Below are 57,671 nucleotides of genomic sequence, written 5' to 3'. Positions count from 1 at the left end.
GCTGCTGGATGGGCGCAGAGCGCAAGCGCGGCAAGCTGGAGGCGCTCAACCGCCTGCTGTGCGCCGACGACGCGCGGCTGCAGGCAGCCAGCGAATTCCTGCAGGTGCAGGGCGATGTGGCCGCGCTGGTACAGGTGCGCTATGTGATCACGCTCGACAGCGACACCCACCTGCCGCGGGATGCGGCACGCGCGCTGGTCGGGGCGATGTCGCATCCGTTGAATGTGCCGCGCATGGATGCGTCCGGGCAGATCGTCGAGGCCGGTTACGGCATTCTGCAGCCCGGCCTGGGCACCGGCATGAGCGAGGGCGGCGAATCGCGGTTTGCGCGCATGTTCGGCATCGAGCCGGGCATCGACCCGTACACCCGCGTGGTGTCGGATGTGTATCAGGATCTGTTCGGCGAAGGCTCCTTCATCGGCAAGGGCATCTATGCGGTGGCCACCTTCGAGCAGGTGCTGGCCGGCCGCTTCCCCGACAACCGTGTACTCAGCCATGACCTGCTGGAAGGCTGCTACGTGCGCGCCGGCTTGCTCAGCGACGTGCGGTTGTACGAACGGCATCCGCAACGCTATGCCACCGATGCCAAGCGGCGCGCACGCTGGGTGCGTGGCGACTGGCAGTTGTTGCCATGGCTGTTGCCGTGGGTGCCCGACCGTGGCGGCCGACGCGCGCGCAATCCGCTGTCGTGGTTGTCGCGCGGCAAGTTGCTGGACAACCTGCGCCGCAGCCTGGTGGCACCGGCCGCCTTGGGCTTGTTGGTGATCGGCTGGCTGGTCTCGCCCACCCCGTTGCGCTGGACGCTGTGGCTGCTGGTGCTGTGGTTGCTGCCGGGGCTGTGTTCAGCGCTGTATGCGCTGGCGCATCCGCCCGAGGGCCTGGGACTGCGCCATCACGCGCGCCAGGTCGGGATGGGGCTGCGTCAGCACCTGCTGCGCACCGGCGTGGTGCTGGCCTGCCTGCCATTCGAAGCGGGGCTGCAGCTGTCGGCAATCGCCCGCACGCTGGTGCGGATGACGATCACCCGGCGCCACCTGTTGCAGTGGGCGCCCTCCAGCGAAGTGGAGCGCAGCGCGCGCAGCGGCAATGCCGAGCAACAGTTGATGGCCGGCGCGGCCTGCAGTGCGGCCTTGGTGGTCGCCGCGGTGGCCTGGTGGTCGCCGCTGGCCCTGTGGGCGGCATTGCCGCTGGGGCTGGCGTGGATGGGCGCGCCCTGGTTGATGGCCTGGCTGGGCGAGCAGCCCGCCGCGCCGGTGGCACAGCTGTCGCAGGAGCAGCGCGCCTTCCTGGGTGGATTGTCGCGGCAAACCTGGGCGTTCTTCGAGAGCCATTGCACGGCGCAGCATCATTGGCTGCCGCCGGACAACGTGCAGGAATATCCGGTCACGGTGGTGGCCAACCGCACCTCGCCGACCAATATCGGCCTGGGCCTGCTGGCCAATCTGGCCGCCTACGATCTGGGCTACCTGACGGTGGCCGGCGTGATGACCCGCGTGGCCGATACCCTGGCCACGCTGGAAACGCTGCCGCGCTACCGCGGCCATTTCTACAACTGGTACGACACCGAAACGCTGGTGCCGTTGTTGCCACGCTACGTCTCCACCGTGGACAGCGGCAACCTGGTCGGGCATCTGTTGACGCTGCGGCAAGGGCTGCTGGCGCTGGTGGATGCACCGGCGGTGTCGATGGCCGTATTCGATGGACTGGCCGACATCCTGGGCCTGCTGGCATCGCCAGCACGCACACGCAGCGACGCCGCCACCGAGGCGCTGGACGCGATGGCGCAGAGCGTGCAGCGCATCCGCAGCCAGCCCGCGCCGAACCTGCACCAGGCCGAGCAGGCGCTGGCCCTGCTGCTGGCGCAGAGCCACACGCTCCTGGCGCTGATGCCGGGCAGCGACGACGACGAGCCGTGGCCGCAACGCTTGATCGACAGCTGTGCGGGCGCCCTGGCCGAGGTGGTCCATTGTGCAGGCACGCCTGCCGATACCGATGCGCACGCAACGCAGACGCCTGGCGCCGCCGTCGCCACGCTGCGCCAACTCGCTGCCGGCCACCACGCCCCTGGCGTACAGACCTGGGCCGCCGCACGCGTGCAGGAGCTGCAACGGCTTGCGCATATCGCCGGGCAACTGGCGCAGATGGACTACGACTTCCTCTACACCCCCGCCCAGCAGTTGCTCTCGATCGGCTACAACGTCGACGACCACCGCCTGGACAGCGGGCATTACGATCTGCTCGCCTCCGAGGCACGCTTAGGGATCTTCGTGGCCATCGCCCAGGGCAAGCTGCCGCAGGACAGCTGGTTCGCACTCGGGCGCACGCTCACCGACACCGGCGCCGAACCGACGCTGCTGTCGTGGAGCGGCTCGATGTTCGAGTACCTGATGCCCGATCTGGTGATGCCCAGCTACCCGCAGACGCTGCTGAGCCGCTCGATGCGTGGCGCGGTGCAGGCCCAGATCCGCTACGGCGCCGCGCGCGCGGTGCCGTGGGGCGTGTCCGAATCGGGCTACAACACGGTCGATACGCGGCGCAATTACCAGTACCGCGCCTTTGGCGTGCCCGGCCTGGGGCTCAAGCGCGGCCTGGGCCAGGACCTGGTGATCGCCCCATATGCCAGCGCCATGGCACTGATGGTCGAACCGGATGCGGCCTGCCGCAACCTGCAGCAGTTGCAGGCGCTGGGATTTGGCGGGCGCTTCGGCTTGTACGAGGCGATCGACTACACCCCGTCGCGGGTGCCGCGTGGCGAACACCACGCGCTGGTGCGCTCGTTCATGTCGCATCACCAGGGCATGGCGCTGCTGGCGCTGGACCACGTGTTGCGCGATGCGCCGATGCAGCGGCGCTTTGTCGCCGACCCGCAGTTCCAGGCCACGCTATTGCTGCTGCAGGAGCGTGCACCGCGCGCCGGCGTCTACGTCAAAGGCCTGGCCGACGCGGCGCAACGCCCGGTGGCCGCCGAGGCGGGCATGGCCTTGCGCATCCATCGCGACCCCAGCCTGGCCCAGCCGGCGCTGCAGTTGCTGTCCAACGGGCGCTACCACGGCATGCTGACCTCGGCCGGCGGTGGCTACAGCCGCGCGCGCGACATGGCGGTGACGCGCTGGCGCGAGGACGGCACCCGCGATCACTGGGGCACGTTCTGCTACCTGCGCGATGTGGACAGCGGCGTGGTGTGGTCGGCCGCGCACCAGCCCACCTGCGTGCCGGTGGAGCGCTACGAGGCAATCTTTTCCGAGGCCAAGGCCGAGTTCAAGGGCAGCCACCAGCGCTACGACAGCCATCTGGAAATCGCCATTTCCGCCGAGGACGACGTGGAACTGCGCCGGCTGCGCATCCGCAACCGCTCGCGGCAGACGCGCGTGATCGAAATCACTACCTATGCCGAAGTGGTGCTGGCACCGGCGCAGGCCGACGAGGCACATCCGGCCTTCAGCAACCTGTTCGTGCAGACCGAGATCCTGGCCGACAAACAGGCGCTGCTGTGCACGCGACGCCCGCGCGGGCATGACGAAGCGCAGCCGTGGATGCTGCACCTGGTGGCCGTGCACGATGCCGATGTGGCGTCGATCTCCTACGAGACCGACCGCGCCGCGTTTGTCGGGCGCGGGCGCAGCACCCGCGATCCGCTGGCGCTGCACGGTCAGACCAGCCTGTCCGGCGCAGCCGGCTCGGTGCTGGACCCGATCGTGGCGATCCGCTGCCGTATTTCGCTGGCACCGGACCAACAGGCGCAGGTGGACATGGTCTACGGCGTCGGCACACAGCGCGCGGCCTGCACCGCGTTGATCGACAAGTACCGCGACCGCCGTCTGGCCGATCGCGTGTTCGACCTGGCACTGACCCAGAGCCAGGTCACCCGCCGGCAGATCAATGCCTCGCTGGACGATGCGATGCGCTACGAGCGGCTGGCCGCGCGCGTGCTGTTCGTGGACCCGCAACTGCGCGCCGACAACGAGGTGCTGCTGCACAACCACCGCGGCCAGTCGGCGTTGTGGAGTCACGCCATCTCCGGCGACCTGCCGATCGTGCTGTTGCGCATCACCGACCCGGACAATCTGGAGCTGGTGCGCCAGCTGGTGCAGGCGCACGCGTACTGGCGCCTGAAAGGCCTGCGCGCGGATCTGGTGATCTGGAACGAAAGCCAGTCCGGCTATCGGCAGTCGCTGCAGGACGCCATCCTGGGCCTGATCGCCGCCGACCCCGAGGCCAATGTGCTCGACCGCCCCGGCGGCATCTTCGTGCGCGCCATCGAACACATCTCGCAGGAAGACCGCGTGCTGCTGCAGACCGTGGCGCGCGCGATCCTCAGCGATGCCAACGGCAGCCTGGACGCGCAGCTGCAACGCCACCCCAACGCACGCGCGCTGCCGCCGGCGCTGGAACCCATCCAGCAACTGGACAGCGCCGATTATCCAAGCAGCACGCACGCCGCCTACCTGGACACCACCCTGCAGGCCGCAGCCGAAGAAGCGGTGGCGTTCGACAACGGCCTGGGCGCGTTCGCTGCCGACGGCCGCGAATACCGCATCACCCTGGACCCGGGCACGGCCACGCCGGCGCCCTGGTGCAACGTGATGGCCAATGCGCACTTCGGCACGGTGGTCAGCGACAGCAGCCCCGGTTACAGCTGGGCCGAAAACGCGCACGAATTCCGGCTCACGCCGTGGCACAACGACCCGGTCGGCGATGCCTCCAGCGAGGCGTTCTACCTGCGCGACGAAGACACCGGCCAGGTCTGGTCGCCGATGGCGCTGCCGTGTCGCGGCAACGCGCGCTACACGGTGCGCCACGGGTTCGGTTACAGCGTCTACAGCCATATCGAACACGGCATCGGCAGCGAGGTGTGGGTGTTCGTCGATGTGGAACGGCCGATCAAGTTCAGCCATCTGCGGCTGAAGAATCTGTCCGGGCGCCCGCGCCGGCTCAGCGTGACCGGCTATGTGGAATGGGTGCTGGGCGACATCCGCACACGCTCGCAGCTGCATGTGGTCAGCGAGGTGGACCTGGGCAGCAGCGTGCTGACCGCGCGCAACCCGTACAACACCGAGTTCGACGGGCGGGTGGCATTCTTCGATGCCGATGCGCCCAGCCGCAGCATCACCGCAGACCGCAGCGAATTCATCGGGCGCAACGGCAGCCTGGCCGCGCCCGCAGCACTCGGCCGGCAACGCCTGTCCGGGCGCGTGGGTGCCGGCCTGGACCCGTGCGCGGCGATCCAGATTCCGGTGACGCTGGCGGCCGAGCAGAGCTTTGAAACGGTGTTCCGCCTGGGCGCGGCGGTGGATCGCGACACCGCGCTGGCACTGGCACGCCAGAGCCGCGGCGTCGCTGCCGCACAGGCCGCCTTGCTGGCGGTGCGCGCGCACTGGCAGCAGGTGCTGGGCAGCGTGCAGGTGCGCACGCCCGACCCGGCGGTGGACCTGCTGGCCAACGGCTGGCTGCTCTACCAGACCATCGCCTGCCGGTTCCTGGCACGCAGCGGCTACTACCAGTCCGGTGGCGCCTACGGGTTCCGCGACCAGCTGCAGGACAGCATGGCGATGGTGCACGCGCAGCCGGCGCTGGCCCGCGCGCATCTGCTGCGCTGTGCTGCGCATCAGTTTGCGCAGGGCGATGTGCAGCATTGGTGGCATCCGCCGCAGGACCGCGGCGTGCGCACGCAGTGCTCGGACGATTTTCTGTGGTTGCCGCAGGCGCTGTGCCGTTATCTGGAGGTCACCGCAGATGCCAGCGTGCTGGACGAGCGGGTGAGCTTCATCGACGGGCGCGCCCTCAAGCCCGACGAGGAATCGTATTACGACCTGCCGCAGATCACCGGCAACGTGCAGTCGCTGTACGCGCACTGCGTGCTCGCTCTGCAACGCGGCATGGCACGGCTGGGCGAGCGCGGCCTGCCACTGATCGGCAGCGGCGACTGGAACGACGGCATGAACCGGGTCGGCAAGGACGGCAAGGGCGAAAGCGTGTGGCTGGGCTTTTTCCTCTACGACGCCTTACTGCGCTTTTCCGCCGTGGCCGCACAGCGCGACGATGCAGCCTTTGCGGCAACCTGCCGCACGCAGGCGCAGACCTTGCGCACCGCACTGGAACAGCACGCCTGGGACGGGCAGTGGTACCGGCGGGCCTGGTTCGACGACGGCACGCCGCTGGGTTCGAGCGATTCGGACGAATGCCGCATCGATTCGCTGTCGCAGAGCTGGGCGGTGCTGTCCGGGGCGATGGATCCTGCACGCAGTGCACAGGCGATGGAGGCGATGCACCAGCAGCTGGTGGATGCCGACGCCGGTATCGTCAAGCTGCTGGTGCCCCCGTTCGACCGCACCGGGCATGACCCGGGCTATATCCGTGGTTACGTCCCCGGCGTGCGCGAGAACGGTGGCCAGTACACGCATGCGGCGGTGTGGGCGACGATGGCCTTTGCCCACCGCGGCGACAGCGCGCGCGCCTGGCAACTGGCCGGCCTGATCAACCCGATCCACCACGCCCGCGACGCGGCCGGCATGCAACGCTACAAGGCCGAGCCCTATGTGCTGGCCGCCGATGTCTACGCGGTGGCACCGCACGCCGGCCGCGGCGGCTGGAGCTGGTATACCGGCGCGGCCGGCTGGATGTACCGGCTGCTGACCGAATCGCTGCTCGGCCTGCAGCGCCACGGCGAGCGCATGCACATCGTGCCGTGCATCCCGGCCGGCTGGCCGGGCTACCAGCTGCGCTATCGCTTCGGCAGCAGCACCTATGTCATCGACGTCACCCAACGCCCGGGCATTGAGGCGCGGCTGGAGATCGACGGCGTGACCCAGGCCGAGCTGGCTTTCACCCTGGTTGACGACGGCGCGGTTCACGCTGTGGCACTGGATTGGCCGGCGGACGCGACATGAGCACACGCAGACATACCCATACCAGCCATCAACTCGCCGACCTGGGCAAGATGCTGTCGGTCTGGCCGCAGCGGGTGCGCGACCCCAGCCAGTTCTGGCCGCAATTCGATGCCTTGGCCAAAGGCATTCTCGACGAGGCGGACCAGGCGGACCTGCAGCGGGTGCAGCGCCGCCTGCGGCAGCTGCTGCACCGTCACGGACTGACGCGCACGCAATAAGCGCGCCGGCAATCTCCACGGCGGCGGCTCGGTGGCGGCATCCATGCCGCCACACGGTCCCGCAACCGGCAAGGACACCGCACCAGACAATTCGTCGGCACTCATCTGAAAGCGTCTGTCGCGGTGTGCATCAGACCCGGAGCCGATGCTTCATGGTCGAACGAGACGCACCCAGCACTGCTCTTCCATGCACACCGACCATCTCGACTGGTCCTTGCCCGCTCACCGTCGCGGGACCCTGAGCGGCATGGATGCCGCGCCGGAGCCTACAAGGACGTACTTGCGGCGTGTCCTGCGATGGTGGGCGGGCAAGGGCCCTGCAGCCAAGCGCCAGATCGACTGCTCTACCGCTGATCCATCCGTCCCTTCCAAGCCCTCGATACACAACATACAAAGCAGCCGAGACCTGCATCGGTGTGATTATTTAGTCGCGACCGGATGCTCGAATCAAAAGCTTGGTGCGTCGAGGGCGCGGTGCGCATCAGACGTGGAGCCGATGCTTCACGATTGAACAAGGCGCACCCAGCACTGCTCTTACTTTGCGTATCGACCATCTCGACGGGTCCTTGCCCGCTCACCGTCGCGGGACCTTACGCGGCCTGGATGCCGCGTAAGAGCCTACAAGGACGTACTTACGGCGTGTCCTGCGATGGTGGGCGGGCAAGGGCCCTGCAGCCACAGCTGCCGCATACAGCACTCGATGCCGTCATGATCGACTGCGCGCAGCCAGCACGCTTAGACTCCGCGTTTACACCTGCCAAGGCCGCTGGTGATCGATCTCAATGACATTGCGCTGTACGTGCAGGTGGTGCGCAGCGGCAGTTTTGCCGAGGCCGCGCGCCGCCTGGGCACCGCGCCCAACAGCGTCAGCCGGCGCGTGCAGCAGCTGGAAGCGCAGCTGGACACGCGCCTGATGCAACGCTCCACCCGCAAGCTCACCCTGACCGATGCCGGGCAGGCCTTCTACGAACGTTGCGCCGACGCGGTGGACGGGCTGACCTCTGCCGGGCAGAGCCTGGTGGCAGGTGGCGAGGAAGCGGCCGGCCTGGTGCGGGTGGCGGCGCCGGCGGATTTCCTGGATTTCTTTCGCGTTGAATGGGTGGGCGAATTTCTCGCCGCGCATCCGCGCGTGCGCCTGGAGTTCGTGCTCAGCGACGCCAAGGCCGACCTGATCGCCGAGCGCATCGATGTGGCCTTCCGGGGCGGTGTGGTGACGGACCTGGGCTATGTCGGCCGCCAGATCCTGGCCGACACCAACGATGTGCTGGTGGCCAGCCCCGGCTACCTGCAGGCACGCGGCAGGCCGCTGCGGCTGGATGAATTGCCGCGGCACGACTGCCTCAGTTTCCCGCATCCGAGCGGGTACGCCACCTGGACCCTGGTCGGCCCGTCCGGGCTTGCCGAAGACGTCCAGGTGCAGGCGCGCATGGCTGCCACCACCGCCCGCGCGTTGCGGCTTGCGGCGGTGGCCGGGCTCGGCATCGCGTTGTTGCCGCAGGCGCTCACCTGGCCCGATATCCACGAAGGTCGCCTGACCGTGGTGTTGCCGGATTTTCAACGCAAGGGCCAGAGCCTGTACGCGCTGTATCCAAGCCGGCACCATCTGCCGCGCGCGGTGTCGGCGTTTATCCAGGCCGTGACGACGCGATTGAATGCGGCTGAATGCAAAGAGGTGACTGGCTTGGCGAACAGCGTCGCCATGCCGGGCGTGCGGTGAGCGTGGCGATGCGGAGTGCAGCGGTTTCAACGCCTTGATTCGATCCAGTCTTCGCACCGAGCATGCGCGCGAAATGTGGTCCATCCAGCGGCACGCTCTCCGCTCGATGCAGTGTCGGCACGTGTGAAAGATCGGCACCGTGCAAACGGATGACATGATCGCCAGCGCGGGCGATGCCCCCCGGCACGCATCGCCCGCCACATCACTCAGGCAGCAAGCCCAGCGATCTGCTGCTGGGCGCTGGCAATCCCCGCCTGGCGGGCGTCTGCGCCAGTGGCCAGGCCTTCGGCCACGATGACCTCGGGGGCGTGCACGCCGACAAAGCCCAACGCGGTGCGCATGTAGCTCTCTGCATGCTCCAGCGATGCCATCGGCGAGCCGGCGCCATAGAAGCCGCCACGCGCCACCAGCAGGATCACGCGCTTGTTGCCGGCCAGCCCTTCGGGCACGCCCTGCGCGTTGTAGCGGAAGGTCTTGCCGGCCACCAGCACCCGATCGATCCAGGCCTTGAGCTGGGTCGGAATGGTGAAGTTGTACAGCGCCACGCCGATCACCACGGTGTCGGCATCCAGGAACTCCTGCAGCACCGCCGCACTGGTGGCAAGTTCAGCGGCCAGTGCCGGGCTCTGGTCGCCGGTGGGATTCTGCTGGGCCGCCAGATGCGCGCCGGACAGATGCGCCAGCGGCTCGGCGGCCAGATCGCGGTAGGTCACCGCGATATCGCTGTTGCCGGACTGCAACTTTGCGACGGTGGCCGCCGAGAGCTGACGGCTGGCCGAGTAAGCGCCGAGGATGCTGGAATCGAGATGGAGCAGTTTCATGTCGGTACCTTTGGAAACGTGTGGGAGGTGAGGGGTCCGGCGACGCGTGGCGCAGGCGCACACGCATCGACGTGGTGGAGGTGGTGATTGAGATGAGCTGCCGAAGGCGCGCCGGTTGGGAGGTCTACCGCCCTGGGAAGCGTCGGCAGTGCGTTGGTGTGGCTGGCAACCGGCGCGCTGTGCGCCGGCCACACGGCATGCATGGCCGGCCGCTGGCGTCGGGCTCAGGCCAGGCGGCCGCGCGCGCGCAACTGCTCGCCGATGCGGCGGATTTCCGCCTCCCCCTGCGCCAGCGTGGCCTCGCTGGTGTGCACCGAGTAGTGGCCCATCACCAGCGCGTGCGGATGCTTGACCGCCGAGCCCAGCACGAAGGAGGTCGCCCCCACCGCCGCCACCTCGATGGCCTGCTCGGCATCCTTGAACACCGCCATCTGGCCGCTGCCGATGGTCTCGGCCGCCTCCAGCTGGCCGCCGTGCACCGCGATCCAGGCCACCGTGTGACCGGCCGGCGGCACATAGCGCCAGGTCTCGCCGCCGCGCAGCTGCACGCCCAGGTAGGTCATGTCGGCCGGCGCCGGGATCCTGCTTTCCAGCGCGCCGTAGCGACCCAGCAGCACCCGCACCGGGCCGGCCACCGGCACATCGTCGGGCGACAGATACAGGCTTTGCGCCGGGGCATTTTCTTCGCTGGCGGGCAAGGCGACCCACAGCTGGAAGCCCTTGACCGTGGCCTGGCCGGCCAGCCCGCCGTCGTGCCAGACGCCGTTGCCGGCACGCATCCACTCCACCCCGCCGGTCGGCAGGACGCCCTGTTCGCCGGTGGAATCTTCGTAGCCCAGCTGGCCACTCATCAGGTAGGTGAGCGTGGCAATGCCCGAATGCGGGTGCATCCCCATCGGCGCACCGCCGATCGACGGCTCGACGGTGAACAGGTCCAGGAACACGAACGGCTTGACCAGCTGGCCCAGGTCGCCCGGGCTCATCAGCCGGGTGATCGGGCCGCGGCTGCTGCCGCGGGTGCGGAACACCACCGGGCGCGGCGCGCCCAGCACGCTGGGCGTGTGCTGCGGCTGAGCGGGGTCGGCGGTCGCCAGTTGTGCGTGCATGCCAGATCTCCTTGCGGCGGTGGTGGGGCGCGCAGCCCCGTGAGGCACACAGTAAAGACCCGTCGATTGATGGACTAGACGGAAGATGTGGAGTGGAGTCGTCCATAAATCGCAGTAATCGCAGGCGGGCACTGCGGGTCACGCAAGAACGGCCCGGCGCGGCGCCCCGGGCAGCGGCAGGCATGGTGCGTCCGGCACCGCGCCTGCGGCAGTCTTCATGCCACGCCAACAACGGGTTCTTCACGCTTGCCACATTCTTCCGCTGGAGACCCCCGATGATCCGCACCCTTGCCCCGCTCGCTGCCGTGTTGTTGCTCTCGGCCTGTGCCTCCAACCAGGTTGCGCAGGTGCAGCCCATCGACGGGGCCATCTCCGGCCAGTGCCATATCGACAAGGTGCGCGGCGCGGTCGGCCTGGCCGCTGCAGCGCAGACCATCGAACGGGCGCGCGTGGACAGCGACAGCCTGCAGGTCAGCGTGCGCCGCGGCGAACGCGCCACCGGCGGTACCACTGCCAGCGGCCTGGCCGACCCGGCCCAGGGCGCCAGCGAGAGCGGCGGCGATCACCTCACCGTCGAGACCGGCCCGAACAACAACATCACCGCGATCTACTGCGGCTGAGACTGGCCCCCGGCAGCGTGGCCGCCCCACCTCGGGCGGCCACGCGTAGCGCGCAGGCACCACGTTGCCTGCAACTGCCGGACCACGCCCAGACCCCACGCTGGCGAACCGGCCAACCACACCGCTAAGCGCTATCCCATGGGCTGACGGAACTGGCGTTGGTCCCAGCCGCCGGTGCGGCAGGCGGCAGCATGCAGCCAATCGTCACCACCGTGCTGATCACGCTTCAGTGGATCAGCGACATGTTCGATGCGGCGGCCGGATGCAGGCATCTGCCTTGGTCGGCGCCATGGCCGCTCCCCAGGGATCGGCGCGCAGCGCGATCGCGCTGCCGGCCGTGGCGGCTGATCTCGCCCGGCCTGCTGTTCATTGCCAACACCGCACGCCGGATGACGACGCCAGACCATCGTGCGATGGCACGCGTCAATTGGACAGTGCGTGCAAATCGCCTGGATGCGCGCGGGCCTGCACACCCGAGCATGACCTGCCAGTTGTCCGGCGTGCACACGCAACGATGCGCCATCGTTGCTGTCGGTGCGCAGCGTCTGCACGATTGACGCGCTGTGCCCACCGCGCAGTTTGGCTGTCGCCCACCTGTGCAATGCAGGCGTTTGTGCAAGCGCGGCGCACTGCACCAGGCCATCGCCTGCAGCGACGATCGCTCAGACACCTGCTCTTTGATGACGTCATCAGTGCAGTGCCCACGTGGCCTTGCCATGGCGCCAATGCTGATAAGAACCTGAACTCTCGTGGCCGATTCGCAGTCAGGACAGACGGCGGACAGCGTCTTGCTTTAGCCTTGTTTTTCGCACGATCGCGCATTTGCATCGATGTGCGCAGCTACGGTTTGAACGAACTCTTTCAATGTTGTGAGGATAGATGGCTCGTTCGTATATGACGTCGTTTTTTCGCGAATGGCTCACCGCACCCTGCTCCGTTGCCGCGATACTCCCCTCCGGACGCGCACTCGCCTCCGTCATCACATCCGAGTTGTCGGAACAGACCGGCCGCGTTCTCGAACTCGGGCCGGGCACCGGCGTGTTCACTCAGGCAATGATCGACAAGGGCGTGCGGGAAAAGAACCTCATCCTGCTCGAATACAACGCCACCTTCTCCGCGTTGCTCAGGCAGCGCTTTCCACACGCACGCTTGCTGCAGATGGATGTTGCCGATCTCGAATCGGTACCCCGCATCGATGGAGCCTGCGTCGATGCCGTGGTCTGCGGCCTTGGCTTGTTGAACATGCCGGCGCATCAGGTGGCCGCGATCCTGCGTGGCGCCTTCCTGCAGTTGAAGCCCGGCGGCCGGCTGTACCTGTTTACCTACGGATTCAAGTGCTCGGTTCCGGCACAGATACTCGACGCGCTGGATCTGGAGGCCGTCAGGATCGGGCGCACCTACCGTAACGTGCCGCCCGCGACGACCTACCGCATCCAGCATCGCGCCTGTCGGCGATAGCCTCAGGCCGATGCTGCACGGCGCGGGCGCGCCCCGGCCGCCTTGCGCGGTTTGCTGCTGGTCTTGCCTGGCTTGCTGCGCGAGTCGGTCAGAAAGCGCAGCGTGGCCGCTTCCCACTGGCGCTCGCCGCGCACGCCGGTGGCCATGGCCTGCAGGTGGCCGGCACGCCAGCCTTCGAACACGCATGGGTCGATGTAGGCCTTGCGGCATACCGAGGGCGTGTTGCCCAGCGCGTTGGCCACTTCGCGGATGACATCGTTCTGCACCTGGGTCAGCGCGCGTTCGCTCATGCGCTCGGGCAGTGGCAGGCGTGCCAGCCGTTGCAGCGCGGCCAGCGTGCCGCCCCAGGTGCGGAAATCCTTGGCGGTGAAATCCTCGCCCATCGCTTCGCGCAGGTAGTCGTTGACCTCGCCCGAATCCACCGGCTGCAGCTGGCCGTCGTCATCGCGGTACTGGAACAGCGATTGCCCGGGCAATTGCTGGCATTCGCGGATCAGTTTGACCAGTTGCTTGTCGTCCACCTCGATATCGTGATCCTGGCCGCTCTTGCCGCGGAACTTCAGCCGCGCACGTCCGCCGCGCAGGAATTCCATATGCCGGTTGCGCAACGTGGTCAGCCCGTAGGAACGATTGCTGCGCGCATATTCGGCGTTGCCCACGCGCACCAGGGTGTCGGCCAGCAACGCCACCACGATCGCCAGCACCTTCTCGCGCGGAAAGCCCGGCAGGACCAGATCGCGGCGCAGCCGGCGGCGTAGCTTGGGCAACGCCTGGCCGAAGGCGATCACCCGTTCGAACTTGCCTTCGCCACGCACCTGCGCCCAATCGGCGTGGTAGCGGTACTGCTTGCGCCGGCGCGCATCGCGCCCGGTGGCCTGCAGATGGCCGTTGGGCTTGGCGCAGATCCACACCTCGGTATATGCCGGCGGAATGGCCAGGGCGCGGATGCGCTGCAAGGTCTCCGCATCGGCCACGCGTTGCCCGTCTGCACTGCGGTAACTGAAGCTCTTGCCGGCCTTGCGGCGGCTGATGCCAGGCTGCTGATCGTTGACGTAGGTGAGCCCAGCCGCGCGCGCGGTGGCCTTGGCCTGCGCGACCGCGGCCACGCTCGCCACCGCGGCCGTGGCGGCCACCGCGCCGGCGGCAACGGAGGCCAGCTTGCCGGCCGCACTGGCGGTGGCTGCGGCATTGCGAAGAACACGTTTGGCTTTCATTGCGCACGGATCGAAGGACAGGCGCCGATTGTTGGGCCGGGCGGGACTAGGCCGCGTCAACGCTGCGACAACGCCATGTGGGCAAGCGATGCCCGCGGGCGGGTTTTCTGCTTATGCTTGGGCTTTCCCTCACTGTGCTGGAGTTATCGATGCGCGCTGTCCTGCCTACCGCCCGCCTGGCTTGTACCTTGGTCGTGCTGGCGGCATTGAGTGCCTGCGGCTCGCCGCAACCGGACGAGCAGGAAGCCGTCTCCGCCAAGGCGCAGCAAGCCGCCGAACAAGCCGCCGCGCCGGCGCCGGCCGCCGCGCCCGAGGCGCCGCCGATCGGCAGCTGCGATGCCACCCAGGTGCAGTCGCTGGTGGGCCAGGCGCTGACCGACGCGGTGAGCGAACAGGCCCGCACCGATGCCGGCGCCAAATCGGTGCGCGTGCTCAAACCGGGCCAGATGACCACGATGGAGTTCAACGGCGAGCGGCTCAACCTGGAAGTGGATGCCAAGAACGTGATTGCCTCGGTGCGTTGCGGCTGAGCGCCACCTGGCGCCTGTTGGCGAACAGGCGCCGAGCCAGCTGGCACAAGGCCTCGCGGCCGCCCTCGTTGCAGCTGTAACGGTGTATTGCGGCACCGCATCAACTGTGGTCTAGTCGATTATCCGGTGACCTCTTCGAAACGCTCCACGGATCGAGCGCTGCAACGTCGTCGCCGCTCTCCCAGATCGCAAAGAGGCAGACATGGCCCCCCGCACTCGCCAAGGGCTCAACGACTACGGTCTCTACAACAGCGCGCGCGATGAGCGCGACGCCTGTGGTTTTGGCATGGTCGCCCAGTTGGACGACCAACCATCCCGCTCGCTGGTGGACACCGCGATTGCGGCACTCTCGCGCATGACCCACCGCGGCGGCGTGGCGGCCGACGGGCTCACCGGCGATGGCTGCGGTCTGCTGATCCGCAAACCCGATGCGTTCCTGCGCGGGCTGGCGCGCGACGCCGGCATCACCGTGGGCACGCGCTACGCGGCCGGCGTGGTGTTCCTGCCGCTGGACGAGGGCGATGCGGCGCGCTGCCGTGCCGAACTGGAAACCCAGCTGCACGCCGCCGGCGTGCAGTTCCGCGGCTGGCGCGTGGTACCCACCGACGACAGCGTGTGCGGCCAGCTGGCGCGCGACACCTTGCCACGCATCGAGCAGGTCTTTGTCGATGCCGGTGCCGAGCAGAGCGAGGACGGCTTCACCCTGGCGCTGTTTCTGGCGCGCCGCCGCGCCGAGCAGGTGCTGCGCGAGGTGGCGGACTTCTATGTCACCACCCTGTCGCCCAACGGCATCAGCTACAAGGGCATGGTGCTGCCGGACAAGCTGAGCACGTTCTACCCGGACCTGCAGCGCAGCGACCTGTCCTCCAGCGCAATCGTGTTCCACCAGCGCTTTTCCACCAATACGCTGCCGCGCTGGCCGCTGGCGCATCCGTTCCGGCTGCTCGCCCACAACGGCGAGATCAACACCATCGAAGGCAATCGCCGCTGGGCGCAGGCGCGCAGCAAGGTGTGGCAGACCCCGCGCTTCGATATCGCGCAGTTCGACCCGGTGATCTCCATGCACGGCTCCGATTCGCAGAGCCTGGACAACATGCTGGAGCTGCTGATCGCCGGTGGCATGGACCTGCTGCAGGCGCTGCGCATCCTGGTGCCGCCGGCGACCCAGTCGCTGGAGTTCAAGGACGCCGACCTGGCCGCGTTCTATGAGTTCTACGGCCTCAACACCGAGCCGTGGGATGGCCCGGCCGGCATCGTCGCCTGCGACGGCCGCTATGCCGCCTGCATGCTCGACCGCAACGGGCTGCGCCCGGCGCGCTGGATGCTGACCTCCGACCGCCATTTCCTGGTGGCCTCCGAGGCCGGCGTGTGGGAACTGCCGGCCGAGCGCATCACCCGCAAGGGCAAGCTGGGCCCGGGCGAGATGATGGCGATCGACCTCAAGCGCGGCGATCTGCTCGATTCGGACGCCATCGACCGCATCAACCGTGCGCGTGCGCCGTACAAGCAATGGCTGCAGCAGGGCGTGACCTATCTGCAGACCGAACTGATCGACCCCTCGCTGGTGGAAGAACCCTTCAGCGAGCAGACCCTGCGCAGCTACCACAAGCTATTCCAGCTCAGTACCGAGGAAGTGGAGCAGATCCTGCGCCCGCTGGCCGAGACCGAGCAGGAAGCCACCGGCTCGATGGGCGACGACACCCCGATGGCGGTGCTCAGCCGCCAGACCCGGCCGCTGTACGACTACTTCCGCCAGGCCTTCGCGCAGGTCACCAACCCGCCGATCGACCCGCTGCGCGAAGGCATCGCGATGTCGCTCACCACCCAGCTCGGCAAGGAAACCAACATCTTCCATGCCGGCGCGGAGACGGTGAACCACGTCATCCTCAACTCGCCGGTACTCAGCCAGCGCAAGCTGCGCCAGCTGCTGAAGATGGAGCAGTACGTCGAGCGCAACCGCCTGATCGACCTGTCCTACAGCGTGGAGGAAGGCCTCAAGGCCGGCCTGGAACGCATCTGCCAGGAAGTGGAAGCGGCCGCGCGCGACGGCGCCGTCATGCTGTTGCTGTCGGACCGCTACCCGGTGCCGGACCGGCCGATGGCGCATGCGCTGCTGGCCACCGGCGCGGTGCATCACCACCTGTGCAAGGTGGGCCTGCGTTGCGACGTCAACCTGATCATCGAGACCGGCACCGCGCGCGATGCGCACCACATGGCCTGCCTGCTCGGCTTCGGCGCCACCGCGGTGTACCCGTACCTGGCCTACCAGACGCTGTTCGACCTGGGCCGGCGCGGCATCCTGCAGCTGAGCAAGGGCGGCGAGCAGTCGCAGATCGGCCGCCGCTACCGCAAGGGCATCTACAAGGGCCTGTCCAAGATCATCTCCAAGATGGGCATCTGCACCATCGCCAGCTACCGCGGCGCGCAGTTGTTCGAGATCGTCGGGCTGGACCCGGACGTGGTGGAGCTGTGCTTTGCCGAAACGCCCGCCCGCATCGGTGGCGTGGGCCTGGCGCGGCTGGACACCGAGGCGCGCGAGCTCACCGCACGCGCCTGGAACGACCAGCTCAAGCCGGAAGTGGGCGGCCTGCTCAAGTACGTGCACGGCGGCGAGTACCACATGTACAACCCGGACGTGGTCATGACGCTGCAGCGCGCCACCCGCACCGGCGATGCCGGCGACTGGCAGAAGTACGTCGACGCGGTGCATGCGCGCCCGGCCTCCACGCTGCGTGATCTGGTGCAGCTCAAGCGTGCCGCGACCCCGACCCCGCTGGACGAGGTCGCCCCCGCGGCCGATGTGCTGCGCCGCTTCGACACCGCCGCGATCAGCCTGGGCGCGCTGTCGCCCGAGGCGCACGAAGCACTGGCCATTGCGATGAACCGCCTGGGCGGGCGCAGCAATTCCGGCGAAGGCGGCGAAGACCCGGCCCGCTACGGCACCGAGAAGCGCTCCAAGATCAAGCAGGTGGCCTCGGGCCGTTTCGGCGTGACCCCGGAATACCTGGTCAACGCCGAAGTGCTGCAGATCAAGGTCGCCCAGGGTGCCAAGCCCGGCGAAGGCGGCCAGCTGCCCGGCCACAAGGTCAACGAACTGATCGCGCGGCTGCGCTACGCCAAGCCCGGCATCGGACTGATCAGCCCGCCGCCGCACCACGACATCTACTCGATCGAGGACCTGGCCCAGCTGATCTACGACCTCAAGCAGGTCAACCCGACCGCGCTGGTGTCGGTGAAGCTGGTGGCGCATGCCGGCGTCGGCACGATTGCCGCCGGTGTGGTCAAGGCCGGCGCCGACCTGATCACCGTGTCCGGCCATGACGGCGGCACCGGCGCCAGCCCGGTCAGCTCGATCCGCTATGCCGGCGTGCCGTGGGAACTGGGCGTGGCCGAGTCGCACCAGGCGCTGGTGGCCAACGACCTGCGCGAGCGCACCATCCTGCAGACCGACGGCGGCCTGAAGACCGGCCTGGACGTGGTCAAGGCCGCGCTGCTGGGCGCCGACAGCTTCGGCTTCGGCACCGCGCCGATGATCGTGCTGGGCTGCAAGTACCTGCGCATCTGCCACCTCAACAACTGCGCCACCGGCGTGGCCACCCAGGACGAGCGCCTGCGCGCGAACTACTTCACCGGCCTGCCCGAGCGCGTGGAGCATTTCTTCCGCCTGCTGGCCGAGGAAGTGCGCCAGTGGCTGTCCTACCTGGGCGTGCGGTCGCTGGACGACATCGTCGGCCGCACCGACCTGCTCGAACAGCTGGAGGTCTCGCCGCGTGCCGGGGTCAAGGTCGATCTGTCGCGCCTGCTCACCCATGCGCGCTACGACGGCAGCCATTGCGCCGCCCAGCGCCTGTACGAATCGCCCGACAGCCTGGCCACGCAGATGGACGGCCTGCTGGCCGATGCGATCGCCAACAAGACCGGCGGCGACCACCGCTTCCTGATCCACAACACCGACCGCTCGATCGGCGCGCGCCTGTCCGGCGCCATTGCGCGCGTGCACGGCAACCACGGCATGAGCGATGCGCCGTTGAACCTGCGCTTCCGCGGCACCGCCGGGCAGAGCTTTGGCGCATTCAACGCCGGTGGCCTGCAGCTGGAGCTGGAAGGCGAAGCCAACGACTATGTCGGCAAGGGCATGGCCGGCGGCCGGCTGGTGGTGCGTCCGCCGCGCGGTGCGCGCTTCGAGGCGCGCAGCACGCCGATCGTGGGCAACACCTGCCTGTACGGCGCCACCGGCGGCGAGCTGTTCGCGGCCGGCCGCGCCGGCGAGCGCTTTGCGGTGCGCAACTCCGGTGCGCTGGCGGTGGTGGAAGGCGCAGGCGACCACTGCTGCGAATACATGACCGACGGCGTGGTGCTGGTGCTGGGCAAGGTGGGCCTGAACTTCGGCGCCGGCTTCACCGGCGGGCTGGCGTATGTGCTGGATATCGAACGCGACTTCGTGGACCGCTACAACCACGAGCTGATCGACATCCACCGCGTCTCCGCCGAGGGCTTCGAGAACCATCGCCAGCACCTGCACACCCTGATCAGCCGCCACCGCGAGCTGACCGGCAGCATCTGGGCGCAGCAGATCCTGGACGAGTTCCGCGACTACATCGGCAAGTTCTGGCTGGTCAAACCCAAGGCCGCCAGCATCGAGTCGCTGACTGAGTCGCTGCGGCGCGCCGCCTAGTCGTGCTCCCCTCTCCCGCTCGCGGGAGAGGGGTCGGGGGTGAGGGCCGGTGGCCCGCAACCCTCATCCGCCCCTTCGGGGCACCTTCTCCCGCACGCGGGAGAAGGGAATCAGCCACGGATTTCTTTTATGAGCCGCAAGCAAGCCTTCCAATTCCTCGACCTGCCCCGGACCATGCCCACGCGCATTCCGGTGGAGCTGCGTACCTCCGGTGACTGGGGCGAGCTGTACGGCAAGTTCGACAAGGCCGACGCGCAGTACCAGTCCGGCCGTTGCCTGGACTGCGGCAATCCGTATTGCAGCTGGAAATGCCCGGTGCACAACGCGATTCCGCAGTGGCTGCAGCTGGTGCAGGAAAACCGCATCGAAGAAGCCGCCGCGCTGTGCCATTCCACCAATCCGCTGCCGGAAGTGTGCGGGCGGGTGTGTCCGCAGGATCGCCTGTGCGAAGGCAGCTGCACGCTGGAGGAATTCGGCGCGGTCACCATCGGCGCGGTGGAAAAATACATCGTCGATACCGCGTTCAAGATGGGCTGGCGCCCGGACCTGGGCAATGTGCAGCCGAGCGGCTGGCGGGTGGCGGTGATCGGCGCCGGCCCGGCCGGCCTGTCCTGCGCGGACCGCTTGGTGCGTGCCGGGATCGAGGCGGTGGTCTACGACCGCTACGAGCAGATCGGCGGGCTGCTGCAGTTCGGCATTCCCAGTTTCAAGCTGGACAAGTCGGTGATCGGCAAGCGCCGCGAGATTCTCGAAGGCATGGGCGTGCAGTTCCGCCTGGGCGTGGAAGTGGGCCGCGACATCAGCATCGAGCAGTTGCTGGGCGAGTACGACGCGGTGTTCCTGGGCACCGGCGCCTACCGCTACACCGATGGCGGGCTGCCCGGGCAGGACCTGAAGAATGTGCTACCGGCGTTGCCGTTCCTGGTGCAGAACAGCCGCATCGTCAGCGGCAACGACCCGCACGGCCGGCCGATCGCCGGCTGGGAAGACCAGATGGCGCTGCCCGATCTCAACGGCAAGCGGGTGGTGGTGCTGGGCGGCGGCGACACCGGCATGGACTGCGTGCGCAGCGCGATCCGCCTGGGCGCGGCCAAGGTCACCTGCGCGTACCGCCGCGACGAGGCCAGCATGCCGGGCTCGGCACGCGAGGTCGCCAACGCGCGCGAGGAAGGCGTGCGTTTCCTGTTCAACCGTCAGCCGCTGTCGATCGAATCCGGCGCCGACGACGAGGCGATCGGCGTCACCGTGGTGGAGACCAGGCTCGGCGACCCCGATGCCAGCGGGCGTCGCAATGCGGTGCCGGTGGAAGGCAGCGAATCGTTGCTGGAAGCGGACGTGGTGATCATCGCGTTCGGCTTCTCGCCGACCCTACCCGACTGGTTGGCATCGCAGGGCGTGGAAGCCGGCAGCAACGGCCGCATCGTCGCACCGGCCGACGACAACGGCCGCCTGCCCTACCAGACCAGCAACCCGCGCCTGTTCGCCGGTGGCGACTGCGTGCGCGGCGCCGACCTGGTGGTCACCGCCGTGGCCGAAGGCCGCGACGCGGCCGGCAGCATCGTGCAGCTGCTGGGCGTCAAGGCGCAGGTCAAGGAACCGGCCGCCGCCTGAGTGTGGCCAGCGCGTGGGCTCGGTGCCCGGCGCTGGCTGTCGCGTTGCCTGCAGGCAAGCCGCATGCGGCCTGCGCGGCAAGACTGGATGACGCTGCGCGCTGCAGCGTATCCGCGGCGCGGGAAAGCGCCCGCATGCGCGACGCAATAATCGCCTGCACCTGGCGCAAGATCAGGCGCGCACCTGCCTGCCACGCCGCCAGACGCCTCTAGCCGCCTCCAGGCGCAAGCCAGCTTCGCCTCCGCACGGGCGTGTCCGGTCCGACCCGCAGCGCGCGACGAACACACCACGTGGCTCCGCCATTGGCCTCGCGCTCAGCACGCGCCGGCCGGTGCGCGGTGGCGACAGACGCAAGCGTCTGGCCGCCATTTGACGCGCTGCACGCACGCCAGCGCCCGCAATCGGCATGCCCGCAGGGCTGTCGCGATCTGCAGCCTCGACGATTGCACCCTCCTTGGAAGTGTGATTTAAGTCACATATCTGCTGTCGCCATGTAGCACCAGCCCGATCAATCACCCCCCCCGACGCGCAGGACGTTCTGCGCCGACCTGGAGGTGCCGGGCAGTGACGGCAGTCGGTTCCATCCCAGGTGCGGGCAACACCGCCGCCGTGGACTCCAGACCTCGTTCACGTGTCGCCGCGCCACGCGGCGGCGAAGCCGTGAGCCTCACCAAGGAAGCAACCTCATGACGCAGCAACTCGCTACCAGCCAACATGGACGCGACGACTGGGTGGACTGGCTCCGCGGCGCCAGCGTATTGATGGTGATCGTGCTGCACGCCTATGGCTTCGCCTTCGATGCCTACCCGGAACTGCGCGGCGGCGCGACCGAGCAAGCCAGTGCCCTGATGCTGTCCATCGAGCACCTCAACCGCTCGCTGGCACCGCTGCGCATGCAGCTGATGTTCCTGCTGTCGGGCCTGTTCGTCGCGCGCGGGCTGGACAAGGGCATCGCACCCTACCTTGGCGGCAAGCTGCGGCACGTGCTGTACCCGTACCTGCTCTGGTCGGTGCTGATCTTCGCCCTGCGCGAGGCAGGCTCGGTGCTGGCCAAGGCCGAACCCATCGCCTGGCTGGATCTGGGCAAGATCGCGGTCGGCAACGTGGCGCTGACCTGGTTCCTGTTCTACCTGTTCGTGTTCCTGGTGCTGATGCCCTTGCTGCGTCGGCTGCCGCCGCCATTGGTGCTGGCCGCGACCGTGCTGGGCTCGGTCTGCCTGGGTCCGCTGCTGCGCCAGGGCGCAGATCCGTTCTATTACTTTGCGTTCTTCTACATCGGCACGCTGCTGGCTGGCCGGGTGCCGGCACTGCTGCGGCAGGCACCGCGCTGGATCTGGCCGCTGTCGTGCCTGAGCCTGTGCGCCATCGTGCTGATCGCCAATCTCACCGCGCTGCACGGCATCTGGATCGGCTACCTGCCGCTGGTGGTGATCGCGCTGCCACTGCTGGTCGCTGTGGCGATGTGGGCGAACCGGCAACCGGCCGCGCAGGCGATCCGCTATGTGGGCCGCAACTCGGTAGTGTTCTACCTGAGCCACTTTCCGCCCTTCATCGTGCTGGCCTATCTGCTGCCGCGCTGGATCGACGAGGGAGCGGTGCTGTTCTTTGCATTGCTGGGGGTCGGCGTACTGGTCCCGGCCGTGCTGTGCCTGCTGCGCGTGCCCGGCCGCCTGCCTGCGCTGAACCTGCTGTTCTCCGCACCGATGCCGGTCCGCCGCCCACGCAGCGCGTTGCCTGCCGTCGGCACGCTGCACGGCTCACCGGTGTCCGCCTAGTGGGCATGCGTGCCGGTGGTGCCGCTCACCGGCGCCATCGATCCAACTGATACGACCGATGTCGTACGGTCACGCACCACCTGCCGTGCAAAACCCCAGGTGATGCGCGCGAGCATCACCTGGGCCGAGCGCAGCGCCGGCAAACGCCCTGCCGCCCTGTGACAAGGCGGCAGGTCGGGCCATCAGGCCGCCTTGTCCAGCGTGGCCATGTCGATCACGAAGCGGTACTTCACGTCGCTCTTGAGCATGCGCTCATAGGCCTCGTTGATCTGATCGGCGCGGATGGTTTCGATGTCCGAGACGATGTTGTGCTTGGCGCAGAAATCCAGCATCTCCTGGGTCTGGCGAATGCCGCCGATCAATGAACCGGCCAGCGTGCGGCGCTTCATGATCAGGTTGAACACGCTTGGCGACGGGTGCGATTCCTCGGGCACGCCCACCAGCACCATCGCCCCGTCGCGCTTGAGCGCGTTGAGGAACGGGTCCAGGTTGTGTGGCGCGGCCACGGTGTTGAGGATGAAGTCCAGCGTGTTGGTCTGCGCGGCCATCTGCGCCTCGTCCCGGGAGATCACCACTTCGCTGGCGCCCAGGCGCAGCGCATCGGCGCGCTTGCTCTCGGAGGTGGTGAACAGCACCACCGTGGCGCCCATCGCCTTGGCGATCTTCACCGCCATGTGGCCCAGGCCGCCCAGACCGACCACGCCCACCTTCTGACCGGGACCGACCTTCCAGTGCGCCAGCGGCGAATAGGTGGTGATGCCGGCGCACAGCAACGGGGCCACGGCGGCCAGGTTGTCGCTGTGCGAGATGCGCAGCACGTACTTCTGATCGACCACGATGTGGTCCGAATAGCCGCCGTAGGTGTTCTCGCCACCCCCGAACATCGGACCGTTATAGGTGCCGGTGAAGCCCTGCTCGCAATACTGCTCTTCGCCTTCCTGGCAGGACGCGCAGCTGCGGCAGCTGTCGACCATGCAGCCGACACCGGCCAGGTCGCCGACCTTGAAGCCGGTGACCGCATCGCCAACCGCAGTGACGCGGCCGACGATCTCGTGGCCGGGCACCGACGGGTAGCGTGTGTTCTGCCATTCGTTGCGTGCGGTATGCAGATCCGAGTGACACACGCCGCAGTAGGCAATATCGATCTGCACATCGTTGGGGCCAGGCGCGCGTCGTTCGAACACGAATGGTGCAAGCGGCTGATCGGCAGTGTGTGCGGCGTAAGCGTGGGCTTGGCTCATGGGAAAGACTCCGGGATGTGACGTCCCCCGCGACAGTGCGGACGACAAAAGAAATCGGGTTGTAGCTTAAGACAGGCGCCTGTCGCACTCCTGCGACAGTGCGTCTTGCCTGTCGGGTTGCGGACGCGACCGCAGCGGCATGGTGCGCCCTGCAGGTGTTTGTACGCGATCAAATCGCCGTTGCCGGCGTGAATGGTGCGCTAACGCCGGAGCTTCTACGCTGACCAACCACCGTCCTGACCTGCACCATCCCTGCTGGCCGTGCCCTCCCCCTGCGGCCGCCTACGTCGATGCCGAAGGAGGCTTCCATGTTCCGTTCTCCCCCCACGTTCCCATCCTTGCGCAGTGCTGCACTCGCACTGACCCTGCTGGCCGCGATGCCGCTGGCGCACGCCAAGGAGCCTGGCCATCCTGACAGGCAGTCCAGCGGCCTGAAGTATGTCGGCGTCAATCTGTCCGGTGCCGAGTTCAACTCACGCAAGAAACCCGGCACCCTGTTCAAGGACTATACCTACCCGTCTGCAGCAGATTTCAGCTACTTCGCCGGCAAGGGCATGAATACGATTCGCCTGCCGTTTTTGTGGGAGCGCCTGCAACCGCAGCTCAGCGGCGACCTGGACCCGGCACAACTGGCGCTGCTGAAGAAAGCGGTGGCGGCAGCCAAGGCCAACAAGCAGTACCTGATCCTGGATGTGCACAACTACGCCAAGTACAACGGCAAGCGCATCGGCAGCAGCGAGGTGCCCACCGCGGCGGTCGCGGACCTGTGGCGCCGGCTCGCGCTCGAATTCAAGGACGACTCGTCGGTGATCTTCGGGCTGATGAATGAGCCCAACGGCATTTCCGCCACCGATTGGGCGACCGCGGCGCAGGGCGCGATCAACGCCATCCGCAAGACCGGCGCCAGGAACCTGATCCTGGTGCCGGGCACCGCCTACAGCGGCGCACACAGCTGGCGCAGCGCCAGCTACGGCGTCTCCAATGCCAAGGCCCTGGAAATCCTCAAGGACCCGGGCAACAACCTGGCCTTCGAAGCGCATCAGTATCTGGACAACGACTACAGCGGCACCAAGCCGGTGTGCACCAGCGCCACGGTCGGCGAAGAGAAGCTGCGCGGCTTCACCGCCTGGCTGCGCGAGAACAAGCAGAAGGGCTTCCTGGGCGAATTCGGCACCGCCAACAACCCGGTCTGTGACCAGGCACTGGAAGGCATGCTGACCTACATGGAAAAGAACAGCGACGTGTGGCTGGGCTGGACCTGGTGGGCCGCTGGCGCATGGTGGAAGCCGGAGTACTTCTTCACCGTGCAGCCGGGCAAGGACGGCAGCGACAAGCCGCAGATGTCGATTCTGAGCAAGTACGCACGCCGCGCGACCAAGTAGCCCACGCGGGCGGGCCGCTCACGGTGGTCGCGGCCTGTGCTGCGGCCACCGTTTTTTTTTTGCGTGCCATCGTCCATGTCCTGCCACGGAGAAGCGATGGGATCCGCCGACGATTGCCTGCAGCGCGCTGCATCGCTGGCAGACACCAGCGCACTCAGCGTGTCGCAGGATGCGCATTGGCGGTCCGCTGCCGGACGCATGGCGCAGCCCACAACGCACGCGCTGCACATGGCACATACCAAGTTCCGCGATCGCACCAGGTGATAGTTGCGCGTGCCGGCGTGCTGACCCCACCGCGTCGCACCGCGGTCGCGCGCGCCGCGCCTTTGCGTTCCGACGATCGCCCTGCGCAGGGCAGCGCATCGCGACTGCGATCTGCGTGGCCGCCACGCGCGACGTCATCACCTGCAGCATTGCGATCGCACAACAGCCGCCTCCAGGCAGGCCGGATGCACGGTGTTTCCGCTGCCGTGCGGCGCAGAGTGCAACCTGCCTGCAATGCGCGTGACGGCGTTGCGTCGCTTTACCACAACAAAGCGTGTGCATGTTTGGCAATAACTGCGGAGTGGCTCACAGCTCGAATTAAGTGATATCTCGCATTCGTAGTTTGAATGTCCGGATGCGCTTAGGGTGAAGCGCGATGCAGTGTCTTCATGCCCGTGGCAGGTTCGCCGGGCCATGCATCTCCCCCGCGAATGCTTCAGGAGTCACCCATGTTGCCCTCCCCCACTCCGACGCGCCGGCTGTCCAGCCGTGCGTTGTCATTGCTGCTGCTTGCCAGCGTGCTGCTTGCAGGCGTGCCCTTGGCACATGCACAGAACCGCCTGAAGTACGCAGGCGTCAATCTGTCCGGTGCCGAAATCAAATCCTCGCAAAAGCCCGGGGTGCTCAACGTCGACTACCTGTATCCGGCCGCCAGCGATTACCGCTACTTCGCCGGCAAGCACATGAACATCATTCGGCTGCCGATCCTGTGGGAACGCCTGCAACCCAAGGCCGGCGGCGAGCTGGATGCAGCGCAGCTTGCGCTGATCCGCCAGGCCGTGGCCAACGCCAAGGCCGCCAAGGTCTACCTGATCCTGGATATCCACAACTACGCCAGGTATTACGGCAACAAGATCGGCAGTGCACGCGTGCCGATCAGCACCTTCAACGATCTGTGGCGACGCCTGGCAATCGCCTTCAAGAACGACAACAGCGTGATCTTCGGGCTGATGAACGAGCCTTACGACATCAATCCGCAATCCTGGGCCAACGCGGCGCAGGCCTCGATCGACACCATCCGCAAAACCGGCGCCAACAATCTGATCCTGGTGCCCGGCGCGCTATGGAGTGGCGCGCACAGCTGGTACTCCACCGTCGCCGGCCAATCCAACGCAGTGGCGCTGGCCTCCATTCGCGACCCGCTCAATCGCTACGCCATCGAAGTGCATCAATACCTGGATACGGACTCCAGCGGCACCAGCGCCGGGTGTGTCAGCAGCACTGTCGGTGCCGAGCGCCTGCGCAGCTTTACCCAATGGCTGCGCATCAATCACAAGCAGGGATTTCTCGGCGAGTTCGGCACCGGCAACAACGCCACCTGCAACAGCGCACTCAACGGCATGCTGGGGTATCTGGAGACCAACCGCGACGTGTGGCTGGGCTGGACCTGGTGGGCCGCCGGCGCGTGGTGGAACCGCACCTACCCCTTCAACGTGCATCCCGATGCGCAGGGCCGCGACAAGCCGCAGATGTCGATCCTGAGCGCGCGCGCAAAACGCATCACCCACTAGTCGAAGCACACCGCGAGCGAGGGTCACCCGTCGCACGCGGCGCAGCAGGCACCCGGCATCGGCATGCACGCGCAGGGCGTGCCAATGCCAGGCAGCAACCGTGCCCGGCCGCGGTGAGCACAGTCCTTCCGCAATAAAACGCCAGCACACGGCGCGCGCTAGCGCTCGCCATGTGTGCGCGCGCAACAGCGCTGCCGCGTCAGTGACCCGACGTCGCAGCGTTGACGGCGAGCGCATCCATTCGCCGATTTTTCGACAGCGCCATGCATGCGATGGCGGTGCCGACAAGCGTGCGCGACCGCTTTTCAACGCGGCGCGTTACAGCGTGCTGTTCCAGAACGTGACCCCTGCGGTAAGTGACTGCGACCCAGCCAACACATTTAATTCACACGCGATGTGGTGGGCAATTAGGCACGGCAGATGCATTGGTTACGACAGGTGTGGCGCACCTCGCGCAGATCGCACGCAACCCGCTGCGACACACCATCCCCGTCGTCTAAGGAGTTGTTTTATGTCTGCTGTCTCTCAAACGCTGCGCACCATTTTCCGCTGCGCCCTGCTCTGCGTCCTGTTCGGCACATTCGCACCCGTTTACGCACAAACCCGCGCACTGAAATATGCCGGCGTCAATTTGTCCGGCGCCGAATTTGCATCGTCCAAGAAACCCGGCGTCCTCAATAAGGACTATATGTATGCCCCGGCCAGCGATTACACCTATTTCGCCGGCGTTGGCATGAATACGATCCGCCTGCCGGTGCTGTGGGAACGCCTGCAGCCGAGTGCACGCGGCGAACTGGATCCGACCCAACTGGCTCTGGTAAAGCAAGCCGTGGCACGCGCCAAGGCATCGGGCATGTACCTGGTGCTGGACATCCACAATTACGGCAAATACTACGGCTACAAGATTGGCGGCGACCAGGTGTCGAACGCCACCTTCGCCGACCTGTGGCGCCGCCTTGCGCTGGTATTTCCCAGCGACAACGCCGTGATCTTCGGGCTGATGAATGAGCCCAACGGCGTATCGGCGAGCGGCTGGGCAGCCACTGCACAGGCAGGCATCGATGCGATTCGTGCCACCGGTGCGAACAATCTGATCCTGGTGCCGGGCGCATTGTGGACCGGTGCGCACAGCTGGTATTCGCCCACCAACGATGGTTACTCCAACGCAACCGCATTGGTCTCGATCTACGATCCGCTCAATCGCTACGCGTTCGAGGTGCATCAGTACCTGGACGCCGACTCCAGCGGCACCACCAATGTCTGCGTCAGTGCCACCATCGGTGTCGAGCGCCTGCGCAGCTTCACCGAGTGGTTGCGCACCAACCACAAGCGCGGATTCCTGGGCGAATTCGGCACCGGCAACAACCCGGTCTGCAATGAAGCGCTGCGCGGCATGCTCCGCTATATCGATGCCAATGCAGATGTCTGGACGGGCTGGACGTGGTGGGCTGCCGGCTCGTGGTGGAATGTCAGTTACGAGTACAGCGTGCATCCCAACAAAGACGGCACCGACAGGCCGCAGATGTCCATCCTCTCGCCCCAGGCCGTTCGCGCCACACGCGCCATTCCGTGAGGTGAGGCAGAGGGTTGTAGGTCAATCTCGAGCCGCCGCAAGGCGGCTCGCTTTTGCGTCCTTCGCACGGATCGCATGTCGTCGGACAGTGCGAATGATGCGGTTGCGGTAGCGCAACGTGCCACTGCGCAACGCCCTCTTACGACCGTGCGTACCACCGCATGCAGCGCGGGCGCATCATCACCAAAGCTTGAGCTCACTGAACTTTCGCAACGCGTTTGAAGTGGCTTTCACCTGACAGCGATAAAGCCGCGTCCAGCATGGGCGCACTTCACTGCAGGAGCATCACATGGCATATCGACTGATGAAGACCGCGCTGATCGGCGCACTGGCAATGGCGGCGCAGGGCGCATTTGCGCAAGCGGCCGCCGACAAGCCGGCCAAGGCACTGACCTCCAGCGAGGTCACCAGCATGCTGACCGGCAAGGGCTACACCAAGGTGCACGACGTCAAGTTCGAGCATGGCGTGTGGACCGCTGACGCGCGTAGCGGCGACGGCAAGGACGTGGACGTCCGCATCGATCCGGTCACCGGCCGCGTCTATGGCGACCAGACCACCTCCAAGCTGAGCGAGGCCGATATCCGCGCCGCGCTGTCGACCGGCGGCTATTCCAACGTGCACGACCTCAAGTTCGAAGACGGCTTGTGGAACGCCGATGCCGAGCGTGGCGGGCAGAAGGTGGAGCTGCATGTCGATCCGGAAGACGGGCACGTGGTCAGCGTGGACAACGACTGACCGGGACGCCCGAAGCCAGTGGCGTAGATGATGCCGCTGGCTTGATGGCAGCGCGCGGCCGGCAGCACGGCTAGAGGCATCGCGTAGTGCATCGATGCACTATTCATCGCAGCACCATCGCGACCGTGCTGCATCGACAACAGGCGTGATCTGGCCCGCAACCGTCACGACCGGGACGCACCCAACGCAAAGGGCCTCCACCAGGAGGCCCTTTGCGTTTTTGATCGATACACGTCTGATCGATGCGCGGACGCACTGCCGCTGTCCTTGCAGACCGCATCACCCCGCCATGCGTCGGCTGCATGACGCGTGCCGTCCTGGCGCCGGTCAACGCGTCGGTGCTGCCTTCTTGCCCTCTTCGCCGGCGTCTTTTCCGGTATCGGGCGCCTCGGCGCCCGTCGCGGGCTTGCCGGCCATCATGCGATCGCGCGCCGCCTTGAACGGGTTGCCGGCATACCAGTTGGGCCAGCGCTGCCCGGCGGCCACCTCCTTGCCTACGCCATACACCGCCTGCAGGTCTTCGATGGTGCCATCGAGCTTCCAGGTGGCCGCATCGTATTCGTCGCCAGGGGCGTGATAGCGATTGCGCCCGTAGTCCTCGGCGGCCGCGCGGCCGGCCGCGGTGCCGCCCTCGCGCAGGTCTTCGCCGCCATCGGCATACAGCGCCGGCACGCCGGCCTTGGCGAAGTTGAAGTGATCCGAGCGGAAATACGAGCCGCTTTGCGGCGTGGCCTCGGCATGCAGGGTGCGGCCCTGCATCGCGGCAATCGGCTTGAGGATGTCTTCCAGCTCCGAACTGCCCATGCCCACCACGGTGACATCGCGTGCGCGCCCGGCCACCGACATCGCATCCAGGTTGATCACCGCCGCGATCTTGTCCAGTGGAAAGCTCGGGTTGGCCACGTAGTACTTGGAACCGAGCAGGCCCGATTCCTCCAGCGTCACCGCCACGAACACCACCGAGCGCGCCGGCTTGGGATCCTGATGCGCGAACGCGTCGGCAATTTCGAGAATGCCGGCCACGCCGGTGGCGTTGTCCACCGCGCCGTTGTAGATGTTGTCGCCACTTTCGCCCGGATGCTTGCCCAGGTGGTCCCAGTGCGCCATGTACAGCACCGCCTCGTCGGCGTGGCTGGTGCCCGGCAACACGCCGACCACGTTGCGCGAGGTCTTTTCGGCGATGCTGCTCTTCAGGTCCACCGACCAGCTGGCCTTCAACGGCACCGGCTTGAAGCCACGCTTGCTGGCGTCCTTGTAGGCCTGCGCCAGGTCCAGCCCGGCATTGGCGAACAGCTGCTTGGCGGTCTCGGCGCTGATCCAGCCCTGCACCGGCAGGCGCGGATCGGGATCGTCCTTGGCCGGCAGGTCGTATTGCGGGCCGGCCCAGGAGTTCTTCACCACGTCCCAGCCGTAGCTGGCGCCCGGGGTGTCGTGCACGATCAGCGCAGCGGCCGCGCCCTTGCGGGCGGCCTCTTCGAACTTGTAGGTCCAGCGCCCGTAATAGGTCATGCGCTTGCCGTCGAACAGCGTGGCATCGCCGGTCTGGAAGCCCGGGTCGTTGACGAACATCACCACCGTCTTGCCTTTCCAGTCCTGGCCGGCGTAATCGTTCCACTGCTGTTCGGGCGCATCCACGCCGTAGCCGACGAACACCAGCTCGCTGTTGTCCAGCTTGACCTCGGCCTGGCCGGTACGCGTGCCGACCACGATGTCGCTGCCGAAGGCCAGGGTACGGGTCTGCTCGCCGCTGCGCAGGGTCGGCGCGGTGGCCGCATCGGCGGTGGTTTCCACCATCGGCACGTCCTGGAACCAGCTGTCGCCGTTGCCCGGCTGCAGGCCGATGCGCTGCATCTGGTCGCGGATGTAGGTGACGGTCTTCTCTTCGCCGGGAGTCCCGGGGCCGCGCCCTTCGAAGTCGTCCGAGGCCAGCGTCTTGACCAGCTCGGCGAAGTCGCCGGGCGTCAGCTCCGGCGAGAAGGCGTGGCGACTGACCGGGGCGCTGGGCGCGCTGTCGGCCGGCACCTGCGCGGCGGGTGCGCTCGGCGCATCGGCGGGTTCACGCTTGCAGCCGGCCAGGGCCAGCGTCGCGGCCAGGCACAACAGGATCTTGCGGGGCATCGGGACTCCTCGTGCGGCGAAGGTCCCCCGATTCTAGGCGCTGGCCCCGTGGTGGGCGCGTCAGTCCCTGGGTGCCACGTCGCTGTCGAAGCTGCGCGCGGTGGCGCCGGTCACTGCGCCGATCTTCGCGGTGCGGTGCACGTACAAGCTGACCTCGCGCTCGAACTCCAGCGGGCCATCGACCACCGCATCCGGGCCGATCACCACCCGCGGCTTGCGCGCAGGCTTGAACGAGAAGCTGAAATTCGGCTTGGTGACCTCGATCCCGCCACGCACATGCGAGCGCACCCCGACGGTGATGTCGCCGTTGACGGTCTCGATGCCCTTGCCCAGCTCGGTTTCCACCAGGCCGATACTGCCATTGACCGTTTCCACGCCGCCGCTGATCCGGCTGCCGCGTTCCACCAGCACGCTGCCATTGACCGTCTCCAGCCCGCCGGACACCACCACCTTCTGGCCCAGCGTGATCGCGCCATTGACCGTGGAGACATCGCCGGTGCGGGCGTTGTCGCCGATCTGGATGCTGCCGTTGACCGTTTCCACGCTGCGGGTCTGCGCGCCGGCGCCGATCTCGATGGAACCGTTGACGGTATCCAGCCCGCCATAGACCTTGCCGGCCTCGGCGCTGATGCGGCCGTTGACCTTGCTGATGTCCTCGTCGGCCCAGGCACTTGCGCAGACCAGGGACAACGCCAGAACGAGATGCTGGGCTTTCATGCTGAACCTTGCGCGGCGGCGGCTGTCTTGGGCGTGGCGGCGATCACACCATGCTTGGCTACAATCGCGCACCTGCCTGAAGTCATTGGACCTTTCGTTGCCCCTGTCGCCCGCACCGCGATCGCGCCTGCCGCTTGCCCCCGCCACCGGCCGCCCACGCGCGTGGCTGGCGGTGACCGTGCTGGCCTGTGCGCTGCTGGGCAGCACCGGGGCGGGCGCGCAGAGCCAGCGCGAGGCCGAGCGCAAATTGCAGCAGCTGCGCGATGAACTCAAGACCATCAGCGCCGACCGCCGCGCGCTGGAAGGCAAGCGCGGCAATGCCGCCCAGCAGTTGCGCCAGGCCGATGAGAAGGTGGCCAGGACCTCGCGTGCATTGAGCGAGACCGAATCGGCGATGCGCGAGCAGGAACAGCATCTGGGCAAGCTGCAGCAGGACCGTGCGCAGTTGCAGCGCGGCCTGCAGAACCAGCGCGTGCAGCTGGCCGCGTTGTTGCGCGCCGCCGACCAGGTCGGCCGCAACGCGCCGTTGAAGGTGCTGTTGTCGCAGGACACCGTCGGCGATGCCACGCGCATGCTGGCCGATCACCGCTATGTGCAGAACGCACGTGCGCAGCGCATCCAGGCGTTGACCACGCAGCTGGATGCGCTGGCCAAGGTGGAGCAGGACATCGCCAGCCGGCGCCAGGCGCTGGATGCGGCGCGTGCGCAGCAAAAGGCGCAGGCCGCGTTGCTGCAAAAGGATCGCTCGCAACAGGCAGCGACCGTCGCGCAGCTGGACGACCGCTACAAACAACGCGCCGAACGCGAAAAAGCCCTGGGCCAGGACGCCAGGTCGCTGGAGCAGCTGCTCGCCAATCTGCGCGCGGCCGCCGCCAAGGCCGAGGCCGAACGGCGCGCCGCCGCCAAGCGCGCCGCCGCCGAAGCCGCCGCGCAGGCAAAGCGTGGCAATACGGAGCGCCCCGAGCGTCCCGGCAAGACCCCGCCCAAGGTCATCGCCAGCGCGCCGGCACCCAAGGTCGGCGGCCTGAGCTGGCCGGTGTCGGGCAACCTGCTGGCGCGCTTCAATGCCCCCTTGCCGGACGGCCATACCAGCAAGGGTGTGCTGATCGGCGCGCCCAAGGGCAGCACGGTCACCGCGGTGGCCGATGGCACGGTGGTGTTCTCCGACTGGATGACCGGCTACGGCATGATCCTGATCGTGGACCACGGCAACGGCTACATGAGCCTGTACGCGCACAACGACACGCTGTTGCGCGACGCCGGCGCGTCGATCAAGCGCGGCGAGGCGGTGGCCAAGGTCGGCAGCTCGGGCGGGCAGGGCGTGCCGGCGCTGTACTTCGAACTGCGGCGCAACGGGCAGCCGGTGGATCCGTCGAGCTGGTTGCAGCGCCGCTGAGCCCCACCCAGGCCACGCGCGCGCCGGTGCATGACCGTGGCCCGACCTGGCCCTGCCAAGTCAACGCGGATTTACCGCCGCTTCGCGCATAATCCAGGCCGCTCCGTTGCGGGGCGTCTTATCTCTTTGTCGGAGTGCTTCATGCGCGTAGCCGTCCTGTCCGTTGCCCTGTCGCTGGCGTTGTTCGCCTCACCCGGTTGGGCGCAGAAAGCCAGTCCCGCCGCCGCCCAGGCCACTGCGGACGATCCGGAAGCCAACGAAGCCGCCGTGTCCAAGGTGCCGCTGGACGAGATCCGCCGCTTCGTGGCGGTGTACAACGCGGTCAAGCAGGCCTACGTCGACCCGGTCGAAGACAAGAAGCTGATGCACGCGGCGGTGCGCGGCCTGCTCTCGGACCTGGACCCGCACAGCACCTATTTCGACAAGGAAGATGCCGAAGCCTTCGACGAGCAGGCCACCGGCGCCTACGACGGCATCGGCGTGGAATTGCTGCAGCAGCAGGACAACACGCTCAAGGTGATTGCGCCGATCGACGACACCCCGGCCGCGCGTGCCGGCATCCGCGCCGGCGACGTCATCGTGGCCATCGACGGCAAGCCGATCGACGCCAGCAAGGCGATGGAACCGCTGCGTGGCGAATCCGGCAGCAAGGTCGTGCTGACCATCGTGCGCGACAAGGCGCCCAAGCCGTTCGACGTCACCCTGCAGCGCGAGACCATCCGCGTGGCCAGCGTGCGCAGCAAGCTGCTGGAACCGGGCTATGGCTACATCCGCATCAGCACCTTCCAGGCCGACACCGGTGCCGATTTCCAGAAGAACCTCAAGCAGCTGCAGGCCGGCGGCAAGTTGCGCGGCCTGGTGCTGGACCTGCGCAGCAACCCTGGCGGCCTGCTGACCTCGGCGGTGCAGGTGGCCGACGATCTGCTCGACAAGGGCAACATCGTCAGCACGCGCGGGCGCATCTCCATCAGCGATGCCAAGTTCGATGCCACCCCGGGCGATCTGCTCGGCGGCGCACCGGTGGTGGTGCTGGTGGACGCCGGCTCGGCCAGCGCGTCGGAAGTGCTGGCCGGAGCGCTACGCGACAACCAGCGCGCGCGCATCATCGGCAGCCGCACCTTCGGCAAGGGCTCGGTGCAGACCGTGCTGCCGCTGGACAACGGCGACTCGGTCAAGCTGACCACCGCGCGCTATTACACACCCAGCGGCAAGTCGATCCAGGCCAGCGGCATCGTGCCGGAAGTGCTGCTCACCCCGGAACCGCAACCGGGCGACGCCGATGTGCCGGCCAGCCTGACCGACTTCAGCGAAGCCACGCTGCCGGGCCATCTGCGCGGCGATGCCGAAGGCGAGGAGGGCTACAGCGCCGGCGACGTCTTGCCGGGCGATGGCCCGATCGCCGCCGCGCTGGCCGAGCTCAAGCAGCCCGGCTCGGCGGCCAAGGCGCAAGCCGCGCTCAAGGCCAAGGCGCAGGCAGCGCAGAAGGCCAAGGCCGCCAAGCCCGCGGCCGACCCCAAGCCGCCTGCCGCGCGCCCGGCAGCGGCCGACAAGCCCAAGCCTGCCGACAAACCGAGCGAACCGGCGGAAAAGGCCAAGCCGGCCACGCCGGCCCAACCGGCCCAACCGGCTGCGCCTGCGGACAAGCCCAAGCCGGCCGAACCGGTCAAGTAATCCGGCCACAGCGCAGCGGGTGCATCACCCGCTGCGCGCCCGGCGCGATCGATACGCGCGGCCCTGCACGCTTGCTGCATGGCTCTCTCGATAACCCAACCGCCCAGCGCTGGCGTGTTTGACCTCGCCCCTGGGCCCTGCCGCAGCGAGGCACTATCGAGCGCCAATGCTTTTGTAGGAGCGACCCCGGTCGCGACAAGCCTTCCCGAACACGCGATCACCACGTCAAACCAGCGTTACCGCGCTACCGCCAGCGCCTCGGGATTGACCAGATTGCGCGGCGTCCCTGCGGCAAATGCCAGCACGTTGTCGAAAGCCGCCTCGAAGTACAGCGCGTAGCTGTCGCTTTCCACGTAGCCCAGATGCGGCGTCGCCAGCACGCGCGGGTGTTGCAGCAACGGATCGCGCGCATCCAGCACCGGCTCGCGCTCGAACACATCCACCGCCGCCTGTGCCGGCCGGCCCGCATCCAGCGCGGCCAGCAAGGCGCCGGGCGCGATCAGCTCGGCGCGGCTGGTGTTGACCAGCAACGCATCCGGGCGCATCCGCGCCAGATCCTGCGCACCGACCTGGTGGCGGGTTTGCGCCGTCAGGCGCCGATGCAGCGACAGCACATCGCTGCGTTCGAACAGTTCCTCGCGGCTGCCGGCGATGGCGAAGCCGTCGCGCGCGGCCTGTGCGCACGAGGCGTCGCCGCCCCAGACCAGCACCTGCATGCCGAACGCACGCCCGAAGCCGGCCACGCGCTGGCCGATCCGCCCATAACTCCAGATCCCCAGGGTGCGCCCGTGCACTCCGCGTCCCAGGCCGGGATCGCCCAGCGCCTGCCAGCGGCCCTGGTGCAACGCGCGCTGGTACTCGCTCAGGCGCCGGCTGGCCGACAGGATCAGGGCCCAGGTCAGTTCGGCCGGCGCCACCGGCGAGCCGACGCCTTCGGCCACCGCCACCCCGAATTCGGTGCACGCGGCCACGTCCACGTGCGCGCCGATGCGACCGGTCTGGCTGATCAACTTCAGGCGCGGCAGCCGCCGCAACAGCGTGGCGTCCACGCGGGTGCGCTCGCGGATCAGCACCAGCGCATCGGCTTCGACCAGCCGCTCGGCCCATTCGTTGGGATCGGTGGCCAGCGCGCCCAGCACCTGCACATCGTGGCCGTGCAGGCGCTGCAGGCAGGGCAGGTGACGCACGGCGCCCTGGTAATCGTCGGGCACCAGGATGCGCATCAGCGCGGCTTGGTCGGCAACGGGAACGGCGTGACCACCTTGTCGCCGGTGGTGGCGTCGCGGATCACCGACTGGCCCTTCTTCTCGACTTCCTCGATGCGCACGATGCTCTGCATCGGCAGGTGCAGCGTCTTGGTGTTGCCGAACTCTTCGCGCAGGCGCTCTTCGGTGGGATCGACCACCAGCCCGTCGTGCACGTCGAACACCAGCTCGCCGATCTGGTTGAACCCCCACAGATGGCTGCCGGTGACCTGGCGGGCGTAGAGCTCGTAGACCTTGCCGTGATTGAGGAAGGTGACTTTGTACAGAGGCTTGGACATGCGGCGATTATAGGCGCGCCACTATGCAGCGCGCGGCCGCGCATCACTGCGCCCGGGGGCGCCTTGCCCCGTTGGCGCCGCGCTAGAAGCCGTGGCGCTTGCGCAGCCGCCGCGCGATCGCCGCGCGCACGTACAGCCCGTAGACGATGCCGAACACGAACCCGGCGATATGCGCCGACCACGCCACCATGCCGAAGGCCGGGCCGATGTAGGCGAACACCACCTGCAGCAGCGCCCAGGCGCCGATCAGCAACGGCGCCGGCACGCGGATGAATTCCAGAAACACCCCCAGCGGCAGCACCACGCCCAGCTTGGCGCCGGGAAACAGCGCCAGATAGGTGCCGATCAATGCCGACACCGCGCCGGAGGCACCGATGATCACCCGGTCCGGAGTGCCGATCGCGAAGATCGCCGCCAGGTTGGAGGCCGCGCCGCCGACCAGGAACAGCAGCAGCAGGCGCCATGGCCCGAGAATGCGCTCGGCCGGCAGCCCGAAGATCAGCAGGAACACCAGGTTGCCGAGCAGGTGCGACCAGTCCGCATGCAGGAACAGCGCGGTGAACAGCCGCAGCACGCTGCCGTCACGCAGCGTCGCCCACCAATCGCCCAGGTTGGACACGCCACTGGACAGCGCGCCCCAGTCCAGCCACAGCGTGTTGCGCGCCTCACCGGGCCGGCTGATCGACCACAGATAGGCCAGCCAGACGGTGGCGAACAGCAACGGCACCGCCCAGCGCGGGGTGGGTTTCTTGCGGGAGGGGAGGGAGACGAACATCGGAGTGGCACTCTAGCGGGTTCACGCTCCTGAACCCACCCCTAACCTGTCCGGCCGATCAATACGCGCTTCGTTATTGTTCGGTTAATTGTGGTGGGTATACTGCGTACGGCGTCGTATGTCGGGGGGGGGTCTCCGGCGCGCTCCAGCAGCCACTTGGCGCTGGGCGCGGGCGCTGTACCGACCACTGCAGTCTTTATCCGGAGAGCACCATCTTATGTCTACCGCTTCCACTCTCAGCCGCGCCACCCTGTTGGCCGTCGGTATCGCCGGCGTATTGGCCGTTGGCCAGGCCCACGGCGCCGCCTTCCAGCTGAAGGAAAACAGCGCCAAGGGTCTTGGCCGCGCCTTCGCAGGTTCCGGCAGCGCCCCGGACGATGCCTCGATCATCGCCAACAACCCGGCCGGCATGCGCCAGCTGGACGGTCGCCTGTTCCAGGCCGACGTCAGCGCCATCAGCTTCTCGGCCAAGTTCCAGCCCGACACCGCCACCTACGCCAATGGCGCCCCGGTCTCCGGCGGCAATGGCGGCGATGCCGGCATGATCGCGCCGGTCCCGGCGATGTACTTCCATGTGCCGTTCGGCGAGAACGACAACATGCACCTGGGTACCTCGCTGACCGTGCCGTTCGGCTTCAAGACCGAATACGACAGCAACTGGGTCGGCCGTTACCACGGCACCAAGACCGAGCTGCAGGCGATCGATTTCAACGTCGCGTTCTCCTACGACGTGAACCCGTACGTGTCCTTCGGTGCGTCGGTGTTCGCCGAGCGCCTGGATATCGAACTGCGCAACGCAGTGGACGCCGGTTCGATCCTGGCGCGCTCGCGGGTGCCGGGTTTCGCACCGGGCAATGCCGATGGCGCGCTGAAGATGAAGGGCCACAGCACTGAAGTGGGCTTCACCCTCGGCGGCCTGTTCAGTATCGATGAGAACACCCACATCGGTTTCAGCTACCGCTCGGAAGTGGAGCACAAGATCACCGGCGCGGACGTCGATTTCACCATGCCCGGCGGCGCCGCTGCGGTCTTCGCAAATGCAGCACCAGGCACCTTCATCGACACCAGCGGCCGTGCAACCGTGAAGTTGCCGGCCAGTGCCACGGCCAGCTTCACCCACAACGTGAACGAGCAGTGGTCGATCATGGCCGACGTCACGCGCACCGCCTGGAGCAAGTTCGACCAGGTCACGCTGGACTTCGCCTCCAACCAGCCCAACACCGTGCTGGACTTCTCCTACCGCGACACCACCTTCGCCTCGATCGGTGCCGATTACCGCATGAGCGAGACGCTGACCCTGCGTGGCGGCCTGGCCTACGACCAGACCCCGACCACTGCCGAGCACCGCGACGTGCGCGTGCCGGATGCGAGCCGCAAGTGGGTCTCGCTGGGTCTGAGCTGGCGTCCGTCGCAGCAGGCCGAATACAACTTCGGTTACACCCACCTGTTCACCAGCGACCCGACCAGCGACACCGTCAGCGCCACCGGCGACCGTCTGGCGGGCAGCTACAAGGTGAAGGGCGACGTGCTGGCCGCTTCGGTCAACTACAAGTTCTGATCGTCGTAGCACCACGCGTGTAACGAAAAACCCCGCTTCGGCGGGGTTTTTTCGTTGCTGCCTTGCGCACGCCGCCATCTGCGTTGCCGGCATGGCGTGCATAGGCGGGCCGAGGCACTGTCTTTCTGGGCGACGCAACGCCGAGCCACGCAGTGGCGATGCCTCATGGCAACGCGTTGACCGAGGCCGTCTACGCCGCCGGGCGCGCCGTGCAGGCGGCAGCGTGGATTGCTATGGTCGTGCGCATGGACCAACCCGACTTCATCCAGATCACCGACGACGCCATCTCGCGCGAGGATTGCGCCGCCATCGTGCAGCGCATGCGCGCCAGCCAGCAGCTGCAACCGGGGCGCGTGGGCAGCGGCGTGTTTCCCGAACTCAAGCACAGCCGCGACCTGCGCATCAGCGGCGTGGCCGAATGGGCTGCGGTGGAAAACCGCCTGCAACAGGCCGTGTTCGAAGGCGTGCTGACCTACCTGCGGCAGTATCCACAAGCCCTGATTTCACCGCTGATGCTGCAGGTCACCACCGCCGACGGCAGCCCGCACCGGCTGGTGGCCGAGGACATCGTGCAGATGAGCGACCAGGCGCTGGGCGACCTGGCCCGCACCTGCCTGCGCCCGGGCGCGATCAACCTGCAGTGGTACACCGCCGACCAGGGCGGCTACCCGTACTGGCATTGCGAACTGTATCCACGCGATGCCAGCGCCGACACGCTGCACCGCCATCTGCTGTGGACGCTGTACCTCAACGAGGAGTTCGAACAGGGCGAAACCGAATTCCTGTTCCAGCAGCGCAAGGCCCGCCCGCGCACCGGCAGCCTGCTGATCGCCCCCACCGCCTTCACCCACACCCACCGCGGCAACCGCCCGGTCGGCGGCGACAAGTTCATTGCCACCAGCTGGATCCTGTTCCAGTCGGCAAGCGCCTTGTACGGCGGGGAATAGGGAATCGGGAGTAGGGAATCGCAACGGCAACAGCAATTCGCAATAGCGCGGCTCTTGCTGTTCCGATTCCCGATTCTCCATTCCCGACTTCCCGCCCCTAGAACAGACTGCCTTGCGGCGATTGCGGTACCGGCTTGGCCGGTGGAGCAGGGCGCCGGAACTTGCCGGTGTCCAACGCCGGCATGGCGCGGGCGTCGAAACCGCTGCGGCGGTGGGCCAGGGCGAAGCGGCGTGCCAGCAACTCCGCGTACACGCCTTGGCCGCGCATGCGTGCGCCGAAGGCGCTGTCGTAGTCCTTGCCGCCGCGCAGTTGCTGGATCGTGCTCATCACATGCGCTGCGCGTTGCGGGTGATGGGTCTGCAACCAGTCGCGGAACAGCGGCGCCACTTCGTGTGGCAGCCGCAGCAGCACGTAGCCGGCACTGTGCGCGCCGGCATCGGACGCGGCCTGCAGGATCGCCTCCAGCTCATGGTCGTTGATCCACGGGATCACCGGCGCGGCCATCACCCCGACCGGCACGCCGGCCTCGTGCAGTGCCCGCATCGCGCGCAGGCGGGCATGCGGTGCGGACGCACGCGGTTCCAGCCTGGCCGACAGATGCGGGTCCAGCGTGGTCACCGAAAAATGCACGTTGACCAGGCCCTCGCGTGCCAGCGGTGCGAGCAGATCCAGATCGCGCGTGACCAACGCATTCTTGGTGATCAGCGTGAACGGGTGCCGGGTCTCCCACAGCACCTCGATCAGGCGCCGCGTCAGTGCGCGTTTGCGCTCGATCGGCTGATACGCATCGGTGTTGATGCCCAGCGCGATCGGGCTGGGCACATAGCCGGGGCGCGACAGTTCGCGCCGCAGCAGCTCCGGTGCATTGGTCTTGGCGAACAGCTTGGTCTCGAAATCCAGCCCGGGCGACAGGTTGAGATACGCATGCGAGGGCCGCGCAAAGCAGTAACTGCAGCCATGCTCGCAGCCACGGTACGGATTGACCGATTGCGAGAAGCCGATGTCCGGCGATTGATTGCGGCTGATGATGCTGCGCGCGGTTTCCTCGGTGACCTGCGTACGTAACGCCGGCGCGGCGAACTCCTCGCTGTCGTCGGCGTACCAGCCATCGTCCACTGCCTGCTGGGTGGTGGTTTCGAAGCGTCCGGGGAGGTGGCCGGTCGCACCGCGGCCCTTGATCGCAGTTGCCATCGCGCCATCGTACGGCCGGCAGGTCTCAGGCAATGCGACCACGCGCAGCGCCACGATGAAGCTTTCAGGCCCGGCGCGGCGATCGTGTTGGTCGCCCGGTCATCGCAGCGGCGCGTGCGGCCCGTAGAATCCGCGCATGCTCGCATCCGTACAGGGCGCGTGGGATCGGCTGGCCACCGTTCCCCACCTCGAAGCGCTACTCCTGGCCGCCTATGTGCTGTACCTGCTGTGGATCGCCAGCTGGATCGTGCTGCAGAAGCGCGAGCCGGTGGCCACGCTCAGCTGGGTGCTGTCGCTGGCCGCGCTGCCGTACCTGGGCCTGCTGATCTACTACTGGCTCGGCCCGCAGAAGGTCAAACGCCAGCGGCTGCGGCGCGGCCGCTCGCGCTCGGGCATGGAGAGCTATAGCAGCGTCTGCCCGCCGGATGCAGACTGCACCGAGCTGGCCAAGATCGCCCAGTCCACCACCGGCCTGGCCCCCAGCAGCGCCACCGAGGTGCACTGGCTGGTGGATGGCGCGGCCACCTATGCGGCCATCATCGAGGCCATCCGCGGTGCGCGCGACCACATCCATCTGGAGTACTACATCTTCCAGCCCGACCACAGCGGCACCGCGATCTGCGATGCACTGATGGAGCGCGCACGCGCCGGCGTCAAGGTGCGCCTGCTGATGGATGCGGTGGGCTCGTCGGCGATGACCCGGCGCAGCCTGCGGACGCTGCGTGCGGCCGGCGTGGAGACCGCCTGGTTCCATCCGTCCCAGCTGCTCAAGCCGTTCAAGCGGCCGTGGCTGAACCTGCGTACCCACCGCAAGGTGGTCGTGATCGACGGCAGGATCGGCTTCACCGGCGGCATCAACGTCACCGACGAAGAGAACGAGCAGGTCCGCAGCGATGCCTATCGCGACCTGCACGTGCGCCTGCAGGGCCACGTGGTGCGCAGCCTGCAGCTGGTGTTCCTGGAAGACTGGCTCTACGCCACCGGGCAGGGTCGCGCCGCGTTCCACGGCCAGCAGCTCTGGCCCGAGGACGTGCCAAGCCGCGCGCAGGGCGATGTCGACGCGCAGGTGCTGATCTCCGGGCCGGATTCCTCGTGGGAGTCCATCCACCGGCTGATGGTCGCTGCGATTCACGAAGCCCGGCATCGGGTCTGGCTGGTCACGCCGTACTTCGTCCCCGGCGAGGCCGCGCGTATGGCGCTGACCTCGGCCGCATTGGGCGGGCTGGACGTGCGCCTGCTGGTGCCGCGCGTCAGCGACTCGCGTCTGGTCACCTACGCGGCGCGTTCGTATTTCGACGAGCTGCTCGAGGCCGGCGTGCGCATCTACGAATATGGCCCGCGCATGCTGCACACCAAGGCGCTGCTGGCCGACGACGACGTCTGCATCGTCGGCAGCGCCAATTTCGACAGCCGCAGCTTTCGCCTGAACTTCGAGCTGTCGATGCTGTTCCGCGACCAGGCGGTCGCGGCCGAACTGGCCGGCTTGATCGACGCCGACCTGCAGCACGCGCAGGAAGTGCGCTTTGTCCGCCATCGGCCGTTGTGGCGCTCCCGGCTGCCCGAAGCCTGCGCACGGCTGCTGTCCCCGCTGCTGTGACCCGCACCGCCGCGCCCACGTGGAACCGTGCCGGGCGCGGCGCTACACTGCCGCCACTGATCGGGGAGCTCGTCATGCACTGGCTGTTTCTGCTTATGGCGTTGGGTGCGCTGGTGCTGGCCTTCAGCACGCCGCACGTGTGGTTGCTGGTGGCTTCGCTGCTGGTGGCACTGCTGTTGCTGTTGCTGTGGACGCGCGGTTGGTTCGCCTCGCGCATGCGCGATGCCCAGCGCGACACCAGCAGCCTGATCGACCCGGCCGAGCTGCGCCGCCTGCGCGAGATTGCCGAAGCCCGCAAGGCCGCTGCACTCAACGCCACCCGTGATGGCGAGCCGCAGGCCTGAGACCGACGCAGTGACCACCCAGCTCAGCGTCAACGTCAACAAGATCGCGGTGTTGCGCAATTCCCGCGGCGGCCACGACCCGGATGTGGTGCAGGCCGCCCGCACCTGCATTGCCGCCGGCGCGCACGGTATCACCGTGCACCCGCGCCCGGACCAGCGGCATATCCGCGCCGATGATGTGCTGGCACTGAGCGCGCTGACGCGCGAGCACGGCGTCGAATTCAATATCGAAGGCAATCCGTTTGCGCCACCGCGCGACGGTTATCCGGGCCTGCTGGCGTTATGTCGTGCCACGCGGCCCGAGCAGGTCACCCTGGTACCGGATGGCGATGGACAGCTGACGTCCGACCACGGGTTCGATTTTGCGCAGGACACCACCCAACTCGCCGCGCTGATTGCCTCGTTCAAGGCAATCGGCGCGCGCGTCAGCCTGTTTGTCGATGCAGGCAATCCCGATATTGCGCAAGCGGCGGTACTGGGTGCAAACCGTATCGAGTTGTACACCGGCCCCTATGCGCAGGCGCATCTGAGCGGCCAGCCAAGTGCTGCATTCAAGCTGTTTTCCGACGCTGCACAACGCGCAGCCGCGGCAGGTCTTGGCGTCAATGCCGGTCATGATCTGTCGCAGGCCAATCTCGGTGACTTTCTCGGCGCCGTCCCGGGCGTGCTGGAAGTCTCGATCGGCCATGCATTGATCAGCGAGGCCTTGTATCAAGGCCTGGATGTGACGGTACGCGCCTATCTGGGGATACTGCGCGGCGCATCGATCGACGCTTGAGATAATCAAGCGGAGTATATAAATGTGCAGCGTCGTTGCCAGGCAGTGTATCGGAGCAGGTTTTCTGCTCCCGATGCGATGGTTATCGATGACTTTCATCTGGTTTACCAGTTGAGTTAATCGCGTATTTACTGCACAAAACCGATGCCATCCACCTGCGTATTCCTGGCCGCATCCAGCGCCTTGGCCATCACCGCGTATTTGCCATCCGCACTGGCGGCGATGCGCAGCTGCGGCTGATGGCCGCTTGCCTGGCGTATCTGTTCGATCAACCTGTGCTGGAATTCCTGCAGCGTGACCGGGCTGGCATTCCGGAACACCTGGCCGCTGGCGTCCACCCACAACGCGATCGGTGCAGGCGGTTCGGACCCGTGAAAGCGCTTGCCGGCTGCGCTATAGCAGAGCAACTGTGATTAACCGCGCACGGTGACGATGAAGATGAAGATGAAGATGAAGATGATCAACAACACGGCACTGTCGCCTGATCGAGCATAAAAAAACGCCACCGTTTCCGGTGGCGTTGCAGTCGCGTCATGACTGTTGTGTTGCGGTGTTGCGATGTCTTACTGCATGAAGCCGATTTTCTTCATCTGCGAGTTCTTCGCCGCAGCGAGCACCTTGGCCATCACCTCGTACTCCGCATCTTCATTGGCATCGATGCGCAGTTCCGGCTGATTGGTCGGATCGGCCTGCACCACTTCTTCCATCTTCTGCTGCAACTGCGCGACCGGGGTCGGGCTGTTGTTCCAGAACACCTGGTTGCTGGCGTCGATACGCAACTCGATCGGCGGCGGCGGTTCGGTCGTCTGCGGTGGCGGGTTGAGCACCCGTTGCGGCAGATCCACGGCGATCGGGTAGGTCATGATCGGCGCGGTCACGATGAAGATGATCAGCAGCACCAACATCACGTCCACCAGGGGCGTGACGTTGATGTCGGCCATTGGGCCACGGTTTCCACCGGTACTGAATGCCATGGCTTACTGCCCCTTCTCTTTGGTTGCGACGAAGCCGACGTCCAACATGCCCTGACCCTGCGCGATCTTGGTGATCTCGTTGATCGTACGCATCTTGGTCGTGCGGTCGCCACGCAAGTTGAGCGGCGGCTGCGGTGTCTGCTGTGCGGCGGTGGACAGGCGCGATTCCAGGGCTTCCTTGGAAATCGGCTCGTCGTTCCAGTACAGCGACCCGTCTTCCTTGACGGCCAGGGTGATCGGCGCGGCGCGTTTCTCCGCATCTTCCTTCTGGATCAGGTTGGCCTCTGGCAGCTCCACCTTGACCTTATGGGACATCAGCGGTGCCGTAATGATGAAGATGATCAGCAGCACCAACATCACGTCCACGAGGGGCGTCACGTTGATGTCGGCCATCGGGCCACCGCTGTTTCCACTACTGAAGGCCATAACGGGCTCCGTCTAAATCGTTGCGAAGTCGTTCTTTACTACGGATTAGCGAACGCGCGAACCAGTGGCGAAGAAGTCGTGCAGGTCGTGGGCAAAGGTGTCGAACTTGGCGATCACCGAGCTGTTGACCTTGGAGAAGAAGTTGAACGCGAACACGGCCGGGATGGCGACGAACAGACCGATCGCGGTCATGATCAGCGCTTCACCCACCGGGCCGGCAACGGCGTCGATGGAGGCCGAACCGGTTGCACCGATCTTGATCAGCGCGCCGTAGATGCCCCACACGGTACCGAGCAGACCGACGAACGGCGCGGTCGCACCGACGGTGGCCAGCAGGGTCATGCCGGACTGCAGCTTGGTGCTTTCGCGGGTCACGGCCTGACGCAGGGCGCGATCGACGAATTCCGAACGGCTCAGGCTCTCGCCCAGGCCACCGGTGCTGCCTTCGGCACGCTGGTGGTGAGCAGCAGCCTGCGCTGCATCCAGTGCGATCTTGGAGAACGGCTCGGAAGCCGGCTGCTCTTCCATGGCGCGGATGGCGTCCTGTGCATTCGGGGCATCCCAGAACGCGGTGGTGACGCGGTCGGCCGCGCTCTTCAGACGGGTGGCGCGGAAGATGTTGATGACGGTCCAGTACCAGGAGGCAGCGGACATGGCGATCAGGGTGATCAGGACGACCCAGGACACGGCGAAATCGCCGGGGCTGGAGGTCATTTCGGTGATCAAGTGCTCGAAGCCCATCTGCGACAGAGCGGCCGACGGATTGGAGCCCCCTGCAGCGGCGGCGATAAAGAATTCCTGCAGCATGACGCTTACCTTTGTTGTGTGTGGTGATGAAGGGTGGAGCGAAAGGAAGACAGGATCCTGGGCCGACCGTGGCCGGCCCGTGGGATCAGTTCAGAGCAAAGTTGACCGGGACGCGGACACGTCCGGCGGCTTTCTGCCCGTTGACAGTGGAGGCGTTGAACTTCCACTTGCGTGCTGCGTCCATCGCGGCACGGTCAAGGTCGCGGTTGCGGCTGGACTTTTCGACCGACACGTTGGTCACGTTGCCGCTGGCATCCACATCCACGATCAGGATGACCTCGCCTTGGACACCGGCCCGGAATGCAGCCGGCGGGTACTTCGGCGGGTTCATGTTCTTGGACGAGATATCGACACTGGCGCCGATGTCACTCGGTGGAGCCGGTGGAGCCGGCGGAGCCGGTGGCGTGACGATATCGCTGGGACGCGGTTCGGGAACATCGACGACCGGTGCTTCCGGCGGCGGCGGAACCGGTGACGGCTTCGGCGGCGACAGATTCTTGACCGGCGGTGGCGGCTTGTCTTCCGGCGGCGGCGGCGGCGGCGGCGGCGGGGGAGGAGGCGGTGCATCCACCAAGGTGACCATGGTGGTGCGCTCCTTCTCTGCCGGAGCCTTCGGCGCCACTGCAGGGATCAGCAACATCATCAGTGCAGTGAGGTGCAGGGCAATTACAAAAGCAATGCCGATAATGCGGGCCCAGCTCAGACCCTGGTTCCCGGCATCATGGTCATGCCTGTGGATAACGAGTTGTTCCGTCATGCGCCAATGGCTCTTTCAGTGGGGGCCCCGGATCACTGTGATGATCCCCAGGTTTTCGGACGGCTTTGACACCGCAGGAACCCCCAAGCTTATACCAATCCCGAGTCCTGTAACCACTAAAAACACAGGGATTTCGGGGGTTTATTTTCTTTTTTACTTCAGATTGATGATCTTCTTGGCGTCATCAGGTTTTTTGACACCCTTGGCGATTGCCTGCTGCGCGGCCTGCTTGGCCTCCGGGATGCGACCTTCCGAATGCAGCACCTTGGCCAGATTCAGATAGGTCTCGCCGTCCTTGGAAAGCGGTGCGGCCTTTTGCCAATTCTCGATCGCCTTGGGCACATCTTCGCTGTAGTAATACGACTGTGCCAGCGCAAGGTATGTCTGATAATCGGGTTTAAGGATGCCTTTTTGCATACCTTCATTGATGACCGCGATGACGTCCTTTTCCTTGTTCTCGGTGTTGGCGTAGATGGAATACAACTGCTTGTACTCCTTTTCTTCGGTCAACTGCCCGGCCGCGCGCAGCTTGTCCATCACTGCGGCAGCCTTGTCCATCTGGTCGGCCTGCATATACATGCTGGCCAGGTTGAGCTGGGCCTTCTTGTCGTTGGGCGTCTTGGCGGCGAGCGCTTCGGCAGCGGCCACCGCTTCACCGGTCTGGCCGGCTTCGGCATAGGCCGCCATCAGCAACTGGTTCCAGGTGTCCTTCGGCTCGGGCGAGGCGGCGATAGCCTGCTTCAGCACCGGAATGGCTTCCTTGTAGCGCTCGGCCTGGTACAGCGCCTGACCCTTGAGGATCAGATCTTCCGGGCGCTGCGACTTGCTTTCTTCCAGATACTTGTCCAGCGTTGCCAGGCCTTCGGCCTGCTGATCGTCCTGCATCTGCAACTGCGCCAGCATCAGCATCGACTGGAACTGGCCGTTGTTGTCCAGCGCATTGAGGCCGATGGCCTGCTGCAGATACGTCTTGGCAGCGGCGGTGTCGTCCATGTTGTACGCCGCCTGGGCGGCCAGCTGCGCCGCCAGCGCCTTGTCGGCTTCGTTGGCCGAGCCATTGGCGAGGATCTCATCGGCCTGGGTACGCACGGCCGGGAAGTCTTCGCCCTTGTTGAAGGTTTCGATCAGCTTCTGCAGCTTGCTGCCCAGCTTGGAGGAGGGCTTGATCGTCGGCGCGGCGCGGGTGGACTGCGGATACAACTCTTCGGCCTTGCCGCTGCCCTTGGACTTGCGGCTGGCGCGCTCGGACGAACGATCCGACTGCGCGACCGCATCGGCGACGACAGCCCCGCCCAGCGACGCGGCGATGAACAGGGACAACAGGGCTTGCTTGCGGTTGAGCAGTTTCATGTTTCACCTCGGACGAGCCGCCGTCGGGCGGTACGGAAAGCGGAATAAACGCTGTACGAAAAATCTGAGCCGGCAAAGTTAGCAGAAAGTCTCAGTTCCCGAAAACGGTTTCCATGCTGTGTTGCGACATTCGGTACGTAAGCGCTGCACGATCAGCCGCAGCGCGGCACGCGTCCGTCCTGTCGCGCTTGCTGGTAAACCGGTTCGAGTTGACCGACGTCTGCCTGCAATTCGCGGATGCGATTGGCCGGGTCGGGGTGGGTGGACAGCCACTGCGGCTGGCGGTTGCCGCTGGCGGCCATCATGTTCTGCCACAGCGTCACCGCCTGGGCAGGATCGAAGCCGGCCTGGGCCATCAGGCGCTGGCCGACCACGTCGGCCTCGCTCTCCTGGGTCCGTGAGCCCGGCAGCAGAAACACGGTCTGGGCGGTCATCCCGCCGACCTGGTTGACGGCACTGGCCGCACCGTCGCCATAGGCCGCACCGGCCAGCGCGCCGATGATGCCAAGGCCGGTCTGCGCACCAAGCTGACGGGTGATGCGTTCTTCATGATGGCGCGAGATCACGTGCCCGATCTCGTGCCCGAGCACGGCAGCCAGCTGATCCTGGGTCTTGGCCACGGTGAAGATGCCGGTGTTCACGCCGACCTTGCCACCGGGCAGGGCGAAGGCATTGGCTTCGTCATCGACAAACAACGCGGTTTCCCAACGGGTCTCGCGCCACTGCGGCGGCAGCTGCGCGACCAGCGCATTGACTACGCACTGCACGTAGGCGTTCTGCTTGCCGTCGGTGCTGACTTTTTCCTTGGCCTTGGTCTGCGCGAAGGACTCTGCGCCAAGCTTGTCGAGCTGGTCCTGGGTGACGCCTCCCACCACCTGTCGGCGGCCGGTCGGCGAGGTTGTGGTGGCACATGCCGTCAATGCAAAGACGGCGACAACGATCAACAGCCTGGCTTTCATTCAGTCCCCCTTGAACCCTGGGGGCATTTTGGCAGGCTCGTCTTAACTTTTCGTCAAACGGCTCAGCCGAGGCCAAAAAAGTACAGCGCCGCCAGGGCGGTGGCGTTGTTGACGCCATGCGCCACGATCGGTGCCCACAACGTGCCGGTGCGCCAATACAGCCATGCAAACGCCGCGCCCATGCTGCCGTAGACCAGCCACAATTGCGCGATGGCGGCCGGGCCGTTGCCGCTGACGCCGGGCACTTCGTGTACCAGCGCAAAGATCGCGCTGCTCAGCACGATGCCCAGCCAGGGCCGGCCGGCGGCGAGCAGGCGGCCGAACAGCACGCGTCGGAACAGCAGTTCTTCGTACGCCGGGGCGATGGCCACGGCAAACACCACCAGCGCCAGCGGCCATTGCTTGATGGCTTCTTCCATCAACGGCAGGTTGGTCGGCACCGGCTTGATGCCCAGCGCGGACGCCGCGACGCTGACCAGATTGCTGAGCAGGAACACGCCAACCGCGATCAACGCGGTCCAGCCCCAGGTCGAGGCACGCCTGATGGCGGCCCGCGAAGCCCTGCGTTCGTCTGCGGTCGCGCGGCGGCGCCAGTAGTACAGCAGCAGGGCCGGCGAGGCCGTGCTGACCAGCGCGGTGAGCAGTTGCACCAGCACGCCGGGTTGGCCGATCGTGGCCATGATCTGGGTCGGGGAGGGCGTCAGGCCCTGCGCCTTGGCGGCCTGCACGGCGCTGACGCCGCGGAACACGCCCCAGAGCGCGAAACCGGCCACGCTCAGCAACAACAGCAGGCCGGTGGCGATCAGTACATCGATGCCGAAGCCGAGCAAGGGCGGAAGCAGCGGGGCATTGCCGGCAGCCGGCGTCGCTGCCGGCCTCGGTGGAGGATCTGTGCGCATCGTCGTCCTGAAAAAACCGCAGACGCCGGCGCATCACCTGCGCGATGTGCCGGCGGGCGACGGTGGCTCAGATGTCCAGGTTGGACACCTTCAGCGCGTTGTCCTCGATGAAGTCGCGGCGTGGCTCGACCACATCGCCCATCAAGGTGCTGAAGATCTGATCGGCGGCCACGGCGTCTTCGATACGCACCTGCAACAGGCGACGCGTATCCGGGTTGACCGTGGTCTCCCACAGCTGCTCGGCGTTCATTTCGCCCAGGCCCTTGAAGCGCTGCACCTGGCGGCCCCGCTTGGCCTCTTCCAGCAGCCAGGCATGCGCCTGGGCAAAGCTGGTGATGGGGTGGGTCTTGTTGCCGCGCACGATCTGCGCGCCTTCGCGGACCAGGTCGTGCAGGGCCAGCGAGACCTCGCGCAGCGGACGCAGCTCGCCACTTTCGAACGCGCCCATCGGCAGCACCTGGGTGAATTCCTCGCCCATGTGCCTGCGCACCGCCACCAGCGACGCCGAGGCGCTGTCGGTGGCCGGGTCGAAACGCAGCTGGTAGCGCGCCGTGCCCAGGGTGCCGCGGTTGAGCACCGCCTGCAGCGCATCCAGGGTGGGATGCGCCTCGCCTTCGGCCTGCAGCTGGTCCACGTCCAGCGGCGGCAGGTCGATCAGCGCGGTAAGCAGCGCCGGGTCGTAGCGGTGCGCATTGCGCGCGATCGCCTCGTTGGCGCTGGTGAACAGCATCAACAGCTTTTCCAGCGCTTCGCCGGTGATCGGCGGCTCGTCGGTGGCGGGGATCAGCGCCGCGCCTTCGACCGCATTGCTGGCCAGATAGGCATTGAGCGCCGCATCGTCCTTGAGATACAGCTCGCTCTTGCCCTGCTTGAGCTTGTACAGCGGCGGCAGGCCGATGTAGATGTAGCCGCGCTCGATCAGCTCCGGCATCTGCCGGTAGAAGAACGTCAGCAACAGGGTGCGGATGTGCGAGCCGTCGACGTCGGCGTCGGTCATCAGGATGATGCGGTGGTAGCGCAGCTTGTCCGGGTTGTACTCGTCGCGGCCGATGCCGGTGCCCAGCGCAGTGATCAGCGTACCGACCTGGTCGGACGCCAGCATGCGGTCGAAACGCGCACGCTCGACGTTGAGGATCTTGCCGCGCAGCGGCAGCACCGCCTGGTTCTTGCGGTTGCGGCCCTGCTTGGCCGAGCCACCTGCCGAGTCACCCTCGACGATGAACAGTTCGGACAGCGCGGGGTCCTTTTCCTGGCAGTCGGCCAGCTTGCCGGGCAGGCCGGCGATGTCCAGCGCGCCCTTGCGGCGGGNCAGGTCGCGCGCCTTGCGGGCAGCTTCGCGCGCACGGGCGGCATCGACGATCTTGCCGGTGATGGCCTTGGCTTCGTTCGGATTCTCCTGCAGGAACTCCTGCAGGCGCGCACCGAAGGCGTTTTCCACCGCCGGACGCACATCCGAGCTGACCAGCTTTTCCTTGGTCTGCGAGGAGAAGCTGGGGTCGGGCACCTTGACCGAGAGCACCGCGATCATGCCTTCGCGCATGTCATCGCCGGTCAGCGCGACCTTGGCCTGCTTGGCGATGCCGTTCTGCTCGATGTAGTTGCTGAGCACCCGCGTCAGCGCGGCACGGAAGCCGGCCAGGTGGGTACCGCCATCCTTCTGCGGGATGTTGTTGGTGAAGCAGTACATGGTTTCCTGGTAGGCGTCGGTCCATTGCAGGGCCACGTCCACCACGATGCCGTTGTGCTCGCCGGTCACCGAGATCACATTCGGGTGCAGCGGTGACTTGAGCTGGGCCAGATGCTCGACGAAGCTGCGGATGCCGCCTTCGTAGTGAAAGTCGTCGCGACGGCCTTCGCCACGCTCGTCTATCAGCGCGATCTTGACGCCGGAATTGAGGAACGACAGCTCACGCAGGCGGCGCGCCAGGATGTCGTAATGGAACTCGACATCGCTAAAGATCGCCACCGCCGGCTTGAAACGCAGTGTGGTGCCGCGCTTGGTCGAGGCTTCCAGCTGTTTGAGCGGGTACTGCGGCTCGCCCAGCGCGTATTCCTGCTGGTAGTGGAAGCCGTCGCGCCAGATGTCCAGCCACAGGTGCTCGGACAGCGCATTGACCACCGACACGCCCACGCCGTGCAGGCCGCCGGATACCTTGTAGCTGTTGTCGTCGAACTTGCCGCCGGCATGCAGCACGGTGAGGATCACCTCCGCCGCCGAGACGCCTTCTTCCTTGTGGATGTCGACCGGCACGCCACGGCCGTTGTCGGACACCGCAACCGAGCCATCGACCAGGATCCTGACCACGATGTCGTCGGCATGGCCGGCCAGGGCTTCGTCGACCGAGTTGTCGACCACCTCGAACACCATGTGATGCAGGCCGGTGCCGTCATGGACATCGCCGATGTACATGCCAGGGCGCTTGCGGACGGCTTCCAGGCCACGCAGCACGGTGATCTTGCTGGAGTCGTAGGTGCCGTTGGGAGTAGGCGAGGTGTTTTGTTCGTCGGTCATGCGTGTGCCGTTAGCTCCACAACACGGGCGCAGGCGGCAGGAGCCGCATCGCACCGTGGGAAAAGGGGGATAGCCCGGAAATTATACCAGTCGGCCCACCTGCGCCGCGGATGGCTAGGACACGGGCCTCAACACGGCGACATTGCCATGTTCCACGTGGAACTGGTGCAGCAGCTTTCCGGAGTCGAGCAGGCCGGGCGGCACTTCGGTGGCGGTGATCAGCACCTGGGCCGGTGCGGAGGCCAAGCGGTGCAGCACGCGCGCCTGGTGGTGGCGATCCAGCTCCGAACCCAGGTCGTCCAATGCAATCACCGGCCATTCGCCACGCTCATGGGCGAAGTCTTCCGCCTGCGCCAGCAGGCAGGCGAGGGCGGTGAGCTTTGCCTGGCCACGCGAGAGCGCATCCTTGCCTGGGAGCGCGTCGAAGACAGGTGCCCAATCGGCGCGGTGCGGCCCCTGCGAGGTGTAGCCGTTCTGACGGTCACGCTCGCGTGCCAGGAGCAGCGCATCGGCAAGCGAGACCTCATGACGTTTCCAGCCCGGCACGAATGTCAGCGCGGACAATCCCAGCGACGGGGCGATGGCAGCGGCGACCGGAATCAACCGTTCCTGCAGGCGCTCCAGGTAGCGAAGGCGACGCGATGTCAGCGTTTCGCCGGATTCGGCAAGTTCATGATCCCAGGCGTCGAGCATCCGCGGCTGTGCGCCCTGCTTGAGCAAGGCATTGCGCTGCTTGAGCGCCCGCGCATAGCGCCGCCATAGCGCCAGGAAGTCAGGTTCCACGTGGAACAGGCCCCAATCCAGGAACCGCCGCCGCGGTTCACCGCCACCACTGATCAACACATGGCTCCCGGGCTCGAAGGTCACCACAGCCAGTGCGGCACACAGGGCACCGAGCTGTGCGACATCCTCGCCGTCCAGCCGGCCGGTCCATTCCTGCCCGCTATGGCGCAGACCTGCCCGACGCGTGCGTTCGCCCGTCTCGGCCGTGCCCTCGTGCCACTCCACGAAGACTTCCAGATCGCTGGCGCCTTGCTGGATCAGTCCATCGCGCACGCGGCCACGAAAGCTGCGGCCGTAGGCCATCAGGTGCAGTGCTTCCAGCACGCTGGTCTTGCCTGCACCGTTATCGCCGGTCAGCAGGTTCAAGGAACGGGCGGGGTGAAGGTCGACGGTCGCGAAACGACGAAGTCGATGGATGGACAACCGCACTACGTGCATCGATCGGTGTGCTCTGCGCTGTGATCCGGCATCCCGGTCGGAGCGGAGGATACGTGATCGATGCGGATCCTGCGCGTGGCCACGTGAAGCGACCCACGGACAAGCAGGGGACAAGCTGTGGATAAAAAACAGGCCTGAGGAGCGCCGCATGCTTATCCACAGGTTGCTGACCCTTCCACAGGGGTCTAGACACAGGGTTTCGAGGCAACAAAATCCTTTCAAAACATGGAGATAGGGTGGTTTCTGGCGAAATCTGGCCCTACCATCACCACCAAGCTCTTAAATTATTTATAGATTTAAAAGCAAAGCTCGATGTGCATAAGTCAAAAACGGGCCAAGGAAACACATCGACCAGGCGCTGCCGAGCAGTTGAGTATGGCGCAGCAAATCTTGGACTCAGATGAAGTCGTTCAGGCCAACCGGGCTTCGCACGATGTCGATTGGGGCACCGAAGAAGCGCCCCCGACTGAAAGGCCAATCTCACCACCAAGTGCGACGCGCGGTATCGCCAATCCTCGAAGGGCAACGACCTGGGTCAGGTCAACTCTGGGGGATCCCACCGACAGCATGCCTGGGGACCAGCTTGCTCTGGGAGCGGCGGATGGTCCAACCCAGGCACCTAGCGTTCACAGCAATGCGGTAACGAGACAGCTCGCTGCCTGTCGCAAGGATGTGGTGCAGCACTGCACGCGATCGTCCCAACGTCCACGTCGATGACAGCGGCAGAACAGCTGCACGATCGTGGCCTGCGAATGCCTGGCGCGCTCTAGCGGTCGTGGCTTCACGGAGGCGAGCCGACTCGCGCGTCCCCTTCGACCCTGATCGCCGGAAGCGGCGTGTCCATCGAGCCTCGCCTGTCCAACTGCCTGACGATCTGCTCCGGCGACGTCGTGCGGCTACTCAGGACGCCATAGCAGGCGCTTCAGGGCAACGCGCCGAGGCAGCGAGGCAGGCAATGCCGCTCCTGCGCGGCCGCGACTGCCAGCGCTTCAAAAGCTTGATGCAGCAAGGGAGTGGCCCTTTCGCTGCACAAACAAAAAGCCCGGCAATCGCCGGGCGTCTCGTGTTCCACGTGGAACGCGACGTCAGAGACGCAGCGGCATCACCACATGGCGGGACTTCTCGCTGCTGGCCTCGCGCACCAGTGCCGACGAATTTGCATCGCGCAGCTGGATAACCACGTGCTCATCGCGCAATGCCGACAGCGCATCCAGCAAGTAGTTCACGTTGAAGCCGATGGCCAGATCGTCGACCTTGGTGTCGGCCTCGATTTCTTCCTGCGCTTCTTCCTGCTCGGGGTTGTGTGCGCTGATCTTCAGCTGCCCCGGCGACACTTCCACCCTCACGCCACGGTACTTCTCATTCGACAGGATCGCCGCTCGCTGCAGCGATGCACGCAGCGCTTCACGGTCCACCTTGACCTCGCGATCGGCGCCGATCGGGATCACCGCCTCGTAATCCGGGAAGCGGCCGTCGATCAGCTTGGAGGTGAAGGTCACATCGCCACGCTTGACGCGGATATGGCTGCGACCCACTTCCAGTTCCACGTCGCGATCTGCCGCTTCCAGCAGGCGCAGCAGTTCCGTCACGCCCTTGCGCGGCACGATGATCTGCCGCTTGGCGCCGCCGGACTTCTCCAGTTCGGTCTCGCACAGCGCCAGGCGGTGGCCGTCGGTCGCAACGCAACGTAGCAGGCCCTCGCGCAGGTCGAACAGCAAGCCGTTGAGGTAGTAGCGCACGTCCTGCTGGGCCATGGCGAACGCGGTGCGCTCGATCAGCTCCTTCAACGCCGCTTCCGGCACTGCCACGCGCTCGGTCGCTTCGACTTCGTCCACCGACGGGAAATCGTTGGCGGGCAGTGTGGCCAGGGTGAAGCGGCTACGCCCGGCCTGCACCGTGACCTTGTCGCCGGTCTGCGAAATGGTGACGCGGCTGCCGTCGGGCAGGGCGCGCAGGATGTCGAACAACTTGCGGGCCGGAATCGTGGTTTCGCCGTCCTGCGCGTCTTCCACCATCGTGCGCGAGATCATTTCAACCTCCAGGTCGGTACCGGTCAACGACACCTGTCCGTCCTTGACCTGCACCAGCAGATTGGCCAGAACCGGCAGGGTTTGACGGCGTTCGACCACATTGACCACCTGGGCCAACGGTTTGAGGAAGGCTTCGCGCTGCAGTGTAAAACGCATGTGGTTCCGTGCCCCTATGCTTTAAAAGATATGGAATAAATCAAAAGCTTGGTGGTGATGGTAGGGCCGCTTTCAGCGGATAACCACCGTAACTCTTTGTTTCCAAAGGAATTTTCACGCCTGAAAGTCGTTGGACTAGTGCCCCTGGTCTAGCGGTAAAACCTGTGGATAGTTTTCCGCCCGACCTGCGAGGCAACGTTATCCACAGATTCTCCCGCATTTGACCCCAACGTTTCCACGCTTTTCTCCACGCGGGCCGTCAGGGCCGTCCCCGGCCTACTCGCTGAGCTTGCGAATCAGCTTTTCCCAGTCCTCGCGCAGCTTGCCGTCGGCCTCCATCAGCGTGCGGATCTGCCGGCAGGCATGCAGCACGGTGGTGTGGTCGCGGCCGGCGAAGGCGTCGCCGATCTCCGGCAGGCTGTGTTCGGTCAGTTCCTTGGCCAGCGCCATCGCGACCTGGCGCGGACGCGCCAGCGAGCGGGTGCGTCGCTTGGAGAGCAGATCCTTCATCTGCAGGCCGTAGTAGTCCGCCACGGTCTTCTGGATGTTGGGGATGCCGATCGCCTGCTGCTGGGCACGCAACAGGTCGCGCAGCGTCTCCTGGGCAAATTCCACCGTGATCGAGCGGCCGGTGAAATTGGCGCGTGCCACCAGGGTGTTGAGCGCGCCTTCCAGGTCGCGCACGTTGGAGCGCATCTTCTTGGCGATCAAAAACGCCACATCGTCCGGAATCTCGGCGCCGCGCTCACGCGCCTTGGCCAGCACGATCGCCGCACGGGTCTCGAAATCGGGCGGGTCGATCGCCACCGACAGGCCCCAGGCCAGGCGCGACTTCAGTCGCGGCTCCAGGCCTTCGACCTCACGCGGATAGCGGTCGCAGGTCAGGATGATCTGCTGGCGGCCATCGAACAGCGCGTTGAAGGTGTGGAAGAACTCCTCCTGCGTGCGGTCCTTGCCGGCGAAGAACTGGATGTCGTCGATCAGCAGCGCATCGATCTGCTGGAACTGGCGCTTGAACTGGTCCATCGCCTTGTCCTGCAGCGCCCGGATCATCGCGCTGAAGAACTGTTCCGAGCGCAGATACATCACCTTGGCGGCCGGATTGGCCTGGCGCAGCGCGTTGCCGGCGGCAAACATCAGGTGGGTCTTGCCCAGGCCAGTGCTGCCGTACAGCAGCAGCGGGTTGTGGGCGCGGTCACCCGGCTTCTGCGCGGCCTGGATCGCGGCCGCCAGACCGAGCTGGTTGCTGCGGCCCTCGACGAAGTTGGCGAAGGTGTAGTGCGAATCCAGATTGCCGGCAAACGGCACGATCGGCGCGGCAACCGGGGCGCTGGGCGCGGCCATCGGTGCCGGCTGCGGCTCCGGCGCGCGTGGGCGCGAGCCGACCGCCAGCGCCACTTCGCCGTTGCCGACGAAATACGCAACCAGTTCGCGGATGCGCGGCAGGTAACGTTCGCGGACCTGGTCGACGATGAAGGCGTTGGGCGCATACAGCACGATGCTGTCGCCGCGGTCTTCGGCTTGCAGGGGTTTCAACCAGGTATGGACGTCTTCGGGCGGGAATTCGGCTTCGAGACGTTCCAGACAGCGGGGCCAAGCATCCAT

At 66.4% G+C, this 57,671-nt stretch carries 42 protein-coding genes (1 of these 42 running past the window's edge); 20 read left to right on the top strand and 22 right to left on the bottom strand.

Annotated features, from left to right (window positions below; translation table 11 throughout):
* The 3 genes from CPBF1521_RS00215 to CPBF1521_RS00200 form a co-directional block, all read left to right on the top strand.
* Nucleotides 1–6,887, top strand: partial view of a glycoside hydrolase family 94 protein gene (locus CPBF1521_RS00215; RefSeq protein ID WP_115675522.1) — the 3' portion only. Its footprint begins 1,771 nt before the window's first position; 6,887 of the gene's 8,658 nt are visible here — the last part of the coding sequence; the start codon falls outside the window, past its left edge; its stop codon occupies nt 6,885–6,887.
* Nucleotides 6,884–7,105 carry a hypothetical protein gene (locus CPBF1521_RS00210; RefSeq protein WP_115675521.1) on the top strand — a complete coding sequence of 74 codons (222 nt, stop codon included), beginning with the start codon at nt 6,884–6,886 and terminating at the stop codon, nt 7,103–7,105. The genes CPBF1521_RS00215 and CPBF1521_RS00210 overlap by 4 nt, the downstream gene beginning before the upstream one ends.
* Before the next feature lie 769 nt (nt 7,106–7,874).
* A complete protein-coding gene (locus CPBF1521_RS00200; RefSeq protein WP_104650095.1) occupies nt 7,875–8,822 on the top strand; it encodes a LysR family transcriptional regulator in 948 nt (315 codons plus the stop codon).
* Between the two features lie 206 nt (nt 8,823–9,028).
* Here the strand turns inward: CPBF1521_RS00200 and CPBF1521_RS00195 are convergent, their stop codons facing one another.
* Together CPBF1521_RS00195 and CPBF1521_RS00190 are read right to left on the bottom strand one after the other, a co-directional pair.
* Complete coding sequence (locus tag CPBF1521_RS00195) at nt 9,029–9,643, bottom strand: FMN-dependent NADH-azoreductase (protein WP_115675520.1); 615 nt, start codon at nt 9,641–9,643, stop codon at nt 9,029–9,031.
* A gap of 224 nt (nt 9,644–9,867) precedes the next feature.
* Entirely contained in the window at nt 9,868–10,749 is an 882-nt protein-coding gene (locus CPBF1521_RS00190) for a pirin family protein (protein WP_115675519.1), read from the bottom strand.
* A gap of 275 nt (nt 10,750–11,024) precedes the next feature.
* Between CPBF1521_RS00190 and CPBF1521_RS00185 the strand changes: the two genes are divergently transcribed.
* Together CPBF1521_RS00185 and CPBF1521_RS00180 are read left to right on the top strand one after the other, a co-directional pair.
* A complete protein-coding gene (locus tag CPBF1521_RS00185; RefSeq protein ID WP_016901594.1) occupies nt 11,025–11,369 on the top strand; it encodes a hypothetical protein in 345 nt (114 codons plus the stop codon).
* Between the two features lie 894 nt (nt 11,370–12,263).
* Nucleotides 12,264–12,827 carry a class I SAM-dependent methyltransferase gene (locus CPBF1521_RS00180; RefSeq protein WP_232099144.1) on the top strand — a complete coding sequence of 188 codons (564 nt, stop codon included), beginning with the start codon at nt 12,264–12,266 and terminating at the stop codon, nt 12,825–12,827.
* A gap of 2 nt (nt 12,828–12,829) precedes the next feature.
* Here CPBF1521_RS00180 and CPBF1521_RS00175 read toward each other — a convergent pair whose 3' ends face one another.
* Nucleotides 12,830–14,131 carry a DNA topoisomerase IB gene (locus CPBF1521_RS00175; RefSeq protein WP_235858406.1) on the bottom strand — a complete coding sequence of 434 codons (1,302 nt, stop codon included), beginning with the start codon at nt 14,129–14,131 and terminating at the stop codon, nt 12,830–12,832.
* A gap of 59 nt (nt 14,132–14,190) precedes the next feature.
* Here CPBF1521_RS00175 and CPBF1521_RS00170 point away from each other — a divergent pair, with 59 nt between their 5' ends.
* The 4 genes from CPBF1521_RS00170 (at nt 14,191) to CPBF1521_RS00155 (ending at nt 22,632) form a co-directional block, all read left to right on the top strand.
* The gene (locus tag CPBF1521_RS00170) at nt 14,191–14,571 is read left to right on the top strand and encodes an I78 family peptidase inhibitor (protein WP_104586236.1); all 381 of its coding nucleotides are present in this window, start codon (nt 14,191–14,193) and stop codon (nt 14,569–14,571) included.
* Between the two features lie 202 nt (nt 14,572–14,773).
* Complete coding sequence (gene gltB, locus CPBF1521_RS00165; protein ID WP_115675516.1) at nt 14,774–19,246, top strand: glutamate synthase large subunit; 4,473 nt, start codon at nt 14,774–14,776, stop codon at nt 19,244–19,246.
* Between the two features lie 129 nt (nt 19,247–19,375).
* A complete protein-coding gene (locus CPBF1521_RS00160) occupies nt 19,376–20,857 on the top strand; it encodes an FAD-dependent oxidoreductase (protein ID WP_115675515.1) in 1,482 nt (493 codons plus the stop codon).
* Between the two features lie 686 nt (nt 20,858–21,543).
* Nucleotides 21,544–22,632 (top strand): acyltransferase family protein, encoded by a 1,089-nt coding sequence (locus CPBF1521_RS00155; RefSeq protein WP_115675514.1) that lies wholly within the window; start codon nt 21,544–21,546, stop codon nt 22,630–22,632.
* A gap of 182 nt (nt 22,633–22,814) precedes the next feature.
* Here the strand turns inward: CPBF1521_RS00155 and CPBF1521_RS00150 are convergent, their stop codons facing one another.
* A complete protein-coding gene (locus CPBF1521_RS00150; protein ID WP_104586240.1) occupies nt 22,815–23,873 on the bottom strand; it encodes an NAD(P)-dependent alcohol dehydrogenase in 1,059 nt (352 codons plus the stop codon).
* A gap of 308 nt (nt 23,874–24,181) precedes the next feature.
* On the opposite strand from CPBF1521_RS00150, the gene CPBF1521_RS00145 reads away from it, so the two are divergent.
* The 4 genes from CPBF1521_RS00145 (at nt 24,182) to CPBF1521_RS00130 (ending at nt 29,339) form a co-directional block, all read left to right on the top strand.
* Complete coding sequence (locus CPBF1521_RS00145) at nt 24,182–25,255, top strand: glycoside hydrolase family 5 protein (RefSeq protein ID WP_115675513.1); 1,074 nt, start codon at nt 24,182–24,184, stop codon at nt 25,253–25,255.
* A gap of 785 nt (nt 25,256–26,040) precedes the next feature.
* Nucleotides 26,041–27,030, top strand: coding sequence for a glycoside hydrolase family 5 protein (locus CPBF1521_RS00140; RefSeq protein WP_181116652.1), 990 nt, complete (start codon nt 26,041–26,043; stop codon nt 27,028–27,030).
* Between the two features lie 511 nt (nt 27,031–27,541).
* Nucleotides 27,542–28,603, top strand: a complete 1,062-nt coding sequence (locus CPBF1521_RS00135; RefSeq protein WP_104536613.1) for a glycoside hydrolase family 5 protein — start codon at nt 27,542–27,544, stop codon at nt 28,601–28,603.
* Between the two features lie 289 nt (nt 28,604–28,892).
* A complete protein-coding gene (locus CPBF1521_RS00130) occupies nt 28,893–29,339 on the top strand; it encodes a PepSY domain-containing protein (protein ID WP_167765629.1) in 447 nt (148 codons plus the stop codon).
* 327 nt (nt 29,340–29,666) lie between these two features.
* Here the strand turns inward: CPBF1521_RS00130 and CPBF1521_RS00125 are convergent, their stop codons facing one another.
* Both CPBF1521_RS00125 and CPBF1521_RS00120 read right to left on the bottom strand, forming a co-directional pair.
* Complete coding sequence (locus tag CPBF1521_RS00125) at nt 29,667–31,457, bottom strand: M28 family metallopeptidase (protein WP_115675511.1); 1,791 nt, start codon at nt 31,455–31,457, stop codon at nt 29,667–29,669.
* A 60-nt stretch (nt 31,458–31,517) separates the two neighbouring features.
* Nucleotides 31,518–32,174: a DUF4097 family beta strand repeat-containing protein gene (locus CPBF1521_RS00120; protein ID WP_104586254.1), complete on the bottom strand. Its 657-nt coding sequence runs from the start codon at nt 32,172–32,174 to the stop codon at nt 31,518–31,520.
* Between the two features lie 97 nt (nt 32,175–32,271).
* Between CPBF1521_RS00120 and CPBF1521_RS00115 the strand changes: the two genes are divergently transcribed.
* Together CPBF1521_RS00115 and CPBF1521_RS00110 are read left to right on the top strand one after the other, a co-directional pair.
* Nucleotides 32,272–33,570, top strand: coding sequence for a murein hydrolase activator EnvC family protein (locus CPBF1521_RS00115; protein ID WP_180496827.1), 1,299 nt, complete (start codon nt 32,272–32,274; stop codon nt 33,568–33,570).
* Nucleotides 33,571–33,711: 141 nt separating this feature from the next.
* Nucleotides 33,712–35,241 carry a S41 family peptidase gene (locus tag CPBF1521_RS00110; protein ID WP_104650084.1) on the top strand — a complete coding sequence of 510 codons (1,530 nt, stop codon included), beginning with the start codon at nt 33,712–33,714 and terminating at the stop codon, nt 35,239–35,241.
* Between the two features lie 236 nt (nt 35,242–35,477).
* Here CPBF1521_RS00110 and CPBF1521_RS00105 read toward each other — a convergent pair whose 3' ends face one another.
* The 3 genes from CPBF1521_RS00105 to CPBF1521_RS00095 all read right to left on the bottom strand — a co-directional run bounded on the left by CPBF1521_RS00105 (nt 35,478) and on the right by CPBF1521_RS00095 (nt 37,559).
* A complete protein-coding gene (locus tag CPBF1521_RS00105; protein WP_115675510.1) occupies nt 35,478–36,464 on the bottom strand; it encodes a D-2-hydroxyacid dehydrogenase family protein in 987 nt (328 codons plus the stop codon).
* Nucleotides 36,464–36,784: a DUF1820 family protein gene (locus CPBF1521_RS00100; protein ID WP_016901574.1), complete on the bottom strand. Its 321-nt coding sequence runs from the start codon at nt 36,782–36,784 to the stop codon at nt 36,464–36,466. Before CPBF1521_RS00100 ends, CPBF1521_RS00105 begins: the two co-directional genes overlap by 1 nt.
* An 82-nt stretch (nt 36,785–36,866) precedes the next feature.
* Nucleotides 36,867–37,559 (bottom strand): rhomboid family intramembrane serine protease, encoded by a 693-nt coding sequence (locus CPBF1521_RS00095; RefSeq protein ID WP_003482177.1) that lies wholly within the window; start codon nt 37,557–37,559, stop codon nt 36,867–36,869.
* Between the two features lie 217 nt (nt 37,560–37,776).
* Here CPBF1521_RS00095 and CPBF1521_RS00090 point away from each other — a divergent pair, with 217 nt between their 5' ends.
* On the top strand, nt 37,777–39,117 hold the full coding sequence (locus tag CPBF1521_RS00090) for an outer membrane protein transport protein (RefSeq protein ID WP_104586250.1): 1,341 nt from the start codon (nt 37,777–37,779) through the stop codon (nt 39,115–39,117).
* Between the two features lie 245 nt (nt 39,118–39,362).
* Nucleotides 39,363–40,064, top strand: a complete 702-nt coding sequence (locus CPBF1521_RS00085) for a 2OG-Fe(II) oxygenase (protein ID WP_115676440.1) — start codon at nt 39,363–39,365, stop codon at nt 40,062–40,064.
* A gap of 97 nt (nt 40,065–40,161) precedes the next feature.
* Here CPBF1521_RS00085 and CPBF1521_RS00080 read toward each other — a convergent pair whose 3' ends face one another.
* Nucleotides 40,162–41,256, bottom strand: coding sequence for a PA0069 family radical SAM protein (locus CPBF1521_RS00080; protein WP_115676439.1), 1,095 nt, complete (start codon nt 41,254–41,256; stop codon nt 40,162–40,164).
* Nucleotides 41,257–41,392: 136 nt separating this feature from the next.
* Between CPBF1521_RS00080 and cls the strand changes: the two genes are divergently transcribed.
* The 3 genes from cls (at nt 41,393) to CPBF1521_RS00065 (ending at nt 43,975) form a co-directional block, all read left to right on the top strand.
* Nucleotides 41,393–42,853 (top strand): cardiolipin synthase, encoded by a 1,461-nt coding sequence (cls, locus tag CPBF1521_RS00075; protein WP_115675509.1) that lies wholly within the window; start codon nt 41,393–41,395, stop codon nt 42,851–42,853.
* A 74-nt stretch (nt 42,854–42,927) separates the two neighbouring features.
* On the top strand, nt 42,928–43,197 hold the full coding sequence (locus CPBF1521_RS00070; protein ID WP_115676438.1) for a hypothetical protein: 270 nt from the start codon (nt 42,928–42,930) through the stop codon (nt 43,195–43,197).
* Nucleotides 43,198–43,207: 10 nt separating this feature from the next.
* Complete coding sequence (locus CPBF1521_RS00065) at nt 43,208–43,975, top strand: pyridoxine 5'-phosphate synthase (RefSeq protein ID WP_115676437.1); 768 nt, start codon at nt 43,208–43,210, stop codon at nt 43,973–43,975.
* A gap of 128 nt (nt 43,976–44,103) precedes the next feature.
* Here CPBF1521_RS00065 and CPBF1521_RS00060 read toward each other — a convergent pair whose 3' ends face one another.
* The 12 genes from CPBF1521_RS00060 to dnaA all read right to left on the bottom strand — a co-directional run.
* Entirely contained in the window at nt 44,104–44,382 is a 279-nt protein-coding gene (locus CPBF1521_RS00060) for an ExbD/TolR family protein (RefSeq protein WP_147295400.1), read from the bottom strand.
* A gap of 156 nt (nt 44,383–44,538) precedes the next feature.
* Nucleotides 44,539–44,949: an ExbD/TolR family protein gene (locus CPBF1521_RS00055; RefSeq protein ID WP_011035269.1), complete on the bottom strand. Its 411-nt coding sequence runs from the start codon at nt 44,947–44,949 to the stop codon at nt 44,539–44,541.
* 3 nt (nt 44,950–44,952) lie between these two features.
* Nucleotides 44,953–45,375 carry an ExbD/TolR family protein gene (locus CPBF1521_RS00050; RefSeq protein WP_011035268.1) on the bottom strand — a complete coding sequence of 141 codons (423 nt, stop codon included), beginning with the start codon at nt 45,373–45,375 and terminating at the stop codon, nt 44,953–44,955.
* A gap of 45 nt (nt 45,376–45,420) precedes the next feature.
* Entirely contained in the window at nt 45,421–46,182 is a 762-nt protein-coding gene (gene exbB / locus CPBF1521_RS00045; protein ID WP_005912445.1) for a TonB-system energizer ExbB, read from the bottom strand.
* Nucleotides 46,183–46,267: 85 nt separating this feature from the next.
* Nucleotides 46,268–46,939, bottom strand: coding sequence for an energy transducer TonB (locus tag CPBF1521_RS00040; protein ID WP_115675508.1), 672 nt, complete (start codon nt 46,937–46,939; stop codon nt 46,268–46,270).
* Between the two features lie 153 nt (nt 46,940–47,092).
* Nucleotides 47,093–48,289: a heme biosynthesis protein HemY gene (locus CPBF1521_RS00035; protein ID WP_104586347.1), complete on the bottom strand. Its 1,197-nt coding sequence runs from the start codon at nt 48,287–48,289 to the stop codon at nt 47,093–47,095.
* 152 nt (nt 48,290–48,441) lie between these two features.
* The gene (locus CPBF1521_RS00030; protein ID WP_104586348.1) at nt 48,442–49,248 is read right to left on the bottom strand and encodes a M48 family metallopeptidase; all 807 of its coding nucleotides are present in this window, start codon (nt 49,246–49,248) and stop codon (nt 48,442–48,444) included.
* A gap of 62 nt (nt 49,249–49,310) precedes the next feature.
* The gene (locus CPBF1521_RS00025; RefSeq protein WP_115675507.1) at nt 49,311–50,147 is read right to left on the bottom strand and encodes a CPBP family intramembrane glutamic endopeptidase; all 837 of its coding nucleotides are present in this window, start codon (nt 50,145–50,147) and stop codon (nt 49,311–49,313) included.
* 67 nt (nt 50,148–50,214) lie between these two features.
* The gene (gyrB, locus tag CPBF1521_RS00020) at nt 50,215–52,659 is read right to left on the bottom strand and encodes a DNA topoisomerase (ATP-hydrolyzing) subunit B (protein ID WP_115675506.1); all 2,445 of its coding nucleotides are present in this window, start codon (nt 52,657–52,659) and stop codon (nt 50,215–50,217) included.
* Between the two features lie 114 nt (nt 52,660–52,773).
* Nucleotides 52,774–53,880: a DNA replication/repair protein RecF gene (recF, locus tag CPBF1521_RS00015; protein WP_115675505.1), complete on the bottom strand. Its 1,107-nt coding sequence runs from the start codon at nt 53,878–53,880 to the stop codon at nt 52,774–52,776.
* 1,085 nt (nt 53,881–54,965) lie between these two features.
* A complete protein-coding gene (gene dnaN / locus CPBF1521_RS00010) occupies nt 54,966–56,066 on the bottom strand; it encodes a DNA polymerase III subunit beta (RefSeq protein ID WP_104650390.1) in 1,101 nt (366 codons plus the stop codon).
* A 276-nt stretch (nt 56,067–56,342) separates the two neighbouring features.
* A partial coding sequence (gene dnaA / locus CPBF1521_RS00005) for a chromosomal replication initiator protein DnaA (RefSeq protein ID WP_016901843.1) occupies nt 56,343–57,671 on the bottom strand: 1,329 nt, incomplete at its 5' end.

The sequence above is a fragment of the Xanthomonas euroxanthea genome (genome assembly GCF_900476395.1).
Lineage (GTDB): Bacteria > Pseudomonadota > Gammaproteobacteria > Xanthomonadales > Xanthomonadaceae > Xanthomonas > Xanthomonas euroxanthea.
Note: the sequence above shows the minus strand (reverse complement) of the source record. Positions and strands in the feature narration are given on the sequence as shown.

Excerpts from the sequence above, each read along its gene's own strand:
- CPBF1521_RS00195 (WP_115675520.1), bottom strand. The coding sequence starts at position 9,643 with ATGAAACTGCTCCATCTCGATTCCAGCATCCTCGGCGCTTACTCGGCC.
- CPBF1521_RS00055 (WP_011035269.1), bottom strand. The coding sequence starts at position 44,949 with ATGGCATTCAGTACCGGTGGAAACCGTGGCCCAATGGCCGACATCAAC.
- CPBF1521_RS00025 (WP_115675507.1), bottom strand. The coding sequence starts at position 50,147 with ATGCGCACAGATCCTCCACCGAGGCCGGCAGCGACGCCGGCTGCCGGC.
- CPBF1521_RS00110 (WP_104650084.1), top strand. The coding sequence starts at position 33,712 with ATGCGCGTAGCCGTCCTGTCCGTTGCCCTGTCGCTGGCGTTGTTCGCC.
- CPBF1521_RS00130 (WP_167765629.1), top strand. The coding sequence starts at position 28,893 with ATGGCATATCGACTGATGAAGACCGCGCTGATCGGCGCACTGGCAATG.
- CPBF1521_RS00160 (WP_115675515.1), top strand. The coding sequence starts at position 19,376 with ATGAGCCGCAAGCAAGCCTTCCAATTCCTCGACCTGCCCCGGACCATG.
- CPBF1521_RS00180 (WP_232099144.1), top strand. The coding sequence starts at position 12,264 with ATGACGTCGTTTTTTCGCGAATGGCTCACCGCACCCTGCTCCGTTGCC.
- CPBF1521_RS00090 (WP_104586250.1), top strand. The coding sequence starts at position 37,777 with ATGTCTACCGCTTCCACTCTCAGCCGCGCCACCCTGTTGGCCGTCGGT.
- CPBF1521_RS00030 (WP_104586348.1), bottom strand. The coding sequence starts at position 49,248 with ATGAAAGCCAGGCTGTTGATCGTTGTCGCCGTCTTTGCATTGACGGCA.
- dnaN (WP_104650390.1), bottom strand. The coding sequence starts at position 56,066 with ATGCGTTTTACACTGCAGCGCGAAGCCTTCCTCAAACCGTTGGCCCAG.
- gltB (WP_115675516.1), top strand. The coding sequence starts at position 14,774 with ATGGCCCCCCGCACTCGCCAAGGGCTCAACGACTACGGTCTCTACAAC.
- CPBF1521_RS00035 (WP_104586347.1), bottom strand. The coding sequence starts at position 48,289 with ATGAAACTGCTCAACCGCAAGCAAGCCCTGTTGTCCCTGTTCATCGCC.
- recF (WP_115675505.1), bottom strand. The coding sequence starts at position 53,880 with ATGCACGTAGTGCGGTTGTCCATCCATCGACTTCGTCGTTTCGCGACC.
- CPBF1521_RS00135 (WP_104536613.1), top strand. The coding sequence starts at position 27,542 with ATGTCTGCTGTCTCTCAAACGCTGCGCACCATTTTCCGCTGCGCCCTG.
- CPBF1521_RS00150 (WP_104586240.1), bottom strand. The coding sequence starts at position 23,873 with ATGAGCCAAGCCCACGCTTACGCCGCACACACTGCCGATCAGCCGCTT.
- CPBF1521_RS00190 (WP_115675519.1), bottom strand. The coding sequence starts at position 10,749 with ATGCACGCACAACTGGCGACCGCCGACCCCGCTCAGCCGCAGCACACG.
- exbB (WP_005912445.1), bottom strand. The coding sequence starts at position 46,182 with ATGCTGCAGGAATTCTTTATCGCCGCCGCTGCAGGGGGCTCCAATCCG.
- CPBF1521_RS00210 (WP_115675521.1), top strand. The coding sequence starts at position 6,884 with ATGAGCACACGCAGACATACCCATACCAGCCATCAACTCGCCGACCTG.
- CPBF1521_RS00040 (WP_115675508.1), bottom strand. The coding sequence starts at position 46,939 with ATGACGGAACAACTCGTTATCCACAGGCATGACCATGATGCCGGGAAC.
- CPBF1521_RS00080 (WP_115676439.1), bottom strand. The coding sequence starts at position 41,256 with ATGGCAACTGCGATCAAGGGCCGCGGTGCGACCGGCCACCTCCCCGGA.
- CPBF1521_RS00105 (WP_115675510.1), bottom strand. The coding sequence starts at position 36,464 with ATGCGCATCCTGGTGCCCGACGATTACCAGGGCGCCGTGCGTCACCTG.
- CPBF1521_RS00095 (WP_003482177.1), bottom strand. The coding sequence starts at position 37,559 with ATGTTCGTCTCCCTCCCCTCCCGCAAGAAACCCACCCCGCGCTGGGCG.
- cls (WP_115675509.1), top strand. The coding sequence starts at position 41,393 with ATGCTCGCATCCGTACAGGGCGCGTGGGATCGGCTGGCCACCGTTCCC.
- CPBF1521_RS00050 (WP_011035268.1), bottom strand. The coding sequence starts at position 45,375 with ATGGCCTTCAGTAGTGGAAACAGCGGTGGCCCGATGGCCGACATCAAC.
- CPBF1521_RS00170 (WP_104586236.1), top strand. The coding sequence starts at position 14,191 with ATGCGCGCTGTCCTGCCTACCGCCCGCCTGGCTTGTACCTTGGTCGTG.
- CPBF1521_RS00070 (WP_115676438.1), top strand. The coding sequence starts at position 42,928 with ATGCACTGGCTGTTTCTGCTTATGGCGTTGGGTGCGCTGGTGCTGGCC.
- CPBF1521_RS00085 (WP_115676440.1), top strand. The coding sequence starts at position 39,363 with ATGGACCAACCCGACTTCATCCAGATCACCGACGACGCCATCTCGCGC.
- CPBF1521_RS00100 (WP_016901574.1), bottom strand. The coding sequence starts at position 36,784 with ATGTCCAAGCCTCTGTACAAAGTCACCTTCCTCAATCACGGCAAGGTC.
- CPBF1521_RS00145 (WP_115675513.1), top strand. The coding sequence starts at position 24,182 with ATGTTCCGTTCTCCCCCCACGTTCCCATCCTTGCGCAGTGCTGCACTC.
- CPBF1521_RS00120 (WP_104586254.1), bottom strand. The coding sequence starts at position 32,174 with ATGAAAGCCCAGCATCTCGTTCTGGCGTTGTCCCTGGTCTGCGCAAGT.
- CPBF1521_RS00185 (WP_016901594.1), top strand. The coding sequence starts at position 11,025 with ATGATCCGCACCCTTGCCCCGCTCGCTGCCGTGTTGTTGCTCTCGGCC.
- CPBF1521_RS00155 (WP_115675514.1), top strand. The coding sequence starts at position 21,544 with ATGACGCAGCAACTCGCTACCAGCCAACATGGACGCGACGACTGGGTG.
- CPBF1521_RS00125 (WP_115675511.1), bottom strand. The coding sequence starts at position 31,457 with ATGCCCCGCAAGATCCTGTTGTGCCTGGCCGCGACGCTGGCCCTGGCC.